Source organism: Paenibacillus sp. MB22_1, from assembly GCF_047200555.1.
In the GTDB taxonomy this organism is placed as follows: Bacteria; Bacillota; Bacilli; order Paenibacillales; family Paenibacillaceae; genus Fontibacillus; species Fontibacillus phoenicis.
Genome location: NZ_JBLADV010000002.1, coordinates 387,501 through 445,171, shown reverse-complemented (window position 1 = coordinate 445,171; position 57,671 = coordinate 387,501). Strand labels below are relative to the sequence as shown.

At 53.8% G+C, this 57,671-nt stretch carries 54 protein-coding genes and 1 pseudogene (1 of these 55 only partly in view); 46 read left to right on the top strand and 9 right to left on the bottom strand.

The window, feature by feature from the left end:
- Nucleotides 1-108: 108 nt before the first annotated feature.
- The 8 genes and pseudogenes from ACL02P_RS13805 (at nt 109) to trxB (ending at nt 7,795) form a co-directional block, all read left to right on the top strand.
- The gene (locus ACL02P_RS13805) at nt 109-471 is read left to right on the top strand and encodes a hypothetical protein (protein ID WP_260071925.1); all 363 of its coding nucleotides are present in this window, start codon (nt 109-111) and stop codon (nt 469-471) included.
- Nucleotides 472-539: 68 nt separating this feature from the next.
- Nucleotides 540-731 carry a helix-turn-helix transcriptional regulator gene (locus ACL02P_RS13800; protein ID WP_036646556.1) on the top strand — a complete coding sequence of 64 codons (192 nt, stop codon included), beginning with the start codon at nt 540-542 and terminating at the stop codon, nt 729-731.
- Nucleotides 724-1,305: a peptide deformylase gene (gene def / locus ACL02P_RS13795; RefSeq protein ID WP_009226871.1), complete on the top strand. Its 582-nt coding sequence runs from the start codon at nt 724-726 to the stop codon at nt 1,303-1,305. The genes ACL02P_RS13800 and def overlap by 8 nt, the downstream gene beginning before the upstream one ends.
- 283 nt (nt 1,306-1,588) lie before the next feature.
- Nucleotides 1,589-2,239 (top strand): deoxyribose-phosphate aldolase, encoded by a 651-nt coding sequence (gene deoC / locus ACL02P_RS13790; protein WP_036646551.1) that lies wholly within the window; start codon nt 1,589-1,591, stop codon nt 2,237-2,239.
- 179 nt (nt 2,240-2,418) lie between these two features.
- A pseudogene (locus ACL02P_RS13785) lies at nt 2,419-2,565 on the top strand (ATP-binding cassette domain-containing protein); the annotation flags it as partial.
- Between the two features lie 509 nt (nt 2,566-3,074).
- Nucleotides 3,075-4,367 carry a homocysteine synthase gene (locus ACL02P_RS13780; RefSeq protein WP_009226868.1) on the top strand — a complete coding sequence of 431 codons (1,293 nt, stop codon included), beginning with the start codon at nt 3,075-3,077 and terminating at the stop codon, nt 4,365-4,367.
- A 325-nt stretch (nt 4,368-4,692) separates the two neighbouring features.
- The gene (locus ACL02P_RS13775; protein ID WP_412837495.1) at nt 4,693-6,639 is read left to right on the top strand and encodes a heavy metal translocating P-type ATPase; all 1,947 of its coding nucleotides are present in this window, start codon (nt 4,693-4,695) and stop codon (nt 6,637-6,639) included.
- 205 nt (nt 6,640-6,844) lie between these two features.
- On the top strand, nt 6,845-7,795 hold the full coding sequence (gene trxB / locus ACL02P_RS13770; protein WP_009226865.1) for a thioredoxin-disulfide reductase: 951 nt from the start codon (nt 6,845-6,847) through the stop codon (nt 7,793-7,795).
- An 81-nt stretch (nt 7,796-7,876) separates the two neighbouring features.
- Here the strand turns inward: trxB and ACL02P_RS13765 are convergent, their stop codons facing one another.
- Nucleotides 7,877-8,074: a hypothetical protein gene (locus ACL02P_RS13765; RefSeq protein WP_009226864.1), complete on the bottom strand. Its 198-nt coding sequence runs from the start codon at nt 8,072-8,074 to the stop codon at nt 7,877-7,879.
- Nucleotides 8,075-8,375: 301 nt separating this feature from the next.
- Here ACL02P_RS13765 and ACL02P_RS13760 point away from each other — a divergent pair, with 301 nt between their 5' ends.
- Entirely contained in the window at nt 8,376-9,509 is a 1,134-nt protein-coding gene (locus ACL02P_RS13760; RefSeq protein WP_260071434.1) for a transglutaminase domain-containing protein, read from the top strand.
- Nucleotides 9,510-9,576: 67 nt separating this feature from the next.
- On the opposite strand, the gene ACL02P_RS13755 is transcribed toward ACL02P_RS13760, so the two are convergent.
- A complete protein-coding gene (locus tag ACL02P_RS13755) occupies nt 9,577-10,722 on the bottom strand; it encodes a virulence factor (RefSeq protein WP_260071435.1) in 1,146 nt (381 codons plus the stop codon).
- A 285-nt stretch (nt 10,723-11,007) separates the two neighbouring features.
- Here ACL02P_RS13755 and ACL02P_RS13750 point away from each other — a divergent pair, with 285 nt between their 5' ends.
- From ACL02P_RS13750 to ACL02P_RS13735, 4 genes are all read left to right on the top strand, one after another.
- Nucleotides 11,008-12,357, top strand: a complete 1,350-nt coding sequence (locus tag ACL02P_RS13750; protein ID WP_412837494.1) for a cytochrome ubiquinol oxidase subunit I — start codon at nt 11,008-11,010, stop codon at nt 12,355-12,357.
- Nucleotides 12,354-13,385: a cytochrome d ubiquinol oxidase subunit II gene (locus tag ACL02P_RS13745; protein WP_412837493.1), complete on the top strand. Its 1,032-nt coding sequence runs from the start codon at nt 12,354-12,356 to the stop codon at nt 13,383-13,385. Before ACL02P_RS13750 ends, ACL02P_RS13745 begins: the two co-directional genes overlap by 4 nt.
- Before the next feature lie 5 nt (nt 13,386-13,390).
- Entirely contained in the window at nt 13,391-13,492 is a 102-nt protein-coding gene (gene cydS, locus ACL02P_RS13740) for a cytochrome bd oxidase small subunit CydS (RefSeq protein WP_397376634.1), read from the top strand.
- A gap of 63 nt (nt 13,493-13,555) precedes the next feature.
- Entirely contained in the window at nt 13,556-14,506 is a 951-nt protein-coding gene (locus ACL02P_RS13735; RefSeq protein ID WP_036646547.1) for an MBL fold metallo-hydrolase, read from the top strand.
- An 8-nt stretch (nt 14,507-14,514) separates the two neighbouring features.
- Here ACL02P_RS13735 and pgmB read toward each other — a convergent pair whose 3' ends face one another.
- Nucleotides 14,515-15,201 (bottom strand): beta-phosphoglucomutase, encoded by a 687-nt coding sequence (gene pgmB, locus ACL02P_RS13730; RefSeq protein WP_009226856.1) that lies wholly within the window; start codon nt 15,199-15,201, stop codon nt 14,515-14,517.
- Nucleotides 15,202-15,216: 15 nt separating this feature from the next.
- A complete protein-coding gene (locus ACL02P_RS13725) occupies nt 15,217-17,514 on the bottom strand; it encodes a glycoside hydrolase family 65 protein (RefSeq protein ID WP_412837492.1) in 2,298 nt (765 codons plus the stop codon).
- 102 nt (nt 17,515-17,616) lie between these two features.
- On the opposite strand from ACL02P_RS13725, the gene ACL02P_RS13720 reads away from it, so the two are divergent.
- The 8 genes from ACL02P_RS13720 to ACL02P_RS13685 all read left to right on the top strand — a co-directional run bounded on the left by ACL02P_RS13720 (nt 17,617) and on the right by ACL02P_RS13685 (nt 28,938).
- Nucleotides 17,617-18,369, top strand: coding sequence for a helix-turn-helix domain-containing protein (locus ACL02P_RS13720; RefSeq protein ID WP_009226854.1), 753 nt, complete (start codon nt 17,617-17,619; stop codon nt 18,367-18,369).
- Nucleotides 18,369-20,213: a sensor histidine kinase gene (locus tag ACL02P_RS13715; protein WP_009226853.1), complete on the top strand. Its 1,845-nt coding sequence runs from the start codon at nt 18,369-18,371 to the stop codon at nt 20,211-20,213. Before ACL02P_RS13720 ends, ACL02P_RS13715 begins: the two co-directional genes overlap by 1 nt.
- Nucleotides 20,210-21,763, top strand: a complete 1,554-nt coding sequence (locus tag ACL02P_RS13710) for a response regulator transcription factor (RefSeq protein WP_412837491.1) — start codon at nt 20,210-20,212, stop codon at nt 21,761-21,763. The genes ACL02P_RS13715 and ACL02P_RS13710 overlap by 4 nt, the downstream gene beginning before the upstream one ends.
- A 189-nt stretch (nt 21,764-21,952) precedes the next feature.
- Nucleotides 21,953-23,200: an ABC transporter substrate-binding protein gene (locus ACL02P_RS13705; RefSeq protein WP_036646545.1), complete on the top strand. Its 1,248-nt coding sequence runs from the start codon at nt 21,953-21,955 to the stop codon at nt 23,198-23,200.
- A 101-nt stretch (nt 23,201-23,301) separates the two neighbouring features.
- The gene (locus tag ACL02P_RS13700) at nt 23,302-24,225 is read left to right on the top strand and encodes a carbohydrate ABC transporter permease (RefSeq protein WP_009226850.1); all 924 of its coding nucleotides are present in this window, start codon (nt 23,302-23,304) and stop codon (nt 24,223-24,225) included.
- Between the two features lie 4 nt (nt 24,226-24,229).
- Nucleotides 24,230-25,054, top strand: a complete 825-nt coding sequence (locus ACL02P_RS13695) for a carbohydrate ABC transporter permease (RefSeq protein WP_412837490.1) — start codon at nt 24,230-24,232, stop codon at nt 25,052-25,054.
- Between the two features lie 24 nt (nt 25,055-25,078).
- The gene (locus ACL02P_RS13690) at nt 25,079-27,154 is read left to right on the top strand and encodes a glycogen debranching N-terminal domain-containing protein (RefSeq protein WP_412837489.1); all 2,076 of its coding nucleotides are present in this window, start codon (nt 25,079-25,081) and stop codon (nt 27,152-27,154) included.
- 152 nt (nt 27,155-27,306) lie between these two features.
- Nucleotides 27,307-28,938 (top strand): ABC-F family ATP-binding cassette domain-containing protein, encoded by a 1,632-nt coding sequence (locus ACL02P_RS13685; RefSeq protein ID WP_036646543.1) that lies wholly within the window; start codon nt 27,307-27,309, stop codon nt 28,936-28,938.
- 63 nt (nt 28,939-29,001) lie between these two features.
- Here ACL02P_RS13685 and ACL02P_RS13680 read toward each other — a convergent pair whose 3' ends face one another.
- Nucleotides 29,002-29,190: a hypothetical protein gene (locus tag ACL02P_RS13680; RefSeq protein ID WP_412837488.1), complete on the bottom strand. Its 189-nt coding sequence runs from the start codon at nt 29,188-29,190 to the stop codon at nt 29,002-29,004.
- A 228-nt stretch (nt 29,191-29,418) separates the two neighbouring features.
- Here ACL02P_RS13680 and ACL02P_RS13675 point away from each other — a divergent pair, with 228 nt between their 5' ends.
- The 7 genes from ACL02P_RS13675 (at nt 29,419) to ACL02P_RS13645 (ending at nt 35,555) form a co-directional block, all read left to right on the top strand.
- The gene (locus ACL02P_RS13675) at nt 29,419-30,288 is read left to right on the top strand and encodes a cation diffusion facilitator family transporter (RefSeq protein ID WP_412837487.1); all 870 of its coding nucleotides are present in this window, start codon (nt 29,419-29,421) and stop codon (nt 30,286-30,288) included.
- A 473-nt stretch (nt 30,289-30,761) separates the two neighbouring features.
- Nucleotides 30,762-31,787, top strand: coding sequence for an SH3 domain-containing protein (locus tag ACL02P_RS13670; RefSeq protein WP_412837486.1), 1,026 nt, complete (start codon nt 30,762-30,764; stop codon nt 31,785-31,787).
- A gap of 164 nt (nt 31,788-31,951) precedes the next feature.
- Nucleotides 31,952-32,455, top strand: a complete 504-nt coding sequence (locus ACL02P_RS13665; RefSeq protein ID WP_260071443.1) for a DUF948 domain-containing protein — start codon at nt 31,952-31,954, stop codon at nt 32,453-32,455.
- Nucleotides 32,456-32,752: 297 nt separating this feature from the next.
- Nucleotides 32,753-33,907: a PP2C family protein-serine/threonine phosphatase gene (locus ACL02P_RS13660; protein WP_412837485.1), complete on the top strand. Its 1,155-nt coding sequence runs from the start codon at nt 32,753-32,755 to the stop codon at nt 33,905-33,907.
- Between the two features lie 71 nt (nt 33,908-33,978).
- Complete coding sequence (locus ACL02P_RS13655; protein WP_009226841.1) at nt 33,979-34,317, top strand: STAS domain-containing protein; 339 nt, start codon at nt 33,979-33,981, stop codon at nt 34,315-34,317.
- 18 nt (nt 34,318-34,335) lie between these two features.
- Nucleotides 34,336-34,785: an anti-sigma B factor RsbW gene (gene rsbW, locus ACL02P_RS13650; protein WP_339300192.1), complete on the top strand. Its 450-nt coding sequence runs from the start codon at nt 34,336-34,338 to the stop codon at nt 34,783-34,785.
- Nucleotides 34,782-35,555, top strand: a complete 774-nt coding sequence (locus ACL02P_RS13645; RefSeq protein ID WP_339300190.1) for a sigma-70 family RNA polymerase sigma factor — start codon at nt 34,782-34,784, stop codon at nt 35,553-35,555. The genes rsbW and ACL02P_RS13645 overlap by 4 nt, the downstream gene beginning before the upstream one ends.
- Before the next feature lie 44 nt (nt 35,556-35,599).
- On the opposite strand, the gene ACL02P_RS13640 is transcribed toward ACL02P_RS13645, so the two are convergent.
- A complete protein-coding gene (locus ACL02P_RS13640; RefSeq protein WP_412837484.1) occupies nt 35,600-35,818 on the bottom strand; it encodes a hypothetical protein in 219 nt (72 codons plus the stop codon).
- Nucleotides 35,819-36,007: 189 nt separating this feature from the next.
- On the opposite strand from ACL02P_RS13640, the gene ACL02P_RS13635 reads away from it, so the two are divergent.
- Complete coding sequence (locus ACL02P_RS13635; protein WP_412837483.1) at nt 36,008-37,018, top strand: asparaginase; 1,011 nt, start codon at nt 36,008-36,010, stop codon at nt 37,016-37,018.
- Nucleotides 37,019-37,042: 24 nt separating this feature from the next.
- On the opposite strand, the gene ACL02P_RS13630 is transcribed toward ACL02P_RS13635, so the two are convergent.
- Nucleotides 37,043-37,270 (bottom strand): DUF1128 family protein, encoded by a 228-nt coding sequence (locus ACL02P_RS13630; protein WP_009226836.1) that lies wholly within the window; start codon nt 37,268-37,270, stop codon nt 37,043-37,045.
- A gap of 134 nt (nt 37,271-37,404) precedes the next feature.
- Here ACL02P_RS13630 and yyaC point away from each other — a divergent pair, with 134 nt between their 5' ends.
- The 4 genes from yyaC to ACL02P_RS13610 all read left to right on the top strand — a co-directional run bounded on the left by yyaC (nt 37,405) and on the right by ACL02P_RS13610 (nt 41,012).
- Nucleotides 37,405-37,932 (top strand): spore protease YyaC, encoded by a 528-nt coding sequence (yyaC, locus tag ACL02P_RS13625; protein ID WP_260071449.1) that lies wholly within the window; start codon nt 37,405-37,407, stop codon nt 37,930-37,932.
- A gap of 250 nt (nt 37,933-38,182) precedes the next feature.
- A complete protein-coding gene (locus tag ACL02P_RS13620; RefSeq protein WP_260071450.1) occupies nt 38,183-38,989 on the top strand; it encodes an alpha/beta fold hydrolase in 807 nt (268 codons plus the stop codon).
- Nucleotides 38,990-39,137: 148 nt separating this feature from the next.
- Nucleotides 39,138-39,785 (top strand): DUF6483 family protein, encoded by a 648-nt coding sequence (locus ACL02P_RS13615; protein WP_339300186.1) that lies wholly within the window; start codon nt 39,138-39,140, stop codon nt 39,783-39,785.
- A gap of 45 nt (nt 39,786-39,830) precedes the next feature.
- Complete coding sequence (locus ACL02P_RS13610; RefSeq protein WP_260071452.1) at nt 39,831-41,012, top strand: class I SAM-dependent methyltransferase; 1,182 nt, start codon at nt 39,831-39,833, stop codon at nt 41,010-41,012.
- Between the two features lie 149 nt (nt 41,013-41,161).
- Here ACL02P_RS13610 and ACL02P_RS13605 read toward each other — a convergent pair whose 3' ends face one another.
- Nucleotides 41,162-42,067 (bottom strand): IS1595 family transposase, encoded by a 906-nt coding sequence (locus ACL02P_RS13605; RefSeq protein ID WP_412836674.1) that lies wholly within the window; start codon nt 42,065-42,067, stop codon nt 41,162-41,164.
- 983 nt (nt 42,068-43,050) lie between these two features.
- On the opposite strand from ACL02P_RS13605, the gene ACL02P_RS13600 reads away from it, so the two are divergent.
- Both ACL02P_RS13600 and ACL02P_RS13595 read left to right on the top strand, forming a co-directional pair.
- Nucleotides 43,051-43,707, top strand: a complete 657-nt coding sequence (locus tag ACL02P_RS13600) for a hypothetical protein (protein WP_412837482.1) — start codon at nt 43,051-43,053, stop codon at nt 43,705-43,707.
- Nucleotides 43,671-44,903 (top strand): O-antigen ligase family protein, encoded by a 1,233-nt coding sequence (locus ACL02P_RS13595; protein WP_412837481.1) that lies wholly within the window; start codon nt 43,671-43,673, stop codon nt 44,901-44,903. Before ACL02P_RS13600 ends, ACL02P_RS13595 begins: the two co-directional genes overlap by 37 nt.
- Here ACL02P_RS13595 and ACL02P_RS13590 read toward each other — a convergent pair.
- Entirely contained in the window at nt 44,824-45,135 is a 312-nt protein-coding gene (locus ACL02P_RS13590; RefSeq protein WP_412837480.1) for a dehydrogenase, read from the bottom strand. The two genes, ACL02P_RS13595 and ACL02P_RS13590, sit on opposite strands and share 80 nt — an antisense overlap.
- A 170-nt stretch (nt 45,136-45,305) precedes the next feature.
- Between ACL02P_RS13590 and ACL02P_RS13585 the strand changes: the two genes are divergently transcribed.
- The 11 genes from ACL02P_RS13585 to ACL02P_RS13535 form a co-directional block, all read left to right on the top strand.
- On the top strand, nt 45,306-45,917 hold the full coding sequence (locus ACL02P_RS13585; RefSeq protein ID WP_412837479.1) for a DedA family protein: 612 nt from the start codon (nt 45,306-45,308) through the stop codon (nt 45,915-45,917).
- Nucleotides 45,918-46,038: 121 nt separating this feature from the next.
- Nucleotides 46,039-46,665: an MBL fold metallo-hydrolase gene (locus tag ACL02P_RS13580; protein ID WP_260071940.1), complete on the top strand. Its 627-nt coding sequence runs from the start codon at nt 46,039-46,041 to the stop codon at nt 46,663-46,665.
- Nucleotides 46,666-47,016: 351 nt separating this feature from the next.
- On the top strand, nt 47,017-47,400 hold the full coding sequence (locus tag ACL02P_RS13575) for a hypothetical protein (protein WP_009227101.1): 384 nt from the start codon (nt 47,017-47,019) through the stop codon (nt 47,398-47,400).
- 561 nt (nt 47,401-47,961) lie between these two features.
- Complete coding sequence (gene ltrA / locus ACL02P_RS13570; RefSeq protein WP_009226730.1) at nt 47,962-49,254, top strand: group II intron reverse transcriptase/maturase; 1,293 nt, start codon at nt 47,962-47,964, stop codon at nt 49,252-49,254.
- A gap of 251 nt (nt 49,255-49,505) precedes the next feature.
- Complete coding sequence (gene gatC / locus ACL02P_RS13565; protein WP_009227102.1) at nt 49,506-49,793, top strand: Asp-tRNA(Asn)/Glu-tRNA(Gln) amidotransferase subunit GatC; 288 nt, start codon at nt 49,506-49,508, stop codon at nt 49,791-49,793.
- Nucleotides 49,794-49,858: 65 nt separating this feature from the next.
- Nucleotides 49,859-51,313, top strand: coding sequence for an Asp-tRNA(Asn)/Glu-tRNA(Gln) amidotransferase subunit GatA (gatA, locus tag ACL02P_RS13560; protein WP_009227103.1), 1,455 nt, complete (start codon nt 49,859-49,861; stop codon nt 51,311-51,313).
- A 33-nt stretch (nt 51,314-51,346) separates the two neighbouring features.
- A complete protein-coding gene (gatB, locus tag ACL02P_RS13555) occupies nt 51,347-52,786 on the top strand; it encodes an Asp-tRNA(Asn)/Glu-tRNA(Gln) amidotransferase subunit GatB (RefSeq protein WP_009227104.1) in 1,440 nt (479 codons plus the stop codon).
- Nucleotides 52,787-52,795: 9 nt separating this feature from the next.
- A complete protein-coding gene (locus ACL02P_RS13550; RefSeq protein WP_412837478.1) occupies nt 52,796-53,254 on the top strand; it encodes a GNAT family N-acetyltransferase in 459 nt (152 codons plus the stop codon).
- A 196-nt stretch (nt 53,255-53,450) separates the two neighbouring features.
- A complete protein-coding gene (locus tag ACL02P_RS13545) occupies nt 53,451-55,268 on the top strand; it encodes a DUF4097 family beta strand repeat-containing protein (RefSeq protein WP_412837477.1) in 1,818 nt (605 codons plus the stop codon).
- 133 nt (nt 55,269-55,401) lie between these two features.
- The gene (locus tag ACL02P_RS13540; RefSeq protein ID WP_009227107.1) at nt 55,402-55,830 is read left to right on the top strand and encodes a Fur family transcriptional regulator; all 429 of its coding nucleotides are present in this window, start codon (nt 55,402-55,404) and stop codon (nt 55,828-55,830) included.
- A gap of 161 nt (nt 55,831-55,991) precedes the next feature.
- On the top strand, nt 55,992-57,671 hold the 5' portion of the coding sequence (locus tag ACL02P_RS13535) for a glycosyl hydrolase family 18 protein (protein WP_412837476.1). The gene runs 36 nt beyond the window's last position; 1,680 of the gene's 1,716 nt are visible here — the first part of the coding sequence; it begins with the start codon at nt 55,992-55,994; the stop codon falls past the right edge of the window.

Sequence of the window (57,671 nt, the reverse complement as noted above, 5' to 3'; positions counted from 1 at the left end):
AGAGATAGCCATAAGTTCGGCATAAGATTGGCCATAAGACAGCAACGGCAATGCGGCTCCTGAAAGAGGGAGCTTTTATTTTTGTGCATAGAGTTAAGGAGGTGACGGATGATGGAGAGTATCGGGGCGTGGGTCGTCTTTTTCTTGGTGATCGTGGCGCTGGGGTTGTTTAACCGGAGGTTCAAATATTCGGCCAAGGTTCGGGAATCCTATGAAGAGCTGACCTCGCTGGCGGAGCGGACCCGCAAAGGACGGACGACCAAGGCGGATCTGGCGCGGTGGGATGCCGCTTTGGCGAGGCTGGAGAAGTACCCAAGCGAATACAATAAGCTCGATCAGGAGATTGGCTTGCGCAAGGCATATGTCCACTATTTGGAGCAGCATTATCCGGAAGACGAGCGGCTTCCGGAACTGCGCGAAGCGGCCGGGTTCCAGAAGGATTCCGTCTGGGGGATTAAAATCAAATCTTGATTTTGACAGGTCCATCGGGGCGTGATACCATGGGGGAGTCCAAAACTTTTGACATTTTGGTGGTGCCGATGAACAATAAGATCAAGCAATTCCGGAAGCGGCTGGGCTTAACCCAGAATGAGCTGGCCGCGGAATGCGGCGTCACGCGCCAAACGATCAATTGCGTGGAGAACAACCGGTACGACCCGACGCTGGAGCTGGCTTTCAAGCTTGCGAAAATTTTGCAGACGAAGGTGGATGAACTGTTTATTTATGAGTAAATTCAACCGCAATTACATCATTACGATGGATGATATTGTAAGAGAAGGGGATCCTATTCTCAGAGTGGTGACGGAGCCGGTCAGCATCCCCCCAACCGAGGAAGACCGCGAGGAAATGGCGGCGATGCTGCAATTTCTGAAGAACAGCCAGGATCCCGAGATGTCGAAGAAATACAAGCTGCGGGCGGGCGTGGGGTTGTCGGCGAATCAGATCGGACTGAACAAGCGGATGTTCGCAGCTCTGCTGATGGACGAGAACGGCAAGGATCGGCCGCTCGCTTTGTACAATCCGAAGATCATCAGCCATTCTCAGGCGATGACGTATTTGCCGGAGAGCGAGGGCTGCCTGTCGGTCGACCGGACGGTGCAGGGCTTCGTTCCACGCTACGAGAAGGTCCAAGTGAAGGCATACGATGATGAGGGCAACGAGATCAAGCTTCGGTTCAAAGGCTTTGACGCAATCGTGATGCAACATGAGATCGATCATCTAAACGGTATCATGTTTTATGATCATATCAATCCGGAGCATCCGTTTAAGCTGCCGAGCGGTGTGCCGATTTCCAGTTTATATTAATGCTTCATCCCAGCTTGAAGAAAGCCTGCAAAAGTGCAGGAATTATCACCGGATTCCCGCATTTCGCCGAAAAAAGATGCAAAAATACAGGTATTTTTCTGCGATATCTGGAAATCGAGCAGTTTCTCAAATTAAACCTGTATTTTTGCAGGCTTTCCCTGATTAAGCCAAGTTTTTAGAAAAAATACCTGCACTTTTGCAGGCATTCACGCATGCAGTTCATTATCTTAAAATCACGAACGGAGGAATTCCTTTGTCAACTCAATCCCAATCCATTACTGCTATGATCGATCATACGCTGCTCAAGGCGGACGCCGGACGCGCCGCCATTATTAAATTAGCGGAGGAAGCCAAGCAATACGGCTTCGCTTCCGTATGCGTTAACCCGACCTGGGTCAAGACCGCAGCGGAGGTTCTGAAAGACTCCCCGGTGAAGGTGTGCACCGTCATCGGTTTCCCGCTGGGCGCCTCGGCGCCGGAAGTGAAGGCGTTTGAAGCGTCTCATGCGATTGCCGAAGGCGCGGGCGAAGTCGATATGGTCATCAACATCGGCGCGCTCAAGGACGGCGACGACGGGCTGGTCCTCCGCGATATCGCCGGGGTTGTTCAGGCCGCGGCAGGCAAAGCGCTGGTGAAGGTCATTATCGAGACCTGCCTGCTCACCGACGAGGAAATCGTGCGGGCCTGCAAGCTGTCCGTGGAAGCCGGAGCGGATTTCGTCAAAACGTCGACCGGGTTCTCCACCGGCGGGGCTACCGTCGAAGCGGTGGAGCTGATGCGCAAAACGGTAGGTCCAAACGTTGGCGTGAAGGCGTCCGGCGGCGTGCGCACGCTGGCTGATGCCGAAGCGATGATCAAGGCGGGGGCAACGCGCCTTGGCACCAGTGCCGGCGTGGCCATCGCCCAAGGTCAAAGCGGCCAAAACGACTACTAAAATCAAGTGACATGAGGGAGAAACAGGGTGCTATTCCAGAGCGGTGGTGGAAATAGTACCCTTTTTTTCATTTCATCCAGACTTTTTATGTCCCCTTTCCGTTACAGCTACAGATGTCTCCCGCGGAAGGCATAACTTGATAAAATGTTCGGAAAAGAGGAACCGTATGATACCAATTGATCCCAAAATACACGCGCGGCGGCTTCGCGCTGCACGATGTCACCTTAACGCTAAACGAAGGGATGGTGGGCCTCCTGGGTCCCAACGGCGCAGGGAAATCTTCGCTGATGCGCATTTTGGCCACGCTGATGCCGCCCACTTCGGGCGATCGACCAATTGCGGTTGAAGCCGGGGATCACTTTGCGCTTATTTGAACCGGTATGCCGAAGGGCGAACGGTCATCACGGCGGTCCATGAGCTGAGCGAATGGGAGGAAGCGGCCGATCATGTGCTGTGGCTGGATCGGGGGAAGGTTCGCTTTTACGGAGGGAAAACATCCTGGATGGCAGACCCCTACCGGGTGTGGCAGGGGACGCTGACGCGCGAGCAATTTGATCAGTGTCCGGAGGCCGGGTTGATCGAGTTTCGGGAAACGCCGGAAGGAATCTATGCCAAGCTGGTTGGCGAAGCCCCCCTCTTTCCGGGGCTCCGCGAAGGTGAGCCAACGTTCGAGGATGCTTATTTTATCCGGAAATATCAACGGGTTTATCTCAATCTAAATAATTCATATAAAAATTATAGGATTTCCTATTTTCAAATCACACGAGATGTGAGAGAATATGAAAAAACATTCTTGGTTTATCATTATTTCGATGATTTGAAGGAGGAATTATCCATGTCTGAAGAGCGTCAATATGCCCCAGAAACGCTGGCGATTCACGCCGGCCAGGAGATCGATCCCACTACATACTCCCGGGCGGTCCCGCTGTACCAAACGACGTCGTATGGTTTTCGCGACACCGAGCATGCGGCGAATCTGTTTGGCTTGAAGGAATTCGGCAATATTTATTCCCGGATCATGAACCCAACCAATGATGTGTTCGAGAAGCGTGTAGCTGCGTTGGAAGGCGGCGTCGGGGCATTGGCGACGGCATCGGGTCAGGCGGCGGTCACTTTCTCCATCTTAAATATTGCCGGGGCGGGTGACGAAATCGTCTCCTCCACCTCGTTGTACGGCGGTACCTATAATCTGTTTTCCACAACGTTGCCTAAGCTTGGTGTGCACGTGAAGTTCGTGGATTCCTCGAATCCGGAAAACTTTCGCGCAGCGATCACGGACAAGACGAAGGCGCTTTACGCTGAGACGATCGGCAACCCGAAGGGTGACGTGCTGGACATCGAAGCGGTCGCGGCGATTGCCCATGAGCATGGGATTCCGTTGATCGTCGACAATACGTTCCCAAGCCCGTATTTGCTGCGTCCGATCGATTTTGGCGCGGACATCGTCGTGCATTCGGCAACGAAGTTTATCGGCGGGCACGGTACCTCGATCGGCGGTATCATCGTTGACAGCGGTAAATTCGACTGGGCTGCCAGCGGGAAATTCCCGGGCCTGACCGAGCCGGATCCAAGCTACCACGGCGTTGTATATACGCAAGCAGTCGGTCCGCTCGCTTACATCATCAAGGCCCGCGTTCAGCTGCAGCGCGATCTTGGCGCTTCGTTGTCGCCGTTTAACGCGTGGCTGCTGCTGCAAGGGCTGGAGACGTTGCATCTGCGCGTGGAACGCCACAGCCAGAACGCCCTGAAAGTGGCGCAATATCTGGAAGCGCATGAACTGGTAGAATGGGTCAGCTACGCGGGATTGCCAAGCCACCCATCCTATGAACTGGCGCAAAAATACTTGCCCAAAGGCCAAGGCGCCATCCTCACGTTTGAAATTCGCGGCGGCGTGGAAGCCGGTCGCAAGCTAATCAATAGCGTGAAGCTGTTCTCGCATTTGGCCAATGTCGGCGATTCCAAGTCGTTGATCATTCATCCGGCCAGCACCACGCACCAACAGTTAACGGAAGCGGAACAATTGGCCGCCGGCGTCACGCCGGGTTTAATCCGCTTGTCCGTAGGGACGGAGTCGATCGACGACATCCTGTATGATTTGGAGCAGGCGATCGCTGCGAGCCAGGCCTAATAGCATTTATACCGAATTTATACTGAAGCCGCTGAATCGGAGGACCATGTTTGTCCGTCCGGTCAGCGGTTTTTTCGTGTGCGGACAGGGGCTGATGCCGATGTGGGTCTGAAGCTGCGGTCAACAGGTGTTTACAAAATGGAAATATCGGCATATAATAGAGTCAAAAGTTTCTCTTAACCAAAATTATTGACCTGATTCAACAATGATTATCGTTCTCATTTGTGAGCTGCTCCGGGAAGATCCCGGGGCAGCTTGCGCCATTTTTAAGGGGTTAACAATAATATTCATTCTCAGCTAACCCGATTACAAGGAGGAATTTATGATGGAATTTGTCCATAGAAGAACGTTGTCGGAAGTGAACCAAACCGCCCATCAACCGAACCCGGGCGGGAAGCGGCGGGGCGATTGGAGGCGGCTCTTGAGCCACCGGGAGATGCTGCTTGCGCTGGGCAGCGGCGGGCTGATGCTGACCGCATGGGCCTGGGAGAACCAGGGGACGCTGCCTTGGATCTCCGTGGCGCTGTATATCGCGGCCTATGCGGTCGGCGGATATGTGAAAGCCCGGGAAGGCTTGATCACTTTAATCCAAGAGCGGGATTTGGACGTGAATTTGTTGATGATCGCGGCGGCGCTCGGTGCCGCCTCCATCGGCTATTGGAACGAAGGGGCGATGCTGATCTTTATCTTTGCATTAAGTGGCGCCTTGGAATCGTTCGCCAGCGAACGGAGCCGGAAGGACATCTCGGCGCTGATCGCGATGAAGCCGGAAACCGCGCTTCGCGTTGGCGAAGATGGGATGGAGCTGGTGCCGGTGGAGGCGCTGGCCGTGGGCGACCTGCTGCTGGTGAAGCCCGGGGAGGTGATCCCGGCCGACGGGATCATCCGCACCGGAAGCTCTGCGGTAAATCAATCGGCAATCACCGGAGAATCGATCCCGGTGGATAAACAGCCGGGGGATGGGGTGTATGCCGGAACGATCAATGGAGAAGGGGCGATTTACGTGGAGGTGTCCAGCCCGGCGGAAGGCACCTTGTTTGCCAAGATCATCACCCTTGTGGAGCAGGCTCAGCAGGAGGTGCCGGGGACGCAGCGGTTTATTAAGCGGCTTGAAGGCATTTACGCCAAGACAATTGTAGCCGCAACGCTAGCCCTCATCCTGCTCACGCCGTGGCTGCTTGGCTGGAGCTGGTCGTTCGCCTTTTACAAGGCGATGGTGTTTCTTGTAGTAGCTTCACCGTGCGCGATTGTATCGTCGGTGATGCCGGCCATGCTCTCGGCGATGTCGAAGAGCGCCCGCAAAGGCGTGCTGTTCAAGGGCGGAGCCCATATGGACCATCTGGGCAGCATTCGGGTCGTCGCGTTTGATAAAACCGGGACGCTGACGGAAGGATCGCCGGTGGTGACCGGGCTGTACACCATCGAAGGCGTTGACCCGCGGGAGGTGCTGGCTGCCTGCGCTGCGGCGGAGAGCCTGTCGGAGCATCCGCTGGCTCAAGCGATCGTACGCAAGGCGCAAGCCGAAGGGCTGCCGATCGACGGGGCCGAGGAGCTGCGGGCGCTACCGGGCTGGGGCATCGAAGCGAAGGTCAGCGGCGCGGCGTGGCGCATCGGCAAGGCGGACGATGGCGACTCGATGCTACCGGGGCCGCTGGCTGAGCAGCTTCGCCGATGGATCGCCGAGGGGCACACCGTCTCCGTCGTTCAGCGGGACGATGCCAACGTCGGCCTCATCGCGCTCCGCGACGAGGTTCGCCCGCAGGCCAAGGCAGCCATCGCCCGGCTGCACGAGCTGGGTGTCGCCGTCGCGATGTTGACCGGCGACCGCAGCGTGACCGCACACGCGCTGGCCAAGGAGATCGGCGTCGACCTCGTGTACGCCGATCTGCTCCCGCAAGAGAAGGTCGCGCATGTCAAGGCGCTGCGGGAGCGCTATGGCAGCGTCGCGATGGTCGGCGACGGCGTCAACGACGCGCCGGCGCTCGCAGCCGCAAGCGTGGGCATCGCCATGGGCGGCGGCGGCAGCGGGGCCGCGCTGGAAGTGGCCGATGTCGTGCTGATGAACGACAGCATCGAGCGGATTGCGGAGACGATCTCGCTCGCCCGGCGGGCTCGGCGGATCGTGAAGCAGAACCTGGTTTTTGCCGGTGCCGTTATTCTGATGCTGATCGTAAGCAATTTTGCGGCGGGTATTCCGCTGCCGTTTGGTGTCGTGGGTCATGAGGGCAGCACGCTATTGGTGATTCTGAACGGGCTGCGGCTGCTTCGGTAGTGGTTTCGATAGTGGTTTCGGTAGCGTCGCGCGTAGTGGCTCGCGCTGTGGTCCTGACATAGCGGTCTTCACCATTCCTTCATTTAACCTTCACCAAACCTATCCATTACAAAGATTGACAGATTCCTGCAACGTTCACATAATTAGAATCAAGCCATCTTATATCTATAATTTGTGATGAATCCATTTGAAAGGATTTGAGGATATGTACAAATCAATTATTATCGGAACCGGCCCGGCAGGGTTAACCGCTGCAATATATCTGGCCCGCGCGAACATGAATCCGCTGGTGATCGAAGGTCCGCAGCCAGGCGGCCAATTAACAACAACCACGGAAGTAGAAAATTTCCCGGGGTTCCCGGAAGGGATCATGGGCCCGGAATTGATGGATAACATGCGCAAGCAAGCCGAACGTTTCGGAGCTGAATTCCGCACGGGCTGGGTGAACAGCGTGGATCTGAGCCAACGTCCGTTTAAACTTCAGGTAGAAGGAATTGGTGAGCTCGTGACTGAGACATTGATCTTGTCGACAGGTGCTACGGCTAAATACCTGGGCATCCCGGGCGAAGAGGTGAACGTTGGACGCGGCGTAAGCACTTGCGCGACCTGCGACGGCTTCTTCTTCCGCAACAAAGAGATTATTGTGGTCGGCGGCGGCGATTCCGCAATGGAGGAAGCCGGATTCTTAACCCGCTTTGCTTCGAAAGTCACCGTGGTGCATCGCCGCGAAGAGCTGCGCGCCTCGAAGATCATGCAGGATCGCGTGCGCAGCAACGAGAAAATCGAGCTGGCCCTCAACCGCACGCCGCTTGAAGTCATCGCCGGAGAGCATGGGGTTACCGGCCTGAAAGTGCGCAACAACGCAACGGGCGAGGAAGAAATCATTCCGGCCAGCGGCGTATTCGTGGCGATTGGCCATCAACCGAACACCTCGTTCCTGGGCGGCCAAATCGATCTGGATGCCAACGGGTATATCGTGGTGAAGCCAGGCACTTCCGAGACCAACGTTCCGGGCGTCTTCGCTTGCGGCGACGTACAGGACACCCGCTACCGCCAAGCGATTACGGCGGCAGGAAGCGGCTGCATGGCTGCGATCGATTGCGAGAAATTCATCGAAAGCATGGAGCATGAGCAAGCTGCAGCAGCTGTAAAATAAGGAACAGCAAAACGGCGATACAGGAAGGGCCTGTATCGCCGTTTTCTTTTGCATGGAGCAATCAATTTATCGTTATGCTTCCTAGATAAACAGTCCGGCAATCAGTTGGAACACGAAATATCCCAACACTCCGCCGCCGATTAAGGCAAAGCCCGCCCGCTTGCGGCCCTGGAACAATCGCAGTACACCGAGGCTCACCATGGGAGCCACAATCAGCAGAAAAAACATGACGGCTAAAAATAATTCCACCGAAATATCCGAAATATTTACGATAGTCATCCAATCGATTCTCCATTCCTATGGAAGTCTGAAAATTCACGCAATGACATTTATCACATTTTTTTATATTTTTTATTATACATAAGCCCTGCTTTCATTTGTAGAAGCTGATTGTGAATTTTAGGAAACAGATTTTCGTGAGATCTCGAAGGAACCGCCTTACGGGGGCTGTCCAAATCCTGTTTTGCGTTCGACAAAACTAGTAAGCTTTTGCAGGAGAGGCTGTGTTACAATGGGCTTGATCGAAAGATTGGCAGAAGAAATCGTTTATGCAGCTTGACCGGAAGGTGAGGGAAGCCAGATGGGAAAGAAAATCGGGAGACTTTCAACAGGTTGGCTCATAACCGGGGTGATCGGCGGTTTACTGCTGAGTACCGAACCACTTGGAGGGATTGCCGTCCCGGTTCAAGCGGCGGCGGAGCCGGCGACGGTCACGACCGCCAAGCAACTGCAGGCTAAGCTGGCGCAAGGGATGGAGGCGCGGAACACGACGATTACCTTGAAATATAAGGGGTCGACCAAAAATTTGGAGAATCAGCTGAAGCAAGCGGTGCACGATGCGCTGGAAGCCGATCCGTATACGAAATATATCGTGGATCGTTACGTCTACTCCTGGCGAGGCACAACGGGATCGGCCAAGATCACGCTGCAGGTTCATTACCGCGAAACGGCTGAGCAGACCGCTTACGTCCGCCAAAGCGTGAAGAACATCCTCAAGCAGCTGATCCAACCGGGCATGAACAACCATCAGAAAATCAAAGCGATTCACGATTATGTCGTGTTGAACCTGAAGTACGATACCGATCTGCAAAAATATACCGCTTATGAAGGGCTCAAAACTGGCGAAGCGGTATGTCAAGGCTACGCCTTGCTGACTTACGAGTTGCTGAAGGAAGCCGGGATTGAGAACCGTTTAGTGGAAGGGACGGCGGGAGGCCAGCTGCATGCGTGGAACCTCGTGCGTCTCGACAACCGCTGGTACCATCTGGACACGACCTGGGACGACCCGGTCCCTGATGTGCCCAAGCGGGTCAATTATACGTATTACTTGCGAACCGATGAGCAGATGAGGCAGGATCATATCTGGAAAGCGGCCGATTATCCTCGGGCGTCCGTACCTTATATCAAAACCCTGCAGGCGCTAATTGAGGCAGGCGGGGAGAAGAAGCAAACCTATCTTGCGCTGAAGACTGCGCTGGGGTACGACTTATACGACGCCGACGCGGCAGTGTCCACCGCCAAAGGACTGGCAGAACGGGTCAAGTCCGGCATGAAGGCCGGAAAAGCCACGGTGACCGTGCGTTACGCCGGTTCGGATGAGCAGTTGCTGGAGGACTTGACCGGGCTGTACAACCTGGGCATCCGAAATATCCGTTACCTGATGCAGCCTTTGGAGGGAACGGATGATTTGCGGGTTGAGATTCATTGGGAATAAGGATGAAAAAAATAAACGAGCAAGGATCACCGACACCTCATGTCGGGTGACCCTTGCTCGTTTTTGTTTACTTGTTGCCCCCACGCTCGCGGCCGGCCATTTGCTGCCAGACCGTTCCGGCGGCTTGCTCGCCGGACTCGATCCGCTCGACGGCCATGCGCGCTTGCAGACCCACCTCAAATTCAGGGTCGTCTACCGCTGCGCGCAGCGCCTCTAAGGCATCATCCGTGCCGACCTCGTAGAGGAAGCGGGCCGCGCGCCAACGGACCAGCTTGCTGCTGTCCGATAGCGCCGCGATCATCGGCCCCGTGGCCGCCGGATCGCCGATGTCGGACAGCGTATCGCCGGCGGTGCGCCGCACGGCGGCGGAAGCGTCGCGCAGCGCCTCGTACAGCAGCTCCATCGCCTCCGGCGTCCGCAGGTCGCCGAGGTAAACGACGGCGAGCCGGCGGAGCTGCATTTGCGGGTCGCGCAGCGCCTCCGCCAGCAGCGGCAGCGCCTCTGCGCTTGGCTGCTGCAGCGACTCCAGCGCGGCGTAGCGCACGCGCCAATCCGGGTCCTTCATCCGCTCGCGGATTTCGTCCAGGCTAAGCGCGCGCCGCTGCTCGACGAACTCCGTCTCGCTGCGGCCGTGGGCGATCGCTTGCTCGACGATGCCTTTCAGCCGCTCCGGCGGATACGCCGCCTCCAGCTCCTGCTCGATCTCGCGGGCGATGTCAGGCAGCTCGCCGTAGCGCACGCCGTAATCGACGAGCTTGCGCTCCTTGATCAGCGTGGCGCTGGCCACCTCGGTGACGGCGTTCACGAACCGCTCGGACAACGAAATCCGTTCCTCTTGGTTCCCCGCCTTCACCCGAATTTGCATCGGGATGCCGCGGAAGAACTGCACAAAGACCTGCGCCTCCCCGTATCCTGAGGCTTCCCCGCTCTCCGGGGTCCAGGCCGATTCCACGCCTTCCTGTCCAAATTGCTTCTGCACTTCGGACAAAATTGCCGCCCAATCAGCGTTCCCTTTCCGATCCAAGGCAACAAAATCAGCGGTGTGGAACACGCTTTTGACCCCGGGGATCTGCAGCAATCCGCGAATCCAAGCGGGGGCAGAGCGTTCGTTGTTCAGCGTATATGTTTTCCGAATCCCCGGCTCCAAGCTTTCATCCAAATGCAGCTTCATCGTATTTGGGCTGGGGGTCGGTTCGATAAAGACGATCTTCATTGATCATCACGGCTCCTTTCTGTAGATGAGGCCTTTAATCCCAGATTGGTTTAATTTTAAACTTTTCTTGTCTATTGTACCTCAATGCGGCCTATTGCCCAACCCTCATAGGAATAAAAAGGAACATCCGCGACACACTAAATGGGCAAGGAGGCGAAGGCATGTTCCGAAAACAAGAGCGAACCCTGGCGATCGTATGTCTCATCGTAGCCGTGATCATGCTGTATGCCTTCATCAAAAGCTTGATTCGTTTCCTCCATTACTTCTCCTGAAGGAGCTTGAGTTATGGCAAATCTTGACTCGGTCACTTTAAGCCGGATGCTTACCGGGCTGACCTTGTTCGTACATATCATCTTTGCGTCGATTGGCGTTGGCGTGCCGCTGATGATCGCGCTGGCGGAGTGGCGGGGCATTCGCGCGAACGATCCGCATTATACGATGCTGGCTCGCCGCTGGGCTCGCGGCTTCGTCATTTCTGTGGCAATTGGGGTCGTGACCGGGACGTCCATCGGCTTGCAGCTCAGCCTGCTCTGGCCCACCTTTATGCTCGTCGCCGGACAGGCGATTGCGTTGCCGCTGTTTATGGAGACCTTCGCCTTTTTTGTGGAGGCGATTTTTCTGGGGATTTACCTTTATACGTGGGATCGATTCAAAAATAAGGGGCTGCACCTGCTCCTGCTGATTCCGGTCGCCATCGGCTCTTCCGCTTCCGCCTTCTTCATTACCACGCTGAACGCCTTCATGAACACACCGCAGGGATTCACGCTCAAAAACGGGGTGATCGCAGACTTCCGTCCGCTGGTGGCGATGTTTAATCCGGCAACGCCAACCAAGGTGTCCCATGTCCTGGCTTCCTCGTATACGGCCAGTGCGGGAATTCTGGCGGGCATCGCGGCTTTCAGCCTGCTGCGCGGCCGGGATCACGTCTATTTCAAAAAGGCGCTGAAACTGACGGTCGTCTCCTCCTTCGTGTTTGCCCTGGCGACGGCGGTGATTGGGGATTTCTCCGGCAAGTTTCTGGCCAAGTATCAACCGGAGAAGCTGGCGGCGGCGGAATGGCATTTTGAAACGATGGAACGGGCACCGTTGATATACGGCGGCGTACTGGATGAGGCCGGGAACGTCAAATACGCGCTGAAAATCCCGTATGCGCTTAGCATCCTTGCCGGTAACTCGCCCAATACCCGGGTCATCGGGTTAGAGGAGTTCCCTGTAGATGAGCGTCCGCCTTTGCTGATTCATTATATGTTTGATCTCAAGGTGACGATCGGGGCGCTGCTCGTCCTGATTCCGTTCCTGTATTTGCTGCGGCGCTACTTGCCCGGCGGCAAGACGAAGGTTCCGGTCTGGCTGCTGATCGGCATTTTGGCGCTGGGGCCACTGGCGATGGTCGCCATCGAGCTGGGCTGGATGTTCGCTGAGTTTGGCCGTCAACCGTGGATCATCCGGGGCTATATGAAGGTGGGGGAAGCCGCTACCACCTCGGAAAGCGTTGGCCCGATGCTGCTGATGTTCGCCGTGCTGTATCTGGTCCTGTGCCTTTCCTGCGTTTACGTATTATCCCGGATGTTCCGCAACAAGGATGTGCTCACCGAGCTGCGGCAAGCCGGGCTTGAGGGAGGAGACGCACAATGAGCTATGAGCTGGTCGGCATTACGGTGTTGTGGACGTTCCTGTTTGGCTATTTAATCGTCGCTTCCGTTGACTTTGGTGCCGGATTTTTCAGCTATTACAGCGTGATAACCGGCCATGAAAACAAAGTCCACGACATTATTCAGCGGTACTTATCCCCGGTGTGGGAAGTGACCAACGTGTTTTTAATCTTTTTCGTCGTTGGTTTGGTCGGGTTCTTCCCGGATTCCGCTTATTATTACGGCACGGCGCTGCTGATTCCCGGCAGTCTGGTTACCGTGCTGCTCGCCTTGCGGGGCGCTTATTACGCTTACAATACCTATGGCGCAAGTAAAGCGAACAATAAAACGTATATGGCGGTCTACGGGGCAACGGGTCTGCTGATTCCGGCGGCCCTTTCGACGATCTTAGCTATTTCGGAGGGCGGTATCATTGGCGAGCGCGACGGGAAGGTTGTCTTGGATTGGGCAGCCTTCTTAGGCAATCCGTATACCTGGTCGGTGATCCTGCTGGCGCTCGTGTCGGTGCTGTACATTTCGGCGATGTTTCTGGCGTTTTACGCAGATAAAGCGGAGGATCAGCGGGCTTTCGGAGTCCTTCGCGGGTATGCGCTGCTGTGGAGCGGGCCGACGATTCTCGCCTGTGTGTTCGCCTTTTTTCAGATCAATCGGCAAAACCCGGAGCATTTCGCACATATGTTGGAGGTAGCGTGGATGTTTATCGCCTCTTTGATTTGTTACCTGGGGGCCGTCATCTTGATGTGGAAAAAGCGGCGGCTAGGCTGGTCGTTCCTGCTGGTCATGCTGCAGTTCGCGTTTGCTTGGTACGGATATGGCCGCAGCCACCTTCCCTATATTCTCTATAAGCAGGTGAGTATCTACGAGAGCTTCACCAACGAGACGATGGCCGTCGCCTTAATCACCGCTTTCGTTGCAGGATTGTGTATTCTCATTCCTTCCTTGTTCTTGCTGATGCGGTTGTTTTTGTTTGACGCCAAATATGTAAGAGGCAATTCGCCGGGGAAAGGGTGAAGGGGATGGAGTGGTTTATGATGATGGTAGCTCCGGAGTTGGTGGTAGCCGGGGCGGTCCTGTTCTTATTTCTCTATGCCTGGAAGTATAAGGATCGGGCCGATTGACCCGGGAAATTTGGGTTTATACCAGAGAGAGCGAAAGAAATGCGGAGAGGAGTCACTGGAGCGATGCCAAGAAGAATGCGCTACAATAACCTCGATAACGTGAGCACCGACAAAACGTTAAAGCAATTTAAGCAGCTGCGGGAAGAACGGCGCAGCAAAAAGAAGGATTATTCCTTCGTGATTCCCAATAAGCCGCCGGAACTCGATTATTTGCAGGCGAACCGTGAAGAGAGCACGATTACGTGGATCGGCCATTCTACGTTCCTGATCCAATATCAAGGTCTTAATATCGTTACCGATCCCGTCTGGGCCATGCGGATGGGATTTCAACGTCGGCTTACCGAGCCGGGGATCCCCATTCATCAACTGCCGCCCATCGACGTGATCCTGATCTCTCATTCCCATTATGATCATATGCATTTTGCTTCGATCCGCCGGATTTATAGCAAGGACACCACGATCATTGTCCCTGTCGGCCTTGGGCGGAAGATGTGGCGGAAAGGGTTCTATAACGTCCATGAGATGAGCTGGTGGGAGCGCGTACGCATTGGGGAGGTCGACATCTCCTTTGTCCCCACCCAGCACTGGACGCGCCGCACGCCATTTGATACGAATACGTCGCATTGGGGCGGCTACGTCCTGGAGCCGGTGCCAAGCAAGGTGGAGAAGAAACCGCCGGTCATCTATTTTGCCGGAGACAGCGGATATTTCCGCGGGTTTGCCGAAATCGGCAGGCGCTTTCAGATCGATGTGGCGCTCCTGCCGATCGGCGCTTATGAGCCGGAATGGTTCATGACGAGCCAGCATACCACGCCGGAGGAGGCGCTGCAAGCGTTCGTTGATGTCAAGGCGAAGCTCATGATTCCGATGCATTACGGCACCTTCCGGCTGGCCGATGATACCGCGCGGGAGGCGCTTGACCGTCTGGAGAAGGAACGGATCCGCCTTGGCTTCTCTGAGGATACGATCCGGCTGCTGCATCACGGGGAAACCTTGCGATGGCCGGGGGAGTAGAAGCTGCTCTACGCTTTTACCGCAAAATGCTCCATCAGATCCCGCAAACTGAGCTTGGCGGTGCTGGGCAGCACGATGTCGGCTTTCGGGAACTGCTCCGCTGCGCCGATGGCGACGGCGAACATGCCCGCGGCTTTGATCGCGTCGACTCCGGAAACGGCGTCTTCCACGCCGATGCAGGCCGCCGGCTCTACTCCGAGTTGGGCCGCCGCGGTCAGGAAAATCTCCGGATCCGGCTTATTGTTCTTTAAGCGGGTCACGTCCACAATCACATCAAACCAGCTTGTCACGCCCAGACCGTCAAGGACGGTTTGGGCGTTTTTGCTGGCGGAAGCGATCCCGGTCTTGATCCCGGCTTCCCGCAGCTCCGTTAGAAACCCGGAGATTCCCGGCAACAGGTCGGCTGGCGTAATTTTCTCGATCAACTTGACGTAAAGGTTGTTCTTGCGCGCTGCCAGCTCATTCATCTCCGCTTCGCTGTAATGAACGGGGGTGGTCGTTTGGCTGAGCAGCAGCTTTAAAGAATCGAGGCGGGATACGCCCTTCAGATTTTCATTAAACTCGCGTGTAAAGGGAATGTTCAATTCTTCGGCAATGGCTTTCCACGCTTGGTAATGATATTCGGCGGTGTCCGTAATGACCCCGTCCAAATCAAAGATCACTGCTTGTAAAGATTTCGTTTGGTTGTTATCCATCCTAACCGCTCCTTCTCAATGTAGTTCAAGGTTTGCCAGAGGACGCGAAACAGCGCGATCCGGCTGCAATGTCACGGTTTCTCCGTACAATTGAATGTCGATGGCGTCGCCTTCGGTCAGCTCCAGGGTGACGTCTCCTTTCTCGATATGCACGGAAATCAGACGGCCGCGGAACGTCAGGCGGAAGGCGTATTGCTCCCAATCCCGCGGGATCGCTGGGGCAAGAGACAGGCCGCTTTCTTTCAGCCGCATGCCGGCGAAGCCGTACACGATCGACATCCAAGTGCCGCCCATGTTTGCCAAATGCAGACCATCTTTCGTATTGCCATGCGTGTTGTCCAGATCCAGCCGCGCCGTTTCGATGAAATACTCGTACGCTTTGTCCAGATTGCCGATCTTGACCGCCATAATGCTGAAGATACAAGAGGACAAGGAGGAGTCATGGGTCGTGATCCGTTCGTAATAATCGTAGGAACGGCGGATCGTCTCCAGGGACTGCTCGTCCTCCAGCAGGAAATGGGCCAGCACGGTGTCCGCCTGTTTGCACACCTGGTACCGGTAAAGGGTCAGCGGATGGTAGTGCAGCAACAGCGGATAGTTTTCTTTTGGCGTATTGGCAAAATCCCAAACGGCCTTGCGCAGGAACGTATCATCCTGCGGGTTGATGCCCAGAGCTTCATCATATGGCAGGAACATCGCTGCAGCTGCCGCTTCCCAAGCGGCGATTTCGTCGTCCGTAACGCCAAGCTTCGCGCATAGCGCCTGGTAGCCTGCGGCATCGTAGTCTTTCAGGATCGCGCAGCTTTTGGCCGCCCATTTCAAATTATGCTTGGCCATAGCGTTGGTATAGTAGTTGTTGTTCACGCAGCAGGTATATTCGTCCGGCCCGGTGACTTCATCAATGTGGAATGCACCGTTGTAATAATGCCCGATTTCAGCCCATAACCGCGCCGTTTCGATCAGCACTTCCGCGCCGTAGTTCAGCAGGAAATCCCGATCCTGCGCAGCAAGGTAGTATTGGACATAGCTGTAGGCGATGTCCGCGCTGATATGATATTGCGCTGTGCCTGACGGGAAGAACGAGGAGCATTCGGTCCCTGAAATGGTGCGCCAAGGGAACAACGCGCCTTTGTGGTGCCCCATCTCCCGCGCTCTCGCTCTGGCATCGTCCAGAATGGAGTAACGGTACAAGAGCAGCTGGCGGGCCAGCTCCGGCTGGGTCATCAAAAAGACCGGGAACATATAAATTTCCGTATCCCAGAAGTAATGGCCTTCGTACCCTTCGCCGCTTAAGCCTTTGGCGGCGATGTTGCTGTACTTGTCCCGGCCGGCGGATTGCAGCAGCTGGAACAGGTTGAAGCGGATGCCTTCCTGCAGCTTCTCATCGTTCTGAATGATGACGTCGGCCGATTTCCAATAATCGTTCAGATACCCCGTCTGCTCTGCGAGCAAATCGCCAAAGGACAAGCCGGACAAGCGCTCGTGCAGATCAAACGCCCGCTCCTGGAATCCTTCGCCATGGCGGAGAGTGTCCGTATATACGTTGAATTTTGTAAATTCAACAGGGCCGTTCAGAGCGAAGGTTGCCGTATAAACTATTTCTCCGTCCTTTGTATCCAGCGCGATCTCTGCATCGGCAGTTAACTGATGGCGGGTGACGCAAGCGGCTTTCATTTTGGAAACCATCGTTTCGTCCACGACGTAGCCGTATTCGCCTCGCGTTCCAGTTTCCACCACGGTCATCCGTTCCGCATGGCCCGCTCCAACCCGCGGATCATTGGGATTGGTGTAGTTTTTGACAATACCGTTTAGCGTAGAGACGATTTTGACCGGGCCGCTAAAGTTGATCGGCTCCAGCTTGATATGAATGGCAAACAATTCACGGTGCGTAAAGGAGACGAGACGGCGGAAGGTCAGACGCACTTCTTTGCCGGTTGGAGACGTCCAATGCACTCTTCGCTCCGAAAATCCCTGATCCATATGCAACGTCCGCTGAAATTCCGTAATCTTGCCTTGATCCAGACGGAAAGGCTCATCCTCCTCGCCGAAATAGATCAGCACCGTTTGAGCATCGATGTTGTTCACCAGCTTCTGTTGCGTTTCGGGAAAAGCAAACAGCTTCTCGCCATAAGGAATTTCGATCACATCGTGAAATGCGTTCAAGTAAGTGCCGCGGATGCTGGTCATTTGCTTACCGTAGCCTTCTTCAAAGTTGCCCCGCACGCCCAAATACCCGTTGCCGAGCGCAAAGATACTTTCCATATTCAACAGCTCTGGCTGTGAAACGTCCGAATTCGTTAATTTCCAAGTCATGGTTGTTAGATCCCTCCTGGTCGTTATGATTGAATTTTAGAACCTAAAGCGGTAATGTAATACTAAATTCTTTAGATAATTGTCAAAATTTTTAGGTGGGATATGATGAATCTTCAACAGGGTCATACGTATTATCGGTCATCGAAAATGCAGGCACTCCAGGATCGTTTTGTCCATCCTCCGGTAGACTACGAACAGGAGCTGCTGGAAGCGGTCCGGATGGGGGACGAAGCAACAGCACTTCAGGTGATGCGAAAAATCAACGAGCTTGAAGCTGCGGTGTTGGCAACCTATCCGCTGCGCTCCAAAAAAAACGCCCTCATCGCCTCCTGCACTTTGTTTACAAGGGCGATTATCCAGGGCGGGGTCGATCCGGAGATTGCTTTTCACTTAAGTGATACTCTAATATTGGAGATCGAAAGGCTTAACGATCTCGAAGCGCTGGCCCAATTCGAATACGAGATGCTGGTGCAGTTCGTGATGACGATTCAGCGGGAAAGGGAGGAGCTGCCGTACTCCCATCTGGTGAAGCTGGCCATCCATTATATCCGGCAGCATATTTTTGACGATTTGACCTTGCCGCTCATTGCGGGTCACCTTGGCGTTCATCCGAGTTATTTGTCCGATCGTTTTCGCCGGGAAACCGGATTGCCGCTGATGAAATACATTAACAGCCGCAAGATTGAAGAGTCGAAACACATGCTTATCTATACGAACCGTTCCATTTCCGAAATCGCATTTCATTTTAAATTTTGCAGTCAGAGTTACTACACCCGGTTGTTTAAGGAATTTGTCGGCATGACGCCAAAGCAATTTCGGACAAGCGGAGCGGGGCGATCTATTCTGGAGAGGTAATGATGATGATATTCACCCGGCAGAAACTGTCACAACTGAGCTTGGAGAAGAAGCTGATCGCTGCCTTTTCCGTCTTTATTCTCATTCCGCTCATCTTGATCGGCGGGATCGTGTCATGGATTTATGTCGACAAGAACCGAAACGTGATGCTGGATGCGGCGGTGGAGAACAACAAGCAAATCGTGACCAATATTGATACGTCCCTGCAGCCGTTACAAAGGTTGTCCATGTTTCCCATCCAGGAGCAAAGCGTGTACCAAATCATGAAGAAGGACTATACCCAGGTCCCTTATCCGCTGCTGGAACGCGGTCGGGACTTCGATAAGGTTAACGGATTGATTCAAAGCGGGATCATGCTATATTCTGATTTGGTGGATTCGGTCGTTATTTTTCATGAGCATGATCAGTCGATTATCGGCCGCAGCAACCGCGAGTATATCAACTATCAATATTTCAAAACCACTTATTTACAGGAGGCGTTTATCCGCAAAATACGAGAAGGGAACGGGCAGTTTGTCACGACGGGTATTCATTACGACGAGCTGTTATCGCCGCACCGCCTTCCGGTCGTATCCGCGGGCCGGGCCATTATGGATCCGTATACCAAGGAACGGCTCGGATTTATTGTCTTCAACATCTCGGCGGACAAGCTGAAGACGTTGTGGAGTAATACAGCGTTCGCGGAAAAATCCAACTTCTATTTGCTGGATGAAGATCGGATGATTATTCAAAGCTCAAACAGCGGAGAGATCGGCAAGGCGGCCTCCGCCGTGTTTGGGAGCGGCTTTCAGGAGGAGCCGTCCGGCCGGACCGGTACGACCCGAATGTGGATCAACCAAAAGCTGTATATGATCTCTTCTCCGTCTCAGGTGGCCGAGTGGCATGCGGTGACCCTGATTGCGAAGGACGACCTGTACTCCATTGTGTACCAGTTGGTGGCCATCATGGCCGGTACGCTCCTCCTGCTGCTGGTCTTGTCGATCCTGATCTCCCTGCGCATTGCCACGCGAATTATGAAGCCTTTGGCCGTATTGAACCGCAAAATGAAGCTGGTCGCCCAGGGCCAGCTCGATGTCAGGTTCGATACGCGGCAAAGCGATGAGGTTGGGGTGATCAGCAGTACGATCGATCAGATGCTGCAGGAAATTCGCAGTCTGATTGCGCGGATTTACGAGAAAGAGGAAGAGAAGCGCAAGCTGGAGATGGACGCGCTGCAATCGCAAATCCGCCCGCATTTTATATACAATACCTTAAATGTGATCAAGTGGATGGCCAAAGTGCAAGGCGCTTCCGGAATTGAAGAGGCGCTGCAAGCTTTCGCTTCTGTAATGAAGTTCAGCATGAAGACGGATGAGAACTTTGTTCCCATCGCTGAGGAAGTCGTATTTGTCCAGAGCTATGCCAAAATTCTGGATTTCCGGTACTTCAACAAGTTTGAGGTGACGTATTCGATTGACCCGGGCGTCACCGAATACAAAACGTTGAAATTCCTGATCCAGCCGCTGGTGGAAAATGCGATTTTCCATGGCTTTGAGGGAATTGATTATAAAGGGAAGCTGGACATTTCCATTTATGAACGGCAAGGCGACCTGTACGTGGAAGTGGCGGACAACGGCCGCGGGTTCCCGGAAGATGGCGGGTTACATGCCAAGCCAGGGTATAAGGAAATCTCCAGAGATGGATTCAACTCGATTGGCATTCAGAATATTCGAAGCCGGATACGTCTGCATTTTGGACCGGGATACGGCTTATGGCTTGCCCCCGGAAGGCAGGGGGGAACTGTGGCGCTGATTCGGGTTCCAGTCATTTCGAATGAAACGGCAGGGGGAGGGGACAGCAAATGAAAATGTTGATTGTAGACGACGAGCCGCTGGTGCGAATCGGCATTAAATCGGCGATCGATTGGCAAGCCGAAGGCGTGGAGATCATCGGCGAGGCTGGAGACGGAGCTGAGGCGTTGCGGTTGATCGTCAGCGAGCAGCCGGATGTCGTGCTGCTGGACATTAAAATGCCGAAAATGGACGGGCTTGAAGTGCTGCGCCGGATCAAAGAGCAGGAGCTGCCCGTCAAGGTGGTGGTCCTGAGCAGCTTTGACGACTTCGGGTTTGTGAAGGAGGCGATGAAGCTGGGGGCGCTCGATTATTTTCATAAGCCGGACATCAATGACCGGGAGCTGATTGGCATGCTGCAGAACATCCGCGAGCAACTCGGGACCGCCCCTATTCCTTCACAACCCCCAAGGGCAACAAATCACAAGGAGCAGCTGCTCAGCGGCCTGCTGTACGGCATCGGTATCCAGCATGAGCTCTCGGAAACACGGTTAAAAGAAGGCAACATCTACGTTGTGTTGTTCAAAATTAAAAACTATGACAAGGTGCTGCAAAGATACAGCGAATCGTCGCAGTCCGTACTCGGGAATACCGTGCAAAATATGGTGAACGAAATGGTTTCGGCGGAGCGGGAGATCGAGTTCGTGCCATTAAACGAGCGGCTGTCCGCCCTCCTGATCAGCAATAGCGAACTGAAGAGTCTGCTCGCTTCGCTGACGCGCGTCAACGACATCGTGCAACGGATCAGTTCCACGCTCAAGCGTTTCGTGAATATTGATATTGTGCTGGGCATCAGCGATTGGGTGGACCGATTCGAGCAAGTGCCCACGGCGTACAAACAAGCGCTGCAGGCGTTGTCGCACCATTTTTACCATCCGGAATCCTCGATTTTCTATTACAGCCACCAGAAGGAGCGAAGCGAGGTGGCCTTGGAGCAAGGGGAGGTTTATGTGAAGCAAATGAAGTCAGCCTTGGCCGAGCATGCGCACGAGAAGTTCATGGATGGGCTGTCACGCTGGGAGAATCTGATCCGGACGGAGGAGTGTCTGGACGAGGCAGAGGTGCAAAAAGTGTACGAAGGCTTGTTATTTATGATGGACCGAAACGGGAGCAAGGTCAAAACAGAGGCGGAGGAAGAACTCACCGCCCGCGGGGCTTTTGAAGATTTCGAGCAAATGTCCAGCGCATACCGGACTGTTTTTGAACAGCGGCTTGGCGGAGGGACCAACGCTTCTTTCAAAGGGTACAGCCAGTTGATCCGCAATATTTTGGAGTACATCGAGCATCATTATCAAGACAGCCTCTCCCTGAAGCTGTTTGCCGACCTGTTCCAAGTCAGCCCGAATTATGTCAGCCGCCTGTTTAAAGAGGAAGTAGGGCAAGGCTTGTTTGATTATATTAATGAGCTGCGCATCAATAAAGCCAAAGAGCTGTTAAAAGATTACCGCTATAAAATTTACGAGGTCGCCGAGAAAGTCGGGTTTAGCAATCAGGCGCATTTTGCAATCGTATTCAACAAGTATACGGGAGTCTCTCCGAAGCAATATCGCAATGAAGAAGGATAAAAAAGAAGCATAAATCAGATAAAAAAGTGTGATTATATTAAAAACTTATACCGCCGCCTGCAACGATCAACTAAAAATCGAGGCGAAAATCTAAAATTAATCAATATTTGATTAATTTTTTTTGTGTTTAGGGGTGTTTATGCTTAAGGAGCAAGAAAGACAGAAGTGATCAAAAGGGAGGCAACAACAATGAAAGCCAGAAAAAGAACACTTTCAGCTCTGCTGATTTTGTGCCTTGCCGCTGTCGTAGGCTTGACCGCTTGCGGAAGCAGCAAAACCGCTGACAATACAGGGGGAAGCGAGACGAAACCGGGACAAAAAGTCACCGTCAACTTCGGGTTCTGGGGAACCGCCCAAGACCTGGCGATCTATCAAGCCGCAGCTGATAAGATCAACACGGTTTACCCGGATATTGAGTTGAAGATCAAGCAGTACCCAAGCAGTGAGCAGTTTTGGAATACGTTGCCGGGGGAAATCGCCGCGGGCGTCGCACCGGACTTTATCAAGATGTCCAACGAAGGCGCGTATGAATACATCAATAAAAATCTGTTTACGCCCATCGATGATCTGATCCAAAGTACGGGCATCGATATGAGCCGCTTCCCGGAATCTTCGAAGAACATCTGGAAGGTTGACGGCAAAATGTACGGCATCCCGAATACGGACATGCCTGCGATGTTCCTGATCAATGAGAAGATGTGGAAAGGCGCCGGGCTTGGGGACTATCCTACGACCTGGGATGAAGTGATTCAAGCAGCCAAAGTGCTGAATAAAGGCGACGTGAAAGGCATCATTGTGAACCTGGACGCCTTCCATATCACCAACTATGTGAAAAGCTTCGGCGGCGGCTGGGGCTACGGCAAAACGATCAATTCTCCAGAGAACGTCAAAGCGCTGGAACTGATCGTCGATATGTACAAAGAAGGCATTGCGGTAACACCGAAATCGTTAGGCTTTGGTTGGGACGGCGAAGTATTCAGCAACGAGAAAGGTGCGATGAGTACTGGCGGTTACTGGTACAAAGGTTACCTGAAGGACGCAAATCCGGATCTGAAATATGTGGCTTTGCCGATTCCTAAAGGGACGACCAACGGCAGCACGATGAGCTCCGACGCTTATATTGTGCTGAAGGACGCCAAAAACAAAGAAGCAGCGTTGAAAGCGGCTTACTACATGACGAACGACGAAACGCAAAAGGCCTTTATGGATCTGGGCTTTAACCCGGCATTAACTTCGCTGTCCGGCCAATACTTCGAGAAAAATCCGGAGTTCAGCGCATTGAAGCCAGCGCTGGAATACAGCACGGACTTCGAATATCCAACGGATACGAAACGCTTTACCGATGCGCTTGTGCAAGAGCTGGAAGGCCTGATTCTCGGCGGATCCGGCAAGACGGCGCAGCAAATTCTTGACGATATCCAAAGTCAGTTTAACTAAGTTCCATTTGCTCCTTGATAAGCAGCCGCTCTCTCCTGATCAGGCAAGTTTCAGAGAGAGCGGTACCTTTTTTACTTTATCCGCAAGAAAGCAGAAACGAGGTGTTACCCGTGAAAAACAATAAAAATCGGCAATCCGTGTTTCGTTCCATCGCCGATTCGGATCTGACATTAGGCTGGTTGTTTACCCTGCCTTTTTTGCTTTTATGGGCCTGGTGGTTTTTATATCCTTTCATTCAGTCTTTTGTCAGAAGCTTTCAGGATGCCAACTTTGCCTCGCTGGATCAAGCCAAGTTTATCGGGTTAAGCAATTATATTGAAATTCTTCATGACCGGGAGTTCTTCCGTGCCCTGCTCCATTCCCTGGAGATCGTGGTGGTTTCGATCCCGTTGCAAACGATACTGGGCTTGTTTCTCGCATTGCTCGTTAACCAGAAGCTCAAAGGCAAGGGCATCTTCCGGACGGTCTTTTTCTTACCCTACATCACTTCGCAAATTGCGATTACCACCGTCTTTATGATGCTGTTTAAGCAAGGGACGTTCCTGACGAATTTCTTCGGCACGCTGGGATTCGGCAATGTTACCTGGTACGCCGATACGAAGTACGCGCTGCTGTTTGTATGCATTCTGTTTATCTTCCAGCAAGCCGGGTTTACGATGATCGTCTATTTGTCCGGCCTGCAGGAAATTCCCAAAGACTTGTACGAAGCAAGCGAGATCGACGGCGCCTCGAAGTGGAATAAATTCCGCTATATTACGGTGCCTTCGTTGAAGGCGGTCACGTTCTTTATCGTCTCCGTGTCTACGATCGCCGGATTTCAAATCTATGACCAAATCGCCGCCATTTCTAGGTACGGGGCGCTGGGAACTCCGGCTGGAGCAACTAGTACAGTCGTCACCTACTTCTACCAACACGGGATCCGTTACATGAACATCGGGTACGGAAGTGCGGCCGTTGTCCTGTTCTTTATCATCATTATGCTGATTACGTACCTGCAAAAAAAATTCCTGGACGTGAAGGAGTGAGAACATGAAAAGCCGTACGCGCATAGGTCGGCCGTTCCTTTACCTCGGCATGATCGTTCTGGGGCTTCTGTTTGCCATCCCTTTTATTTATACGTTGTATTCCTCCGTATTGCCGATGCATTTCGTGAATACACTCACTTCGCCGGCAAACTGGACGCTGGATAACTTCAAACTGTTTTTTACGAATGAAGCTTACAATGTACCGCGCTGGTTTCTGAACACGATCATCATGACCGGTGTGGTGGTGCTTGGGAACATGGTCATTAACCCGATGGCAGGCTTTGCACTGGCCAAGCTGAATTTCCGGGGGAAATCGGTCATTTATTGGATCGTGGTCGCGACGATGATGGTGCCTTACCATATGATCTTGATCCCGGTCTATGTCAACATGGCTCAGTTGGGCTGGCTCAACACGTTTTGGGCTTTGACCATCCCGTTCCTGTATCAGGGACTGTATATTTTTATGCTCCGTCAGTTCTTTATTTCGGTGCCGAACGAATTTTTGGAGGCGGCCCGGATTGACGGTCTGACCAAGATGGGCGCCTTCTGGAAGATTGTTTATCCGCTTGCCCGTTCGTCGCTGATTACGATGGCGATTTTGGCATTTGCCGGAACCTGGAACAGTTATCTGATTCCGAGTACTTTGACGAATAAGCCGGATATGTACGTGCTTGTCGTAGGTCTGAACAGTGTGAAGGACCAATTCTTCGAAAATACGTCGCTGATTATGGCCGGCGTCGTATTGTCGACGCTGCCGATTATCCTCTTCTTCTTCCTGTTCCAGCGGCAGTACATCGAGGGCATCTCAAACGCCGGCATTAAAGGTTGATATCACAACTTAAGGAGGCTAACGATGGATTACCGCGTAATCAAAGAAGGGGAGCTGTTTATGCTCTCTGGGCTGAACGGCGACATTGGCCGGCACAATGAGCAGGGATTTGGATTATACGCGCAGGATACGCGCTTCTTAAGCCGCTTTGAGCTGGAGGTGGACGGCGGGAAGCCCGTGCTTCTGTCTTCCGCAGGCGACAAAAGTTATGTAGCCAGCTTCCGGCTTATCAAGGAAGCCAAGGATGACGGAGCGATTGAAGTTACACGCGACCGCTTCATCTATAATGGCAGACTTTATGAACGCATTGCCTTGACGAATTATTTTCCACGGGAGATCGCCTTTGATGTGTCCGTTTCGTTCGATGCGGACTTTCAGGACATGTTCCTGGTTCGCAAATACCGCACGGGGGAAGTTGGCAAGGTGGAAGGAGTTGTCGTCGGGGATCAGAATATGACGTTCCGGTATCTTGGAGCAGATCAGGAAACAAGACAAACGAGGATCGCCTGGGACGCTAAAGGCGGACGGGCGGATGACGGCGGGACGGTTACGTTCCCATTGTCCTTGAAGATCCAAGAGACATGGCAAGTTACGTTTCAAGTTGTCCCGATGGCGGACAAGCTGCTTCCAGCGGACACGCCGCTTAGTTTTGATGAAGGGCTGCAGCGGCTGGAGCAGTCGTACGAAGCTTGGTATGCGGACAACACCCGTATCGCTTCCGACTCCCCGGTATTTAACGAATTGTACCGGCGCGGGGTACAGGACTTGCGTATGTTGACGACGGATATCGGCTACGGTGAGACGACGGTTGCGGGACTGCCTTGGTTTGCTGTTCCGTTTGGCCGGGACAGCTTGATCACCTCGCTCTTCATGCTCCCGATTAACCCTCGGCACGCCGTGGGAACGTTAAGAACGTTAGCGGCCTATCAGGGGGAGCAGGGCGACCCGTGGCGAGACGAGCAGCCGGGCAAAATCATGCACGAGATCCGCTTCGGCGAGCTGGTGACCACGAAACAATCGCCGTTCTCCCCGTACTACGGCACGATCGATTCAACACCGTTGTTCCTTGTTTTGATCGGCGAATACTACCGTTGGACCGGCGACCTCGCTTTGGTGGAGGAGTTGCGGCCGAACATAATGCGCGCATTGGCTTATATCGATGCGTCCATGCAGTCGGGCTCAGGGTTTATGGCTTATAAGCAGGAAGCGGACAAAGGCTTCCCGAACCAGGGCTGGAAGGATTCCGCCAATTCGATTATGCACGAACACGGAGCTTACGCGGATTCGCCAATTGCGCTGGCTGAGGTGCAAGGGTACGTCTACCAGGCGAAGCATTCGCTGGCGCCGCTGTTCGAGCTGATGGGTGAGCCGGAGACGGCCCGCCGGCTGGAGGCGGAAGCGGAAGAACTGAAAGCGCGGTTCGAGTCGGCTTTCTGGATGGAGGACGAGCAATGCTACGCGATCGCCTTGGACAAAGATTTGCGCCAAGTCCGCAGCGTCAGTTCGAATCCGGGGCATCTGCTGATGAGCGGAATGCCCGAGGCTTCTCGCGCCAAGGCGCAGGCCGGGCGGATGATGAAGCCGGATATGTTTAACGGGTACGGCATTCGGACCATGAGTACAGAATCTACCGGCTATTACCCGATGAGTTATCATAACGGCAGCGTATGGCCGCATGACAACGCCATGATCTTGCTTGGCCTTGGCAAGCTCGGCTTCAAGCAGGAGGCGGAGCAAGTTATCTCGGGATTGCTGAACGCTTCGGTGCATTTCGAGTACCAGCGCTTGCCGGAGCTGTTCTGCGGTCATGACGCGGGTCTGGGCCATCCGGTTCCGTATCCGACGACCTGCTCGCCGCAAGCTTGGGCGGCCGGCACATCGATCGTCTTCCTGCAGGCGATGCTGGGGCTGTACCCCGATGCGCTCCGCCGGGAAATCGCATTGTCGCCGTTCCTTGTGCAAGGCATGAACCAGCTGGAGGCAACGCATATCGCGATCGGCGGCGGGCACTTGTCGGTTCGCGTTACGCGGAACGCGGACGGCAGCACCTTCTCCGTCGAGATTCTGGAGAACACCACAGGTTATACCTTGGTTGAATAAGCTCTCCTACCTCTGACCTTCCTTTGGGAAGGTTGGAGGTTTTTTTTTGCCCAAAGCCTGCAATATCCTGACAATGCTCAACTTAAGGGCTAATGTATGCTATAATATTGAGCCAGTAGTTCGATAATGAAAAAAGGATGGTAATGCCTAACATGATCAGTACTAACGGTGTGACGCTCCGGTATGGAAAACGGACACTTTTCGAAGATGTAAATATTAAATTCACCCCCGGCAACTGCTACGGTTTGATCGGGGCCAACGGGGCGGGCAAGTCGACGTTCCTGAAAATTCTCTCCGGCGAGATCGAGCCCAACCAAGGCGAAGTGTTTATGACGCCGGGCGAACGTTTAGCGGTCCTCAAGCAGAACCACTATGAATACGACGAGTACCCCGTGCTGGAAACAGTGATCATGGGTCACGGCCGGTTGTATTCGATTATGAAAGAGAAGGATGCGCTGTACGCCAAACCCGATTTCTCCGAAGAGGACGGCCTGCGTGCAGGCGAACTGGAGGGCGAATTCGCTGAGTTGAACGGCTGGGAAGCCGAGTCGGATGCAGCGGCGCTGCTGATTGGCCTTGGCATTCCACGCGAGCTGCACGATAAGAAGATGGCCGAGCTGAGCGGCAACGAGAAGGTGCGCGTGCTGTTGGCGCAAGCGTTGTTTGGTCGCCCGAATAACCTGCTCCTGGACGAACCAACGAACCACTTGGACCTCGAATCGATCCAGTGGCTGGAGAACTTCCTGATGGACTACGAAGGCACCGTTATCGTCGTATCCCATGACCGTCACTTCCTGAATAAGGTATGTACGCATATCGCGGATATCGACTTCGGTAAAATCCAGTTGTACGTCGGCAACTACGACTTCTGGTACGAATCCAGCCAGTTGGCGCTGCAAATGCAGCGGGACGCCAACAAGAAGAAGGAAGAGAAGATCAAGGAGCTGCAAGCCTTTATTCAACGTTTCTCGGCGAACGCTTCGAAATCGAAGCAAGCGACCTCGCGGAAGAAGCAGCTCGAGAAAATTACGCTGGAGGACATCCGTCCGTCCAACCGGAAATATCCGTTCCTGCACTTCAAGGCAGAGCGTGAAGCGGGCAAGCAGCTGCTGACCGTGGACGGGCTGACCAAAACGATCGAAGGCGAAAAGGTCTTGGATAACGTCAGCTTCGTCGTAAACAAAGGCGACAAAATCGCCTTCGTCGGACCCAACAGCGTGCCGAAAACAACGTTGTTCCAAATCGTCATGGGCGAGTTGGAAGCCGACAGCGGGGAATACAGCTGGGGGATTACAACTTCGCAGGCGTATTTTCCGAAGGACAACTCCCGTTATTTCGACGGGGTGGACCTGAATCTGGTGGAATGGCTGCGCCAATATTCGCCGAAGGATCAGGACGAAACGTTCCTGCGCGGCTTCCTTGGACGGATGCTATTCTCCGGCGAAGAAGCGCTGAAGAAAGCGAGCGTATTGTCCGGGGGCGAGAAGGTTCGCTGCATGCTGGCCAAAATGATGCTGAACGGCGCAAACGTGCTGCTGTTTGACGAGCCGACCAACCACCTCGATCTTGAATCGATTACGGCGCTCAACAACGGGTTGATCGACTTTGATGGCACGATCCTCTTCACGTCGCATGACCATCAGTTCATCCAAACGATCGCCAACCGCATCATTGAAATTACGCCAAACGGCATCATTGATCGCGTCATGACATACGACGAATATCTGGAGAGCGAAGAGATTCAAAACTTACGGAAATCGATGTATCCGGAAGAAGTAAAATAAATAACCCAAAAGCCGCACGGGCAGTTCTTCGGAACTGCTGCGTGCGGCTTTTTGCGCTGATTCTTACGAGCCGCCCGTCCGGCGGCGCTGGTTGTTCGGTTTCTTATTATTTTGGCTCTTCAACGCTTTGGTTTGAAAGCTGTCTTTCAATCCCGGTTTGTTACCGTTTTGCTGCTGCTGCTTTTTCTGTTGCAGTTTTTGGCGCATCGCTTCGGCCAAATCGATTTTACGTGGTTCTTCATTTTCCGTCACGCTGATCATCTCCTTGACATTGGAAAGGGGGTGTCCCTATTTTATACGTTTTTAAATGCGCGTACAACGGGAATAATGATGAAGGCTGCTTTTCCCGGGGGCAACACTGTTTCTCTAGACTTACACGGGGTTGATTTGCTACGATGATTAAACGCTTCTGATGTTTTAGAAATGAGAGTTTGAAGAAGTAGGTTATTGGCTTCGGGGAGAAGTCTGGAGGTGCGGGGCTTGGATATTTACGACGATATACGCAAAGGGGAACGCGGGGCTTGGGTAAGCATTGCCGCTTATTTACTTCTGTCCGCTTTTAAATTGATCAGCGGGTTTTTGTTTGATTCAAGCGCGCTGCTTGCCGACGGGTTTAACAACCTTACGGATATCGTGGCCTCGGTGGCGGTGCTGATTGGACTTAAAATCTCACAGAAGCCGCCGGACTCCGACCATGCTTACGGCCATTTCCGTGCGGAGACGATCGCTGCATTAGTCGCTTCTTTTATTATGGCGATGGTTGGTATCCAAGTCATCATAGGTGCGGTCCGGTCATTGATCGAAGGTGTGCATAGCGAGCCAGACATTCTGTCGGCTCTGATCGCTATCGTGTGTGCTCTGGCGATGGGCGGAGTCTATGCTTACAACCGCAGGCTGGCGAAGCAGATTAACAATCAGGCGCTTATGGCGGCGGCCAAGGATAATTTGTCTGATGCGCTGGTGAGTGCGGGCGCAGCAGTTGGGATTATCGGGGCTCAATTCGGGCTGCCTTGGCTGGACGTGGTTGCCGCGATTGCGGTAGGTTTGCTTATTTGTAAAACCGCCTGGGATATTTTCCGCCAGTCGACGCATAATCTGACCGATGGATTTGATGAAAAGGAACTGGGCGACCTGCGCAGCACTATTGCCCGAACTCAAGGCGTGGAAGGAATTAAAGACTTAAAGGCCCGGGTTCACGGGAATCACGTGCTGGTCGATGTCGTCATTGAGGTAGATCCGCAATTGACGGTGATCGAAAGTCATAAGATCAGTGACCGGGTTGAGGAACGGATGAGAAAGAAGCAAAACGTCATGCATGTTCACGTTCATGTTGAGCCTAAAGAAAGATAGGACTCGATTTTGGACGGGAAGTCATAAGGATGATTGAAGAATCAGGATCAAGGCAAATCATGCCCGAATGGACAGGCCTAAGGTAACATTTACCAAGCCCGCTGTTCGGGTTTTTTTGGCTAAAAAAATAGGCGATTGTCCCTAAAAAATAGGTAAATTGGATAAATTGGAATTATTATGAAATTGATGCAGTTGCATGCGAAATCGGGTACTTTTGTTGCAGAAATCCAGTGCTATTGCCCGGGAGGTGTTTACATAGGTTACATTCGACCGGATTTTATAGGTCGTGTGTCTCTAATTTCAACATGTAAAAACTAGGGCCATTGTCTTTGAATGCGCTTTCCTATAAAGTGATCTTCGACCGATTTAGACTAATTTCGACAATCGCTATAATGGGTGCAAGACCAAAGAAAGGAGGATTGGAACGCAGGCTAACAACTAGATTTATTACATTAGGAGGCAGGATAACACCCATGAAACGAAGCGTAGCGATCACATTATTGAGTGCCATTCTTCTCTCTACTTATACAGCTGTTCCTCATCAGGCATCAGCCGCAACCACAACCGCAACCTCACAATCGATCACCAAAGGCCATATTGTCGGCGGAGTCAATTTCCGTGACCAACCTTCCCTTTCGGGTAAAGTGATTGGTTTTCTCAAAAAGGGCTCCGAAGTCAACGTATTGGATCAAAGCAATAAATATTTCTATCTAGTGAAAACCGAAGATGGGAGCATCGGTTACGTCAGTTCGAACGAAAAGTACATTCAACTGGAAACCGTGAACACCGCTCCTTCCCAACCTTTGCTTAATTTGCCGGCAACGGTGACGTACGGCGTCAACCTGCGCGATCAACCGTCCACCTCGGGCAACGTCATCACGATGCTTCGCAAAGGTACCACATTAACGATTCTCGAGCAAAGCAATGAGCATTTCTATAAAGTACAGACGAACGACGGGACGATTGGTTACGTTAGTACGATAGATAAATATTTGGAAATTGGCGGACAATCCAGCACGCCGCAGCCAACACCAACTCCCGCTCCTTCCAGTGGGATTAGCCAGCAAATCGAGCAGGTGATTCAGGCCGGTATGAAATACCTCGGCACTCCGTACGAGTACGGCTCCAGCCGCAGCAATACGAATACGTTTGATTGCTCTGATTTCGTAAGACAAGCCTATAAGGATGCCTTGGGCATTACGCTTCCTGCGGATTCCCGCAAGCAAGGGGATTACATAAAGAGCAATGGAACGGCCGTATATCGCATCGATCAATTGAAGCGCGGCGATCTGGTCTTCTTCATGAGCTATAAAGGCTCTTCGGCCAAGTCCTACCAGGGAATCGACAAGCAAAGCCAGCGGATTACCCACGTCGCGATCTATCTTGGCAACGGCCAGCTCCTGCACACGTATTCCAATGAATCCGGCGGGGTTATCGTCGACAAGCTCGACGGCTCCTGGGTTTACCGCTTTATGTTTGGCGGCAGCGTCCTGAAATAAATCTAATCATGCCGTTTGGCCCCGTTCTTGGGATGGAGGAGGCCAAGCGGCTTTTTCGATTTAAGGTCGATAGAATTACGGTTCTTCGCACACTTCCGTCCATTTTCGTGTATAGTTAAGGAAAGACGGGTGAACGCCCAAGGACGGAAAGCGAGGAACAAGGTATGATTTGGGAGATCAGCGTGGCGGTGGCTGCGGCGGCTTTTGTGGTGCTTGTCGTTTATTTGGTCAAAACGCTGAAAGCGGCGGAACATTCGCTGAAGACAACCACCGAAACATTGAAGGACGTACAAAAAACGATCGATGAGTTGGGCAGCGACGTCCGGCAGGTCGTCCGGCAAGCGAATGAACTGACCAGCGACATCCAGCACAAAATGAAGCAGATCGACCCGCTGATGGAATCGGTTAAACATGCGGGTGAAGTGTTAAGTGAAGTTACGCTGGCGACAAAGCAGGTTTCGGCAGCCCTTGCCAGCCGTATCGCCAGCCGTCCTCTGTCGGTCAAGCGAAAGGCTCCGGCATCTCCGGCTCCGGCAACCTCTGTACCTTCGGCCCAGCCGCTGCAAGCTGAAGGGGAGCAGCCGGTGCAGGAAGCGAACCGCAAACCGGCGAACTGGGTCAAATGGGTGGATGTCGCCGCCGATGTCTGGCAGAAATATCGGAGTTAAGCGGACGTTAACGGCATTTCAATCTGCCGTTTCAACCTGAGTTAGACTGGGTAATGTACTATGTTACTCAAGCCTTGCCCGCATTGTGAGTCGAGAAGGAACGGGAAAGCGCCCCGTTCCTTTTTTTAAGATATCAGAAAGTATAAACTTCGGGGCATTAGCATCCTGATATCGCAAGAAAAACTTCCGCTAAACGCGGTCTGTCTACTTTGAATGTACGTCGATAGACGTTTTTCTTATCACCGTGATCTGTATATCACTTCTATGCTTACTCAAGCTCATTTTAAGGAGATTATCATGCGAATCTTGATCGTTGACGACAATCCGACAAATACCATGATCATTCGTGAGATTTTAAAGAAGGAAAACTACCGCAACACAGTCACCGTAACTTCGGCCCGGGACATGTTCGAGCGGCTCGGCGTCAAAAATTTGGATGCGGTTGAAGAAAGCGGGCCATCCGATGTGGATTTGATCCTGCTGGATATGATGATGCCGGAGATGGACGGGATTCAGGCTTGTCGGATTTTGCAGCGCTCCGAGCATCTGAAGGAGATTCCCATTATCGTAGTCACGGCCGTTGGGGATTCCCACAAGCTGGCGGAAGCGTTGGATGCCGGAGCTGTGGATTATGTGACGAAACCGATCAACAAGGTGGAGCTGATGGCGCGAATTCGCCTGGCTCTGCGGCTGAAGCTGGAGAAGGACTGGCACCGTAACCGGGATCAGCGCATCCAGGAGGAATTGAAGCTTGCGTCGCTTGTTCAAAACGCTGTCCTTAGCCCCCCGATCCATGATTCGGAGGTCGAAATCGATGCCCTATACAAGCCTTCCTATGAATTGGCAGGAGATTTGTACTCCTGGTACTCGCTTGGTGAGGGGAAGTATGCGGTGATCCTGCTGGATATGATGGGTCACGGCATTTCTTCTTCCCTCTTCTGTATGTTCATCTCCTCTGTTCTCAAAGATACCGTGTTTACCTATGTGGAACCGAAGCTGGTTATTGAAGAGTTAAACCGTCGCTTTATCCAGCTGCATATCGAAAGCAAATTGATTCAATATTATTTCACCGCCATCTATCTTGTGGTGGATACCCGGCGCAAAGTGATCGAATACGTGAATGCCGGACATCCGCCTGCCCTCCTGTACACGAACAATAAGCAACCCGTTCGTTTGGATCAAGTGGGGCCGCCCGTAGGCTTGTTTGATGGAATCGAAACGCATCCGCAGATTCTACATTACGAAGGACCAGGCCATCTCGTCCTCTACACCGACGGGTTGATGGATGGACATGAGGATTCCTTAGAGGCACGTCAGGCGTGGCTGGAGGAGCAGTTAAATACCTGCAGCCATCACTTCGACCGTGAGATGATGAGCCGATTGTTCTTCGAAGATGCCGTCCCGCTGAACAGAGAAGACGATAAATGTCTGGTATGGATCTCGTTCAAATGATCCCCTTGATTCAGCAGTGGACAAGCTGGGTTATGTTGTATTAAGAAAACCTATTCCAGGGAGAGTATTTCATGAATACAAGAAAAAGTTTGAAATTTTCCACCACAACACAACGGGAAAACGGAGTTTGTACCGTATCGCTGCGCGGTGAGTTGGACTTGTCTGCAGCGCCAGACTTCCGTAAGGTGATGGACCCGCTGGTTGGCATCGATGACGCGGATTTAGTCCTGAATCTGAAGGAATTGAAATACATCGACAGCACCGGAATCGGAATTTTTCTGTCCATCTTAAAGGCTAGGCAAGGGATGAACTCGAGTTTTTACGTGCAGGAAGTACCGGACCATATCCGGAAGCTGTTTGAAATGACTGGGATCGCTAAGTTTTTCGCGGAGCAGAAGAACTCCCAATAAGGAAAGGATCGAGTCTTAATGGTAGAGGAAACAGAGAGAATTGTCATCAGCCTTCCGGCGACAGCCGAATATGTGGATATTGTAAGGCTGAATCTTTACGGTATCGCATCGAAAATGGGATTTTCGTATGAGGAAATCGAAGACATGAAGGTGGCGGTATCCGAAGCATGCAACAATACCGTGTTGTATGCGTACAAGCAGGATGCCGGCAAAATGGAGATCACGTTTGAGATCTTAACCGATGCTTTGTCGATTACGGTCAAAGATGAAGGGGAGAGCTTTAAACCGTGGCGACAGGCTGGAGGCGTGACTCTGCACGAAAAAGAGTTGGGTGAGGCCCCGATTGGCGGATTAGGCTTCTATCTGATGCAGGCGCTCATGGACGACGTCCGCGTGGAAACGCAATCCGGAAAAGGAACGAGGGTGACGATGGTCCGCCGACTCCAGAGGAGTGAGGAGAAGGTATGACTGATCGTGCGGCTCCCCAAGCGTTATTTCAGGAATCTACCCGCCTCATTCAGCAGTACCAGCAAACCAGGGACAATGAGATCGCCACGCAGTTAATCCAGAAATACGATTCGATGGTCAAAATGGCCGCCGGCAAAATCGCCCGAAATCGGCCGGATTTGTACGAAGACCTGTACCAGGTGGGCGAAATGGCATTGGTTCGTTTGCTGCAGCAGTATGACAGCGAGCTGGGTATTCCGTTTGAACCGTATGCGATGAAGAGTATGATCGGGCATATGAAAAATTATTTGCGTGACAAGTCTTGGTATATTCAAGTGCCGCGGCGAATTAAGGAAAAGGGAGCGCTGGTTCAGCAGGCGATCGATGAGCTGACGCTGAAGCTGGAGCGATCTCCCAATGTGCAGGAGATCGCGGAGTATCTGGAGCTCTCGGTTGAAGAAACGGTTGAGGTGCTGGCCGGCCGGGATTGTTATCATTACGTGTCCCTGGATTCGCCCTTATCACCGGATGAAAGCGCCGTAACGCTGGGCGAAGTGATCAGCGCGGATGCAGATGATTACGATGCGCTTGAGAACCGGATGGATTTGCAACAAGCGCTGGGACAATTGAAGGCGCAAGAGCAGCAGGTTTTGCTGATGGCCTATCAGGAGGGGCAATCCCAAAGGGCCATTGCCCGGAAGCTGGGCATCTCTCAGATGAGTGTATCCCGCATTCAGAAGCGAGCGACCGAACGGCTGAAGCAAATCATGAATCATATGAACACCACTTAAATGCGTTGCCTGGGGATTGGGGGCAGCGCTTTTTTTGGTTATGTCTATTGCCCGGGATCGGGCAGCAAGCCGTCCTTCTTGTCTTCCCGGTTCGGTTGCATCGCCTCCATGTCTTCTCCCAACTGAATCAAATCCTCCATGTCATTCACCATGGATCCGTTCTCCGCTTCGTCGATGTCTTTATGCTCAGGATACTCGCCGGCTTGGGCAGCCCGGATTTGCCTCGTGACATACTGCTCCTGCAGGTCCTCGGGTTGGGTCAATGGATGTTGCCTCCTTTGTTCTCTTATGAAACCGTAAATAGTTTGCACAAACGCCCTTATCGTATACCTGGCGCTCTCTTGCTTCTTGCTAGATGGCTCTATAGCCAGCGGGCTTCCAAAGTACTATACTGTGTAGGAATGGAGCAAAATGTGTGCAGGGAATGGATCAGGTTAAGGAGAGAACAAGAGATGAACTATAACGAAGCTTTGCTGGTGAATGAATATCGCGGGGGGCTGCTGGAATGCGCTCACTATGGTCATATTTGTATTGTTGATGAACGAGGAAACATTGTGGGGCGAGCGGGTAATTCCCAAGCCACCGTATTTACTCGCTCTGCGGCCAAGCCGATCCAGGCGATTCCAGGGATCCGTGCCGGAATTAAGGAGGCTTACGGGCTAACTGACGAGGAGATTGCCATTATGGCCGCTTCACACCGAGCTGAGGAGATCCATGTCGAGACGCTGAATCGAATTTTGGAGAAGACGGGGCTGACCGAAGAACGGCTCATTTGCGCTCCCAGCCTGCCGCTGGATCGGGTTGCCAAGGAACAGCTGCTTCGACAAGGCGGGACGTATCGCCGAATCTACCATAATTGTTCGGGTAAACATTTAGGCGTTCTGGCTTATTGCAAAATGAAAGGATACCCGTTGGAAAGCTATAATCATCCGGAGCATCCGGCTCAGAAGGAAATCTTGACGACGCTGGCGGGCTTGGCAGGGCTTACGGAAGCGCAGATTACTCTGGGTACAGATGGCTGCGGTTTTCCTGTGTTCGCCCTTCCGTTATCCGCTTTGGCTTCCGCCTATTTGAAGCTGGCATGTCCGGATTTGATCGAGGATGCGGCTACCGCTGAGGCAGTCAGAGTGATTACTAACGCCATGAACCGTCAACCCTTGCTGGTTGCTGGCACCGGGCGGGTGGATTCGATCCTGCTGGACGATCCGAATATCGTGGCCAAAGGCGGTTTTAAAGGGGTTTATGCGTTTGCTTTGCGCCGTGAGCGCGTGGGGATCACGTTTAAAATTCAGGACGGTTCCGAGGAAGAGTGGGGAATGATCGCTTTATCCGTACTGGAGCAGCTCGGATACGAAAACGAAGGAACGCTGCAGAAGCTCCGCGAGGCGTTCCCGTCTTCGATCAAGAACGATGAGGGCTGGGAAGTAGGGAAAGCCGAAACCGTGTTCCAGCTGGAACGCTAACTGTGATTCAGAGCCGCTTACCGGTTAGGCTTTGTTCCGCAGTCTTCCCAGTTCTTGAGCCAGCGCTTCCACTTCGGAGATGCTGAGCCGCTCTTTGCTCATGACGATGTCATAAACATCGCGGATATCATCATATTGGTTAACGTGGAATGCGGACGCCGACATCGCTGCTGCGGAAGCCATTTTCAGCTTGCTTTTGATCGCTTCGATCATGAACTCGATATTTTCCTTGCTCTTGATGGATAGATCCATAAGTTTTCATCCTTCCGATTTATGGGTTATTAGCTATTGTACCACGAGGGAAGCGGTTCATGAAATTTTGCGGTCCGGCGTCCGAATGCGTTACAATCAGGTTACGAAATACCGGGAGGGAGCGTGTCTAGGTCATGCAGGAACAGAAGGAATGGCCGGCGGCGGGAGTAAACCGGAGGAAGCTGAGCGGCGGGGAGCTGGCGGCTTTTTTTGCAGACATTCGTGCCCGGCATCTTCGTGAGGACGTTACCTTTCTATGCATCGGTACGGATCGGTCGACGGGAGACGCGCTGGGGCCGTTGGTGGGAACGAAGCTGACAGAGTTGGGATTTGAGCACGTCATTGGAACGCTCCGCGAGCCGTGTGACGCAACCAATCTGGAGAGGCGCATGGCCGAAATCCCCGAAGGGCGCGTGATCATCGCCATCGATGCCTGCCTGGGGATGGCCGATTCGGTGGGGACGTACCTCGTGTCCAGCCAGCCGTTGCAACCGGCCCAATCCGTCGGGGCCAGCTTGCCGGAGGTCGGGCATTACAGCATTGCCGCAGTCGTTAACGTCAACGGCCCCAAGCCCTATTGGACGCTGCAGATGACCTCGCTATACAAGGTCATGCAAATGGCCGATGAAATCGCGGGCGCTGCGGCATCGGCATTTCGGTGAAGGGTTGGATCCGAAGATGACTTTTTGAACAACCAGTTCAAATAAGAGTTCAAAAAGTTAGGTTTGGAGTACCGAGAAGGTTGGATGAAGCTAGGGAGTGAGTAGCGGAGCGTAGATAGGATCTAAGTGAGCAACGGAGCGACCGGCTGAATTCAAGATTCGATGTCGAATGCGTTTCATGGTTTACATCGTGATCCAAAGATAACTTTTTGAACAACCTCTAAAAATTGAGATGAAAGTGGGTAGCGTAATGGACAAAGTAACAGTTAACGGAACAACGATCGCCTATGAACAACAAGGACAGGGCGAAACAGTAGTTTTGCTGCACGGTTTTTGCGGCAGCTCCGCTTACTGGGAGAAGGTTCAGCCGCTGCTTGCCGAACAATATCAGGTCATCGCCCCCGATCTTCGGGGCCACGGGGCCACAACTGCGCCAGTCGGCGCGTATACGATCGATCAAATGGCGGACGATGTCGCAGGTCTGATGGAGGCATTGGGCATCACCAAGTACACGCTGCTTGGTCATTCGATGGGAGGCTACACTGCCCTATCGTTGGCTCAGCGGTATGCAGATCGGTTAAATGCCTTTGGTCTGATCCATTCAACCGGCTATCCGGACAGTGAGGAAGCCAAGGAGAAACGGCTTCAGGCGGTTTCCCGCATTCGGTCCGAAGGCATCACCCACTTTGTGGACGGACTCGTGCCGGGGTTATTTGCACCGGACAATGTCAGCAAACTTGGAGCCGAAGTGGATCGCGTAAAGGAGATTGGCTACAAGACGCCGCCTCAAGGGGCGACGGGAGCCGCGCTGGCTATGCGTGAGCGGCCCGACCGCCGTGACGTGATGGAGGCGACATCGCTTCCGTTGCTGCTGGTCGCAGGTGAAAGCGATACCGTCGTACCGATGGCGCGGCTGTTTACGACCGAAGGACCCAACGTCACAAAGGCGGTCATCAAAGGCGCGGGTCACATGAGCATGTATGAAGCGCCGGAGCAGCTGACAGCGGTCATCGCCGATTTTATGCGCAGCGTAACGGAAAAGACTGTGGAAGTGTAAAACCTAGCACTTTTGAACAATGTTTCGCAATGATCAGCTAGTCGAACCGAGGCCTAGGAACCGGAGATTTCATGGGGAACTCCGGTTTCCGGCTTTTTTTGAATTGGCGGGAAGCCAGCTTGAATCAGGGACGAGAGGGGGAGGAACCGTGCTGCGAAGAGATTACCTTATGAAGATGATCGAGGAAATGACCGAGGTACTGGGAAAAGTGTTTATGCTCAAACAGCAGAAAAAGAAGATCGAAGCGTTATGGACGCTCGACGAGCTGTTTAAAGGGCAGTTTCGCTTGAGCTCCCAGCTGCTGGAGAACTTGCCCGCTAAAGACATCGTACGCCTGTTTCAAAGCGGCGGAGAAATCGAGGCGGACAAGCTCCAAAGTCTGTCCCGTCTGCTCAAAGAAGAGGGCGACGTGTACGAGAGCTCTGGAGAGCCGGACGAAGCGGCAAAGCGTTGGATCAAGTCGCTTCATCTTTACTTGACCGCTGCGCTGCATGGTGCGGACCGCTCCCTTTGGGATCTGCCCGCGGCTCTTGCTGAGCTGCAATCGCTGTTAAAGCCCTACCGTCTTCCGCCGGACACCGAATGGCTGGTGTTGCAATGGGAAGAAGGTGAAGGCCGCTACGACCAGGCGGAAAATGCACTCTACCGCTTGCTGGAGGAAGGCCATGCCACCAAAGAAGACGCGGTGGAGTTTTACCAGCGATTGCTCGCGCTTCCGCGGGATACGCTTGCAGCTGGGGGCTTGCCGGCTGAGGAAGTTGAGGAGGGGCTTGCCGACGTGGAGGCCCGGTTTTGAACAAACGGAATGACTAATATGCAGAAAGGCAGCTGTTAATCAAACATGGAATCACTGCGCAAACTCGCAAACGAACTGGCGGAGAAGGGCAGTCTGATCACGGCAACGATCAGCGGCCGCCGCAGACCGGGGGAGACGGAATACACCAAAGTCCAAATCAAACCGGTCGAAATCAAAAAGAGCTTACACTATCAATTTGCCTACCACTACCCAAACAAGGTGTTGCATCAAAATATCCCGGCCGCGGCATTTGCGGACGAGCTGACAAAGCTGTTTGAGGAGACGTTCCGGCAAGGATTGCTATGCACGGCGGAGGCCGATTATCAGGTCTTGATCAGCAAGAAGTTCAAGGTCACGATTCTGAAAAAAGCACCGTCACGCAAACCGCTGGGGACGCTGACCCATAATCGGAAGAAGCAATATGTGCTGGAGGAAGGAACGCCGGTTCCGTTTTTGGTGGAGCTGGGGATCATGAACGGGGAAGGCAAGGTGCTTGCCAAAAAGTACGATAAGTTCAAGCAAATCAACCGTTTCCTCGAAATGGTTGAGGACGTCCTTCCTCATTTGCCGACGGGCCGGCCGCTGACGATCGTCGATTTCGGTTGCGGCAAATCCTATTTGACGTTTGCGCTGTATCACTATTTGGCCGTACAGCAGCAAAGAAAGCTGAACGTGATCGGGCTGGATCTCAAAGCCGACGTCATCGAGCACTGCAGCGGGTTAGCGCGCAAACTGCAGTATGACGACCTGCGGTTTCTTGTTGGCGACATCGCCGACTATGACGAGCTGAGCGCGGTGGATATGGTTGTAACGCTCCACGCCTGCGACACGGCGACGGATGCGGCGCTAGAGAAAGCGGTGCGCTGGGGTGCGTCGGTCATCCTGTCCGTGCCTTGCTGTCAGCATGAGCTGTTTAACCAGGTGCAAAGCGAGGTGCTGCAGCCGCTGCTGGGACATGGCATCCTGAAGGAGCGCTTCTCCGCATTGGCGACCGATGCGATTCGGGCCAAGCTGCTGGACGTGATGGGCTACAAAACGCAGCTGCTGGAGTTCATCGATATGGAGCATACGCCGAAAAACATTTTGATCCGCGCCGTGAAATCGGGCGGAGGGAACGTTTCGCAGCTCTGGCGGGAGTATACGGCGTTCCGCGATTTCTTAAGCGCCGATCCGTACCTGGAGCGCGCTTGCCGCGATTTGCTGCCGGAGGCGGCAAAGAGCAACTGAAATTGAACCGGTTGGGAGGTGTCCCGACCGGTTTTTTTTTGTGGTTTAAGCTGGGGTTACGGAGCGCCGCTGGTATGCTCGGGGGAGGGGAGTGAGATGCCCGATAACTGCAAAAATCTTTTTTGAATATCAAGTTAGCTCCGCTAAGGTCAAGATATGAGTTTCTGGTAGGTGATGGTGTCGGTTGAAACACAGGCTGTCAGCAGTCGATTGAACAACTGGCCTTCAAACCGTCTGCGGTTGGTGCGGAAGCAAAATTCATCCAAATACGCTTGCAGGTGCTTGGGAGCCAGACCATGATAGGTGCCGCCAATAAACGCTTTGGCATTGGAAATCATCGTGTGCAGCCATTTCAGATGATCGGGGTTTTCCTTGACGTTAAACTCGAGCGGCTGGTGATCGTAACCTTCCTCCGCGAGCTTGCGATACGAGCGGTACGCATCGCTGCTGATGGTGGCACCGGGCTCGATATGGTGCCGGGCAAAATCGACCAGCGTCTTGCCTTTGACATTCGGAATGACCTTCATTTTCACATATTTCGGCGCTCCTTTTCTGTCCAGCGATACGGCTGCCAGTACAGGGGTTTGTTCCGTGCCGCGACCGCGTTTGCCGCCTTCGGTCGGCGCCCCAAAGAACGCGTCATCCAGTTCGACCAAACCGGCCAGTTGGTAGTGGGCATCGCGATCTCCCATGGCTTTGCGAATCTTGTGAAGCATTAACCATGCTGTGGGGTAGGAGATTTCCAGTTCGCGCGAAAGGAAAACCGCGGAAACGCCGCGTTTATCGTGCGCCACAAGGAAAATCGCCCAGAACCAGGTCAGCAGCGGCGTATGGGATTTATGCATAATGGTGCCGGCGGTAACCGAAGCCTGATACTTGCAGCGCGTGCATTGATACAGCTTACGGCTTTCCAGAAAGTAGAACGCATCGTGCTCGCATTTGGGGCAACAGAAGCCGTTCGGCCAGCGAATCTGAAACAGATGCTCGCGGCATGCGTCTTCCGAATGAAATTTCTCTTGAAATCTCTTTAACGTCATCGCTTCTTGTTGTGCCATGCCAACCACTCCCGAACACTCGTTTGCACCTAGTATATCAAACAAATGTTCGTATGTGAAGGATTTGCTGAGGCAACTTGATATTCAAAAAATCTTTTACATTTATTTATACAGGCGACTCCGCCCCCAGGAGAATACCCTGCAATGAACTTGCCAATGAATGGAGTAAAGCGAATTGGTCGAAAGTTCGAGGTCGACTTAGCAGGGCTGAAATGGCAACGGATGAGCTAAAGGGACGGCAGAAGGGGGGGGAGAGGCGGGAGAGGTTGGGAGATTGGAGAGGTAGAAGAAGTAGAGAAAGTTAGAAATTGAGAAAGTTAGAAATTGAGAGAGTTAGATATTGAGGAAATGAGAAATTGAGTAATTGAGGAAGTGGAGAAGTGAAGAAATAAAGAAGCGAAGAGGCGAAGAAGTAGAAGATTACTTAAAAAGAGGTAGAACGTGGAGAATGCAACGAGAGGTAGAAGTTAGGCTGAACGAACAAGGATAAGGATGAGGAGGTGGAGGGTGTGCGGCATTGGCATGTTTGGGGAGTTACTGCGGCGGTTTGGCTGAGCGGCGTATGGGTTTGTTTGAATCAAGGTCTGTATTGGACGGGGCGGCCGGGTGCGCTGCTGCTGGTGTCCGTCTGGCTCATTGCTGGTGCGGTGGCTGCAGGAGGATGGGCCATCTTGTCTGGTTTCGGGCGGAGCGTGAAGACAGGTTTTGGGTCACATGAGCTTGGACCGTATGAGCTTGGAGGCGCTGCGCCTCGGGCGGGGTTATGGGCAGAGCCAAGCGTTCGGTGTGCCTTGCTGCTGGCCGCAGGTCCCTTTGTCATAGCAGCGGGATACGGTTGGCGGCTGGCCGCGGGGCCGTTGTCGGTTCAATCGACGGTGGAGGCCCTGCGGCTGTGGGCGTTCTTGGGCGTATTTGCTGCGGCGCTGGCAGTGTTAGCCACGGCTAAGCCCCTGAGAGCCCGCCGCTCGCTGGAGGCCGGATGGATGCTGCTCGGCGGGCTACTTGCCGTGACGGCGCTGGCCGTGGTATACGGCCTGCTGCCGCTGCCAGGCGCGATCCTGCGCACCGCGGATCCGGCCGTTTCGGCGTCCGGTGCCCGGCTGGGCGGGCTGCTCCAGTACCCCAACGCCTTCGGCGCGGTGATGGCGGCGTTCCTCCTGGAGCGGCTGATGCGGCTCGCGAGGATGGAGCGGGCCGCTTTCACGCGCGCAAGCAGCTGGCGCGGGCAGCGGGCGGGGGCACTCGCCCTGCTGTTTGCCCTCGGCCTGCTGCTGAGCGAGTCGCGCGGCGCGCTTGCCGCCGCGCTGGCCGGCTGGGCCGCGGGCCTCGCGCTGCTGCGCGGGACCCGGCGCCGGCGCTACGCCTGGCACAGCGCCGTCTTCGCGGGCGCGGCCGCCGTGCTGGCGCGCGGGCTCGCGTCCGCGCAGCTTGCGCCGGCGCGGGGGCCCGGCGCGCTCGCGCTCGCCGCGGGGCTGGCCGCGGCGCTGCTCGCGTCCGGGCGCGTCGCCGGCGCATTGCCGCGCCTGGGCGCTGCCGGCGCCCCGCGCCCCCACGCGCCGCGCTGCGCCCCCCGCGCCGCGCCTGCGCCTGCGGCGCAGCGGCGTTGGCGCTGCTGCTCGCGGCGCCGCTGGCCGCGCTGATGGCGTCCGCCGGCTTCCTCGGACGGGGACTCCGTCCGGAAACGGCGTCCGCCCGCGCGGCGATGTACGCCGACGCCGCCGAGTTGCTCCGGCGGTCGCCATGGCTCGGCCAAGGCGGAGATGTCTGGCGCCACGCGTTCCGCCGCGTGCAAAGCCTGCCGTACGTCGGCAGCGAGGTGCACAGCGGATACCTGGACTTGGCGCTGGATCTGGGCTTGCTTGGCCTCGCCTGCGCTTTGCTGTGGCTTGGGGTGATGGCCATCCCCCTGCTGCGGGCGCGCAGCGCGCTGTTGCCGCCTTACCTGGCGCTGCTGCTGCATAGCGCCATCGACTTTGACTTTAGCTACGGTCTCGTCTGGCTGTTGCTGCTGTGGGCGGCGGCCATTGGAATCGCTGAAGCGGGCCCAGCCCGCCGCCTTCGTCTTCCAGCGTTGCTCCGCCCCGGGCTTGTCCTCGGCGCGTACCGCCGCGCCCGCCGCTTGCTCTCACCACGCCCGCTGCGCATGGTGTGCAGCGGCCTCATCGCCGCTGCACTGCTCTTGCTTAGCGTGTCCGGGCTCCGCGAAGCGGAGAGCCAGCGGCTGCACCGCCAAGCCTTAGCCCAGCCGCCCGCTGCTCACCGGGAAGCGGCGGAGCAGCTCCGGCGCTCGCTGGCCCTTGCCCCGTACCGTACGACGGTACGGTTGGCGCTCGCGGAACGCTCCGCGCCGCAGGAGGCCGCCTCGCTGCTGCAGGCGGGCCTCCGCTACGAGCCGGAGCGCGCCGAGCTGTGGCTGGCATTGGGTCGGGCGCTGGCCCAAGCCGAACATCCCGCCGCTGCCCAGGCGCTGCGGCAGGGCATCGAGCTGGACCGGTACGACCGGGTCAAGCAGACGGCAGCACTGCGAGAGCTATGGGAGCTGGCGCAGCGCTTGCGGGCGAGCGGCCAACTGCAACAGGCCGAAGCGGTGGCGTCGGCCGGGGCCGACTTATACGCGCGCTTCCTGCGTTTGGCAGGGAGCGTCGCCGCCAACCCGGCGTTGCGTAACGACCGGGACTTTCGGTTGACGGAAGAAGCCATAACGCTGGGGCGGGAGCTGCAGCAGCAGGCTCACCTTTATACAGGCGATGCCACCTCTATCCCCCAAACGCCGCGCGAAAAGCAGAGGACAACGCTTCGCGATCAACCTCCCACAGCTCAGCCAGCTCGGCGCTGACGGCTTCATCCCACCAATCCGCCAGCAGCTTGCGGTTGTTGATGTTTTCGCCGATCCACAGCAGATTGCCAATCACCTTTTTGTAATATAATGCTTCGCCTTCCTTGACTCGGTCCTCCGGAAGATAAACGCCAAGCCGCTTAATCGTCCGGTACAGCTCTTTGCTGCAGCTGCGGCGGATTGTGCGGGGATTCGGGAGGGAAGTTTGATGTTTCGCCGGGAAGTTTGCCATGGCTGAAGTCGCCTCCTTTTGCTCCAGCATATGCGGGCGGATTTCCCGAAGTCACCGGTGCTGCTAGCTGAAGTAGAACGCATGTCCATGGCTATGATAGAATAGACTGAGATTAGAGGCAGATTTTTGCTGTCTTCAGGACAGAAGCTAACGGGAAAGAGGACGAAGCTGTGGATTGGATATCGAATTTAGTGGGCGTATTATTGGATTGGGTGCAACAATTGGGGTATATGGGGATTATGCTGGGACTCATGATCGAGATTATCCCCAGCGAAATCGTGCTGGCCTACGGCGGTTATCTCGTGTATCTCGGACATATTAATTTCATCGGCGCCGTCTTCTTTGGTACAGTAGGCGGTGTCATTGCCCAGTTGTTTATTTACTGGATTGGGCGATACGGCGGCAGGCCGATTTTGGAGAAGTATGGGAAGTATATTCTGATTCAGAAGAAGCATATCGACGCCTCCGAAGCCTGGTTTCAGAAATACGGTCCCGGGGTCATCTTTACGGCGCGGTTTATCCCGGTGGCCCGGCATGCCATTTCCGTTCCTGCAGGGATCGCGAAAATGCCGGTGGGCAAGTTCCTGCTGCTGACGACGTTGGCGGTAATACCGTGGTCGGTGCTGTTCGTTTATTTGGGAATGCTGCTGGGTGAACAGTGGCAGCATGTAGACGAGAAAGCAGGTCCATACATCATGCCGATTTTGCTGGCTGCTTTGGCGCTGTTAATCGTGTACTTGGTTGTCAAATCGTTCAGCAACCGGAGAAAAGGCGGTGCCTAAGCCGATAGGAGCTGTAAGAAGCCATTAAACCAAACGGACGCCGATGAACATAAAGAGAGGAGGCGGAGTAAGCGAAGCGGCCCGCGAGCTTGGCGGCAACGCTTATTCCGAGAGATACACCATGCTGAAAATCGAAAGTTTTACTTTAGGCCCCCTGCAAACGAACGCGTATTTGTTACGGGGAGAAGACGAGAACCGGGCGATCATTATCGATCCTGGCTCGAACCCGGGGCCGCTGTTGCGCAGAATCGAAGGGTTGGAGATTGAGGCGATTTTGCTCACTCATGCTCATTTTGACCATATCGGCGGTTTGGACCAGATTCGGAAGGCTAAGAATTGTCCGGTCTATGTGCACCCGCTGGAAAGCGATTGGCTGACGACGCCAAAGCTGAACGGTTCCCTGATGTGGCCGGAGGTCGGACCGCCCATCTCCACAGATCCGGCGGAATTCGATCTGGCTGAAGGGCAGAAGCTTCACCTGATCGGGCATGAGTTCACCGTATTTCATACGCCGGGGCATTCCCCAGGCAGCGTGAGCTTCCTGTGCGGGGATGATCTTTTTTCAGGGGATGTGCTGTTCCGTCTTGGCGTAGGGCGCACGGATTTACCGGGAGGCCGTGAAGCGGACCTGTTTAACTCGATTCGCGGGAAGCTGTTCCAGCTGAAGGATGAGGTTAGAGTTTATCCCGGGCATGGTCCCCAAACGACCATCGGCTACGAACGGCAGAACAATCCGTACGTCTCTTAGAGAGTCGATGAAACCCTAATCATGGCGTTTGTGCAAAAAAAATCGACGAAATAGTACAAAAATAGTGGACAAAAGTGCAACCCTTTGATAGGATATACTTATTAAAACATTGTAACTTTTGCGAAGCACGCAAGCTGCGGAAATGATCCCGGTTTGCGTTCTTTTTTATGCTTTTTTGGGCTTGAACCAATGTCGGCGGGAACGAGATGTACTTCATGAAGCGAATCTGCATAAGCTATTCATATCCGGGATTCCGGGGTAGAACTTGACCAATCTCCGTCTCTTTTAGTAGGATTATATAAAGCAATACAAGTTGATGATTAGCATCCAAATAAATCAGGGAGGTAGACGATGCTTCATTTGGGAGAGAAAATTGTTATCGTCGGTGATGCTTTTGAGCAGAATCTTCCTGTTGGGGAATATGGCTACGTTATTGCTTACGACCGCAATCCGGACAATGCTTTTGACTACGTCATCCGGTCTCCGAAGACGGGGCGGAATTATTTCGTTCCTAAGAGCGATATAGAATCCGAAAGTCGGCTGATCGAGCAAGCAGCGGAACGCGCGACACAGGAAGCTTTGATCGATTACGCGCTGGCTACGCATAATGAGAAGCTGTTTCGGCAAATCATGAACGGCGAAGACAGCGATGCAGACGGGCAGCAGGAACCAACAAAGGAAGTAATGTCCCAAGCAGAGTTCATTAAACAAGTGAACCTGCGGGCATGGATATAAGAAGGGAGTCGGCTACAGGCCGGCTCTTTTTCTTTTTGGCGTGCCCAGCTAAGCACGCATCTTCTAGCCGGTGAAAGTCCGGTCGCGGGAAGGGCCAAGCCCCCGCGTAGCTAGGATACCTACGTATGGCGAAATCTGTACGTAGAAGCGTATCGACGAAAGTACCTGTCAGAGGCAGGGCGAGCAACATACCAGGCCGTAACATGAAAGTGAATCCTGCCGCGTCGTCAAAAAGGCCTCGCAAGAGGGAAAAGAGGAAGCCGAGTCCCGCGTACATGGACGAAGGCCATGGAAGCTGCCTAGAACTTGGAGCGGCAGTGAAGAATCCTCCGGCGTAGAGGGAACGGCATGGTATGAAAGAGGATGCAGTGAACTGGGGAGGCCCTCCCCTGCACGGTTGCAGAAACCGTAAAGAGGCCTTCTATAAGCCCCAGAGGTGAAGTGAACGGTCTGCAGGAAGGGAGTCCGAGGGGCTCATAGTACCGTGGAACGCAGGACAACACAACCTGCGGGAGGGAAGGAGCCCTGCTTTGTTCAAGTTTCTTGAGGAGGTACGAGTCAGTGAATGCCAAACGGCTAACAACACCAGAGGAAAACGTTCAAGAACTCCAAGGGAAACTCGGTCATGCGGCCAAGGAGAACAAGAAGCGAAGATTTCACGCGCTGTACGACAAGGTCTATCGGGTAGACATCTTATGGGAAGCGTGGCGAAGGGTACGAGCCAACGAGGGCTCGGCAGGAGTGGATGGAGAGACGTTGGCAGACATCGAGAAACAGGGAGAAATGCGTTTTGTGCTTGAATGTCAACGGCTACTGAAAGAAGGGAAGTACCATCCACAACCCGTTAGACGCCACTACATCCCGAAGAAAGATGGCAAACTGCGACCGCTGGGGATCCCGACGGTGAGAGACCGCGTCATCCAGATGGCGACCAAACTCGTCATGGAACCCATTTTCGAGGCGGATTTTCAGGACACGTCTTTCGGTTTTCGGCCTAAGCGGAGCGCGAAACAGGCGTTGGAGCGAATCCGGAAAGCATGCAACCGCAAAGGAAATTGGGTGGTCGACGTCGACATCCAAGGCTACTTCGACAACATCAATCAGGAGAAACTGATGAAGCTGATCGAAATGCGGATCAGTGACAGGCGAATCTTGAAGTTGGTGAGGAAGTGGTTAGGTGCGGGAGTGATGGAAGAAGGAAACATCCGACGCTCAGACTTGGGTACACCGCAAGGGGGAGTGATCTCACCACTGCTGGCGAACATCTACCTGAATTACTTTGATCTTCTGTGGGAACGACATGGCGGTAAGCTTGGGGAACTGACGCGTTATGCAGATGATCTGGTGATCATCTGCAAGACGAAGAAGGACGCACAGCGGGCCTATGAACTCATACGAGCGATTATGGAACGCCTGGAATTAACCCTGCACCCCACGAAAACGCGCATCGTTGGACTTTGGACTGGGGAAGAAGGCTTCGATTTTCTGGGCATGCATCATCGAAAGACGAAGGCCGAAACATCCAAAGGCCAAGTGTACTACACAACCCAGCAGTGGTTGTGCCGGAAGGCGGAAGAGCGAATACGGGAAGGGGTAAAAGAGCGATTAGCTCCGCCAGGTATGCGACGCCTGAGTTTCGAAGAGCACGTGGAGTACCTGAATCCAAAGATTCAAGGCTGGCGCAATTACTACTACACAGCTTACAGCCAGAGGAAGATGGCGAAGTTGGATTGGTATATCCGGCAGCGGTTTGCGAAGTGGTATGCTAAGAAACACAAACGCAGACGATGGTTGAGTTCGCTGCGCGAAGTGAAGTCTTTGTCTATTCAATATGGACTTAAAACGCTCTTGTAATCTGCATGCTCATGATGACGAACATCGGAAAGCCGTATGAGGGAAAACCTCACGTACGGTTTGATGAGGAGGGGCTGGGCCCCGCCCAGCCTTTCACTCTAGCCGTGGAGGGATCCGCCTCCTTATAGCTCCTTTCCGCTTTAACGGATTGAATTGAACCGGAATCTACAATATAATTTTATTCAATTGTACAAGCATGGTAGAATGTACGAATAGTGCGGGAACGCATGACTAAAGGGAGGCATCTAAGCATGAGTATCCAGACGAAGGACGTTGAACACGTGGCGAGACTGGCCCGTTTGCACTTGACCGACGAAGAGCGGGACATGTTTACGGAACAATTAAATGCGATTTTACAATACGCGGAGAAGTTAAACGAACTGAATACAGACGATATCGCGCCGACCACGCATGTGCTGCATCTCAGCAACGTCATGCGGGAGGACGAAGTGAAGGAAAGCCTGCCGCCGGAGAAGGTATTCCGCAACGCACCGGAGGAGGAAGACGGTCAGTTTAAGGTTCCGGCCGTACTGGAATAGGTTATCCGCCTAAATGAACCAATCGACTAGAACGAACTTGAGTAAATAAAAGGAGGAAGCTTAGATTGGCGCTTTTTGATTTGCGTTTACAGGAGATACATAATCGGCTTCACAACAAGGAGTTGTCTGTTGCCGAATTGGTTAGCGAAGCCTTCGCCAGAATCCGCGAATACGACGGGAAGATCGGCGCCTACTTGACGTTGAACGAGGAGGGAGCCCGTGCGGAGGCAGCCCGTCTGGATGCCAAGTTGGCACAGGGGGAAGCCTGCGGTTTGCTGTTTGGACTCCCTGTGGGCATCAAGGATAACATGGTGACCGAGGGGTTGCTGACGACGTGCGGCAGCCAATTTTTGAAAAATTACGATCCGATTTACGACGCTACCGTGGTCACGAAGCTGAAGGAAGCGGAAGCGGTCACGATCGGCAAGCTGAATATGGACGAGTTCGCGATGGGCGGCTCCAACGAGAATTCCAGCTTCCATCCCGTGCGCAACCCGTGGGATTTAAGCCGTGTACCGGGCGGTTCCAGTGGGGGTTCGGCTGCAGCGGTCGCTGCAGGTGAGGCTTTCTTTACGCTGGGTTCCGATACCGGCGGTTCCATTCGCCAACCCGCATCGTATTGCGGTGTCGTTGGACTGAAGCCGACCTACGGCCGGGTATCGCGCTACGGCCTCGTGGCGTTTGCCTCTTCGCTCGACCAGATCGGACCGATTACCAAAAACGTCGAAGACGCCGCCTACGTTCTGCAGGCGATCGCCGGTCACGATCCGAAGGATTCCACCTCGGCGGATGTGGAGGTACCGGATTATTTGAGCGCCCTCACCGGTGACATTACCGGGCTGCGCATCGCCGTGCCAAAGGAATATTTGGATGGCGTTGACCCGCAGGTTAAGACTGCGATTATGGATGCGTTGCGCGTGCTTGAAGGCCTTGGCGCTGTATGGGAAGAAGTATCGCTGCCGCATACGGAATACGCGGTGGCCGCCTACTATTTGCTGGCGTCCTCGGAGGCCTCGTCTAACCTGTCGCGTTTCGACGGCGTTCGTTACGGCGTCCGTGCCGACAATGCCGGTAACCTGCTGGACTTGTACTACGATTCGCGCAGCCAAGGCTTCGGACCGGAAGTGAAGCGCCGGATTATGCTGGGGACTTATGCGCTGAGCTCGGGGTATTATGACGCCTACTATTTGAAGGCTCAAAAGGTCAGAACGCTGATCAAACAAGATTTCGATCAGACCTTTGACAAATATGACGTGATCCTTGGACCAACGGCTCCAACTACTGCGTTCCCGCTGGGCTCGCAGGTTGACGATCCGCTCACGATGTATTTAAACGATATTTTGACGATTCCGGTGAGCTTGGCCGGGGTTCCAGCGATCAGCGTGCCGTGCGGATTTGCCGAAGGCCTGCCGGTTGGGCTGCAAATCATCGGCAAGCCGTTTGACGAAAGCACGGTATTGCGCGTGGCTCACGCCTTTGAAGCGAATACGGATCATCACCAACAACGTCCCGCCTTGTAGGTTCCATAACAAAGTTTTGCAGGAGGATAGGCCATGTCAACATCCAAATATGAAACGGTGATTGGGTTGGAGGTGCACGTGGAGCTGCATACGAAATCGAAAATTTTCTGCGGCTGCTCCACGGAGTTCGGCGCCCCGCCTAATACGCATACCTGCCCGGTGTGCCTGGGGCATCCCGGCGTATTGCCGGTGCTGAACCGCCAGGCCGTCGACTACGCGATGAAAGCCGCGATGGCGCTGAATTGCGAAATCGGCGATGTCTGCAAGTTTGACCGGAAAAACTATTTCTACCCTGATTCGCCTAAAGCGTATCAGATTTCCCAATACGATCAACCAATTGGCAAGAACGGATACATCGATATCGAAGTGGACGGGAAGACGAAACGGATTGGCATTACCCGTCTGCATCTGGAGGAGGACGCCGGCAAGCTGACGCACGTGGACGGCGGGTACGCTTCGCTGGTGGACTTCAACCGCGTGGGCACGCCGCTCGTGGAAATCGTGTCCGAGCCGGACATTTCCTCGCCGGAGGAAGCGCGGGCGTATCTGGAGAAGCTGCGGGCGATCATGCTGTACTGCGAGGTTTCCGACGTGAAAATGGAGGAAGGCTCGATGCGCTGCGACGCCAACATCAGCTTGCGGCCGTGGGGTCAGAAGGAGTTTGGCACACGCGCCGAGCTCAAGAACATGAACTCGTTCCGCGGCGTGGTTCGCGGTTTGGAGTATGAACAGCTTCGCCAGGCTGAGATTCTGGACGAAGGCGGAGAGGTTGTGCAGGAGACACGCCGCTGGGACGAGGCCCAAGGCAAAACGTTCTCGATGCGCGGCAAGGAAGAAGCCCACGACTATCGCTATTTCCCGGATCCTGACCTGGTTACTCTTCACATTGATCAGGAGTGGAAGGACCGGATCCGCGCGTCGATTCCGGAATTGCCGGATGCCCGGAAGGCTCGTTACACTTCGGAATACGGCTTGCCGGAGTACGATGCCGGCGTCATTACGTCCTCCAAAGCGCTGGCCGACTTATTCGAAAGCAGCCTTGAGTATACGAAGGACGCCAAAGCGGTGTCGAACTGGATCATGGGCGATCTGCTCGGCTACCTGAACAGCAACTCGCTGGAATTGTCCGACGTGAAGCTGACCGGACAAGGTCTCGGCGAGATGATCGGCCTGCTGGAGAAAGGCACCATCAGCTCCAAGATCGCCAAAACGGTATTTAAGGAAATGCTGCAAAGCGGCAAGCTGCCGCAGCAGATCGTTGAGGAGCAAGGGCTTGTGCAAATCAGCGACGAAGGGGCGATCATGGCGATCGTTCAAGAGGTCGTTGCGAACAACCCGGCCTCCGTGGAGGACTACAAAGCAGGCAAGGAGAAGGCCATTGGCTTCCTTGTCGGCCAAGTCATGAAGCAAAGTAAAGGGAAAGCAAACCCGGGGCTGGTCAACAAGCTTCTGGTGGAAGTACTGAAGGGCTAGGGGCAGCTGGTGATCAAGCGACTCACGCTAAGTGACACCGATATTGTGGAACAGCTCTGGAGCTTGCAGCATTCGGCTTACCGGCTGGAGGCTCAGGCTATTGGTCTGACGGAGATGCCGCCGCTGCCGGATACGTTTGACTCCATCCGCACGAGCAGCGATGTGTTTATCGGTGAGCTGTCGGAGGACGGGGAGCTGCTAGGGGCAATCGCGGTCCGCGATGAAATGCCCGGAAGTATGGAGATCACCCGATTGATGGTTCACCCAAACCATTTGCGTCAAGGAATTGGAGCCAAGCTGTTGCAGTATGTCCTGACCAACCATCTGGACAAGCAGGAGTTTACCGTAACGGCCAGTCCGCAGAACGCCCCTGCCGTTGCGCTGTACCGCAAGTTTGGCTTTCGTCCGGTGCGGTCCGTCCAATCTGCATCTGGCGTGAAATTGATGATATACCGACTGAATCAGTAAAGAGATTCAAGCACGCTTTCAAACCGGATGGCTAAGGTTTGAGGGCGTGCTTTTTGATTAATCAAGCACGGATACCGCAGGTTATGGAGGGACCAGTTCCTTCCACGTTACAGAATAAGTTCGTATCGGTTATGATTAAGGAAAAGAGAGATTCGCGTTGGATGAAGCCCAACAGAGATAGAAAGAGGTGGGGGAAATGACGCCGGATATGCTGCCGATCGGACAGCCGCCGATGCAAGGGCGCTCGAAAGGATACCAGCCCCGGCGACGCAAGCGCAAGCTGATTGCCGGTCTGCTGTCCGCCCTGTTTCCAGGGTTGGGGCATTTGTATTTGCGCAGTTATTTACGCGGCCTTTGCTTCATGTATTTTGTCTTGATCGATGCTTCGGCATTGATTTATTTCTCTTCTGTCCGCATGGCGATTAATGTGCCGCTGCTCATATGGCTTGGCTTGTTAATTCCCGCGGCTTATTTCTTTAGCATTTATGATGTCCTTCAATCCACGGATGCCCACAATGCCCGTCTGAAAAAAGAACTCGAAACGAGCCACCCCCCTTTCGCGGATACCCCGTCCGGCCGAAGCTTCAAGCAGGGCCTCGGAGCGGGAGTGCTGCTGATCGGGGGCGGCGCCGTTTTGATTGTGCTTCAGCTGAAGCCGTATTGGCTTCAGCTGCTGGTGCAATACGCCGGAGCTTATCTGGTCTCTGCGGCGCTGGCGATGGCTGCGTTGCTGCTGATCCTGCGCGAATCGAAACGTCTCTTCCTGCGCTCGGGACGTTTTACTACAGCTGTGGTTCTGCTGACGACAGCGGGATTTTTGCTGCATGATGCGATGAAGGATGGGGACGCGTTGCGGCTGTTGATCCGATGGTGGCCGTTGGTGTTCGTTTTGTGGGGAATCGAGCATATTATAATATTGGTCTGGAAACGAATGAGAGCCATGCAAGCCAGATTCCGGCCGCGTGTCGACGTGAAGGGGTTGCTCCTGTCCATGTTTATGGCCTTCTCGGTGTTCGCGATAACACAGCAGGACCAATACCTGCATTTATGGAACCGGGTCAGTCTGGATTTGACGGCCGCGGGGACAGAGTATAGCGCACAGGAAGGCTACCGCGTGGAGAAACCCCAATTGGATCTCCCCATCGACCTGGATACCGAACGGATCGTTTTTGATGGAATGAATGGGGATATCGAGGTGCGTAAGGCGGAGATCGACCATATTATTGTCCGCTATACGGTTTGGATCGATCAACTGGAGAATGAACCAGCCCGTAGAATTGCGGCAGTCACGTCCATCGAGGCCGATATAGGGAAGACACTGAATTTATCCGTTAAGGATAAGGCATACGGGGAGACTGGCCGCCGTCACCCGAAGGTGAACGTGACCCTGATTGTCCCGCAAAACCGGTTTTTAGATTTGGACATTTCCACCTCGAACGGGAAAATCACATTAACCGGTGTTCAGGCTATGAAGCAGGTGAAGCTGCAAACGGGGAATGGGAACTTACGGTTATGGGATGTGATAGGAGATGTTTCGGCCAAAACGTTAAACGGGGACGTCGAGCTGTATCGGATCTTTGGCGATGCCCAGATTGATACGCAAGGCGGGAATATCAAAGGCCGGGGGATTACGGGCAAGGCTTCCTTGTCCACTCTGGTAGGCGATATTACGTTAACCGAGGCACAGGATGGAATTCAAGTGCATACGAAGAACGGCAATATCCGGGTAGACGGCGTTCCGCTAGACCTGAAGGCCGAATCGCTTAACGGCAAAATCGAGATTACCTCCCGGCTGGTTGGCGGCGATTGGGACGTATACAGCGCGGTTGGCGAGCTGCGGGTCGAGCTTCCGGAGGAAGGGAACTACGAGCTTACGGGTTCGAGCGGATACGGAGATATTTTTACCGAGCTGCCCTTTGTGGTGGATCACAAGGAAATTCATGGTACGCTTGGAACCGGCGAGTTCAAGCTCAAGATCGATGGCAACAGTGATCTATATGTGAATAAAAGCTGAATCCCAGCGATACGTCTAGTTGCAGGCGTTGATCCTGCGTTGACAAAAGTTTTGACCTAACCGTACAATAATCTTACGGGCTTTTTTGCATAATGAACTATAAGGAATGAGCATTTAGAAGGCGGTGGACGAGATGACAACGCGCGTACAGCATGCCCTGGACCAACTGAAGAACAATGGAGTCCGCATTACGCCGCAGCGTCACGCCATACTTACGTATCTGATGGAATCGATGAGCCATCCGACCGCGGACGAGATTTACCGGTCCTTGGAGCCCCGCTTCCCGAACATGAGCGTAGCTACGGTATACAATAATCTGAAAATGTTGATTGAAGCCGGCATGGTCCGGGAGTTAACATATGGGGACAATTCGAGCCGTTTTGATGCGGACGTGTCCAATCATTATCATGTGATATGCGAGAAATGCGGAAAAATTGAGGATTTCATGTACCCCACTTTGGAAGAAGTCGAGCGCCAAGCGGAAGAAGCCACCGGTTTTGAGATTCACGGCCATCGGCTGGAACTGCATGGGGTATGTAAGGAGTGCCGTATGAAGCACTAAGGCAGTATTATCCTGTGAGAAGTAGATCAAACGTGTGGAATACCTTCGCGGATTCTTCACGTTTTTGTTTTTTTAGGTAACTTTCGGCGCACCTCATAAGTTTATTATTTAATAGGCGGAGATATCGATACGGAGGGTTTTCATTGAAGAGCAGAAGAGACATGGTTCAAAGGAAAAAGCGCGGCAGGAGAAGAACCAAATGGTTTTTCGGCCTGATTCTTATTATAGCAGGACTTTATTGGGCTCAATCGGAATGGCTGCCAAACCGCGAGCACGTTGATCCCGAATGGCTCGGCCGGGTGGATAAGCCTATTTTTGCAGATGGGCAATTGCTAAATGGCACCGGGATCGGATCGGGGGATAGCTTGAAGCTCCCGCTTCCGGTGATCCAACAGATCATCGACCCGACGATTCGGTATGAGGAAGACACCAAGTCGGTGATCTTAACGACGCCGCAGAAATTGGTTTTGCTCAAGGCCGACGAGAAGATCGCCAAAATCAATAATAAGCCGACGGAGCTGCGATTTGCCCCTGAGGAGAAAGACGGCGTTCTCTATCTCCCGGCACATCTGCTCCAGGAATTGTACGGAGCTGAGGTGCAGGAAGATACGGACTCCGGCGCTGTGCTGCTGTATCGGGCGGGAGAGAAGATTCTGCCGGCTGCGGTAGACTCCGGTTCCAGTAAAAAGGACAGCACCGTTCCCCTGCGAACGGGCCCTAGCATTCATCAGCCGATTCTGGCCGATATGCCGGAGGAGACTGCGCTGCGGATCCTGGAGACTCCCGATGATCAATGGTATTATGTACAGCTTAATAACGGGTATACCGGCTATGTTCAGAAAAAGGACGTGGTGCTAGGTGAGGAACGTTCCATCCCTGAACTCAAGTTGGAGTTATCCGCCGCCAAGCAGAAATGGCAGTCCAAAACGGTGAATATGACCTGGGAGGCAGTATACCAGGTGGCGCCAAAGCCTTCATCCATCGGCAAGCTGCCGGGTGTTAACGTTGTAAGCCCCACCTGGTTTTCCCTGGTGGACGGGAAAGGCAACGTGCAGAGCAAAGCGGACAGTGCCTATGTCAAATGGGCTCATGGTCAGGGAATGCAGGTTTGGGGCTTGTTCAACAACAGCTTTGATCCGGATTTAACCTCCAAGGCGTTGTCCAGCTTCGAGAACCGGCTGACGACCATCCTGCAAATGCTTCATTACGCGAAGTTGTACGATTTAGACGGCATTAACATCGATTACGAAAATGTCTACACCAAAGACGGGGAGAATCTCACCCAATTCATGCGCGAGCTGCGCCCATTGGCCGAGGAGCAGGGCTTGATCGTTTCGATCGACGTGACCCCCAAATCAAACAGTGAGATGTGGTCGGCCTTTTTGGATCGCCGGGCCTTGGCCCAAGCGGTCGATTACCTCGTATTGATGGCTTACGATGAGCATTGGGCGGCCAGTCCGGTGGCCGGTTCCGTCGCCTCATTGCCTTGGGTGCGCTCGTCGGTGACGCGGATTTTGGAAGAGGATGATGTGCCGCCGAGTAAGCTGATCTTGGGTATCCCGTTGTATACCCGGGTGTGGACGGAGACGGTGAAGGACGGCAAAACGGAGATCAAGTCCAAAGCAATTGGAATGGACAAGTCTCAGCAAATCATCGCAGAGAAGAAATTAAAGCCGCGCTTCTCTGAAGAAACGGAACAGAATTACGTGGAATATAAAGACAAAGAAGGATTGCAACGCATTTGGCTGGAGGACGCGGAATCGTTAAAGCGCCGTGTGGAAGTGGCCAAATCGATGAAACTGGCCGGCATCGCCACCTGGACGCGTGCATTTGCTTCCGAT

Coding starts and splice junctions, on each gene's coding strand:
- ACL02P_RS13725 (WP_412837492.1), bottom strand. CDS start 17,514: ATGACTTGGAAATTAACGAATTCGGACGTTTCACAGCCAGAGCTGTTG.
- rsbW (WP_339300192.1), top strand. CDS start 34,336: ATGGTAGAGGAAACAGAGAGAATTGTCATCAGCCTTCCGGCGACAGCC.
- ACL02P_RS13590 (WP_412837480.1), bottom strand. CDS start 45,135: ATGGCAAACTTCCCGGCGAAACATCAAACTTCCCTCCCGAATCCCCGC.
- cydS (WP_397376634.1), top strand. CDS start 13,391: ATGGAGTGGTTTATGATGATGGTAGCTCCGGAGTTGGTGGTAGCCGGG.
- deoC (WP_036646551.1), top strand. CDS start 1,589: ATGATCGATCATACGCTGCTCAAGGCGGACGCCGGACGCGCCGCCATT.
- ACL02P_RS13685 (WP_036646543.1), top strand. CDS start 27,307: ATGATCAGTACTAACGGTGTGACGCTCCGGTATGGAAAACGGACACTT.
- ACL02P_RS13780 (WP_009226868.1), top strand. CDS start 3,075: ATGTCTGAAGAGCGTCAATATGCCCCAGAAACGCTGGCGATTCACGCC.
- ACL02P_RS13665 (WP_260071443.1), top strand. CDS start 31,952: ATGATTTGGGAGATCAGCGTGGCGGTGGCTGCGGCGGCTTTTGTGGTG.
- ACL02P_RS13630 (WP_009226836.1), bottom strand. CDS start 37,270: ATGGATCTATCCATCAAGAGCAAGGAAAATATCGAGTTCATGATCGAA.
- trxB (WP_009226865.1), top strand. CDS start 6,845: ATGTACAAATCAATTATTATCGGAACCGGCCCGGCAGGGTTAACCGCT.
- ACL02P_RS13695 (WP_412837490.1), top strand. CDS start 24,230: ATGAAAAGCCGTACGCGCATAGGTCGGCCGTTCCTTTACCTCGGCATG.
- ACL02P_RS13655 (WP_009226841.1), top strand. CDS start 33,979: ATGAATACAAGAAAAAGTTTGAAATTTTCCACCACAACACAACGGGAA.
- ACL02P_RS13540 (WP_009227107.1), top strand. CDS start 55,402: ATGACAACGCGCGTACAGCATGCCCTGGACCAACTGAAGAACAATGGA.
- yyaC (WP_260071449.1), top strand. CDS start 37,405: ATGCAGGAACAGAAGGAATGGCCGGCGGCGGGAGTAAACCGGAGGAAG.
- ACL02P_RS13765 (WP_009226864.1), bottom strand. CDS start 8,074: ATGACTATCGTAAATATTTCGGATATTTCGGTGGAATTATTTTTAGCC.
- ACL02P_RS13670 (WP_412837486.1), top strand. CDS start 30,762: ATGAAACGAAGCGTAGCGATCACATTATTGAGTGCCATTCTTCTCTCT.
- ACL02P_RS13600 (WP_412837482.1), top strand. CDS start 43,051: ATGCTGCTCGGCGGGCTACTTGCCGTGACGGCGCTGGCCGTGGTATAC.
- ACL02P_RS13800 (WP_036646556.1), top strand. CDS start 540: ATGAACAATAAGATCAAGCAATTCCGGAAGCGGCTGGGCTTAACCCAG.
- ACL02P_RS13690 (WP_412837489.1), top strand. CDS start 25,079: ATGGATTACCGCGTAATCAAAGAAGGGGAGCTGTTTATGCTCTCTGGG.
- ACL02P_RS13755 (WP_260071435.1), bottom strand. CDS start 10,722: ATGAAGATCGTCTTTATCGAACCGACCCCCAGCCCAAATACGATGAAG.
- def (WP_009226871.1), top strand. CDS start 724: ATGAGTAAATTCAACCGCAATTACATCATTACGATGGATGATATTGTA.
- ACL02P_RS13720 (WP_009226854.1), top strand. CDS start 17,617: ATGATGAATCTTCAACAGGGTCATACGTATTATCGGTCATCGAAAATG.
- ACL02P_RS13635 (WP_412837483.1), top strand. CDS start 36,008: ATGAACTATAACGAAGCTTTGCTGGTGAATGAATATCGCGGGGGGCTG.
- ACL02P_RS13745 (WP_412837493.1), top strand. CDS start 12,354: ATGAGCTATGAGCTGGTCGGCATTACGGTGTTGTGGACGTTCCTGTTT.
- ACL02P_RS13805 (WP_260071925.1), top strand. CDS start 109: ATGATGGAGAGTATCGGGGCGTGGGTCGTCTTTTTCTTGGTGATCGTG.
- pgmB (WP_009226856.1), bottom strand. CDS start 15,201: ATGGATAACAACCAAACGAAATCTTTACAAGCAGTGATCTTTGATTTG.
- ACL02P_RS13775 (WP_412837495.1), top strand. CDS start 4,693: ATGGAATTTGTCCATAGAAGAACGTTGTCGGAAGTGAACCAAACCGCC.
- ACL02P_RS13545 (WP_412837477.1), top strand. CDS start 53,451: ATGACGCCGGATATGCTGCCGATCGGACAGCCGCCGATGCAAGGGCGC.
- ACL02P_RS13605 (WP_412836674.1), bottom strand. CDS start 42,067: ATGGCACAACAAGAAGCGATGACGTTAAAGAGATTTCAAGAGAAATTT.
- ACL02P_RS13705 (WP_036646545.1), top strand. CDS start 21,953: ATGAAAGCCAGAAAAAGAACACTTTCAGCTCTGCTGATTTTGTGCCTT.
- ACL02P_RS13610 (WP_260071452.1), top strand. CDS start 39,831: ATGGAATCACTGCGCAAACTCGCAAACGAACTGGCGGAGAAGGGCAGT.
- ACL02P_RS13580 (WP_260071940.1), top strand. CDS start 46,039: ATGCTGAAAATCGAAAGTTTTACTTTAGGCCCCCTGCAAACGAACGCG.
- ACL02P_RS13760 (WP_260071434.1), top strand. CDS start 8,376: ATGGGAAAGAAAATCGGGAGACTTTCAACAGGTTGGCTCATAACCGGG.
- ACL02P_RS13645 (WP_339300190.1), top strand. CDS start 34,782: ATGACTGATCGTGCGGCTCCCCAAGCGTTATTTCAGGAATCTACCCGC.
- ACL02P_RS13575 (WP_009227101.1), top strand. CDS start 47,017: ATGCTTCATTTGGGAGAGAAAATTGTTATCGTCGGTGATGCTTTTGAG.
- ACL02P_RS13620 (WP_260071450.1), top strand. CDS start 38,183: ATGGACAAAGTAACAGTTAACGGAACAACGATCGCCTATGAACAACAA.
- gatB (WP_009227104.1), top strand. CDS start 51,347: ATGTCAACATCCAAATATGAAACGGTGATTGGGTTGGAGGTGCACGTG.
- ACL02P_RS13660 (WP_412837485.1), top strand. CDS start 32,753: ATGCGAATCTTGATCGTTGACGACAATCCGACAAATACCATGATCATT.
- ACL02P_RS13735 (WP_036646547.1), top strand. CDS start 13,556: ATGCCAAGAAGAATGCGCTACAATAACCTCGATAACGTGAGCACCGAC.
- gatC (WP_009227102.1), top strand. CDS start 49,506: ATGAGTATCCAGACGAAGGACGTTGAACACGTGGCGAGACTGGCCCGT.
- ACL02P_RS13750 (WP_412837494.1), top strand. CDS start 11,008: ATGGCAAATCTTGACTCGGTCACTTTAAGCCGGATGCTTACCGGGCTG.
- ACL02P_RS13710 (WP_412837491.1), top strand. CDS start 20,210: ATGAAAATGTTGATTGTAGACGACGAGCCGCTGGTGCGAATCGGCATT.
- ACL02P_RS13715 (WP_009226853.1), top strand. CDS start 18,369: ATGATGATGATATTCACCCGGCAGAAACTGTCACAACTGAGCTTGGAG.